Annotated in this window: 46 protein-coding genes (2 of these 46 running past the window's edge); 27 read left to right on the top strand and 19 right to left on the bottom strand. The window is 73.5% G+C overall.

The window, feature by feature from the left end:
- A protein-coding gene (locus tag IH50_RS0100495) for a discoidin domain-containing protein (protein ID WP_420708977.1) crosses the window boundary here: on the top strand, positions 1–2,077 show its 3' portion. It extends 62 nt beyond the left edge of the window; only the last 2,077 of its 2,139 coding nucleotides appear in the window; its start codon lies beyond the left edge, outside the window; its stop codon occupies positions 2,075–2,077.
- Here the strand turns inward: IH50_RS0100495 and IH50_RS0100490 are convergent.
- The 14 genes from IH50_RS0100490 to IH50_RS0100425 all read right to left on the bottom strand — a co-directional run bounded on the left by IH50_RS0100490 (position 2,049) and on the right by IH50_RS0100425 (position 15,061).
- Positions 2,049–2,852, bottom strand: coding sequence for an ABC transporter ATP-binding protein (locus tag IH50_RS0100490; RefSeq protein WP_051767113.1), 804 nt, complete (start codon positions 2,850–2,852; stop codon positions 2,049–2,051). The two genes, IH50_RS0100495 and IH50_RS0100490, sit on opposite strands and share 29 nt — an antisense overlap.
- 20 nt (positions 2,853–2,872) lie before the next feature.
- Positions 2,873–3,652 carry an ABC transporter permease gene (locus IH50_RS0100485; RefSeq protein WP_030856013.1) on the bottom strand — a complete coding sequence of 260 codons (780 nt, stop codon included), beginning with the start codon at positions 3,650–3,652 and terminating at the stop codon, positions 2,873–2,875.
- On the bottom strand, positions 3,649–4,422 hold the full coding sequence (locus tag IH50_RS0100480; RefSeq protein WP_030856011.1) for an ABC transporter permease: 774 nt from the start codon (positions 4,420–4,422) through the stop codon (positions 3,649–3,651). The genes IH50_RS0100485 and IH50_RS0100480 overlap by 4 nt, the downstream gene beginning before the upstream one ends.
- The gene (locus IH50_RS0100475; RefSeq protein ID WP_030856009.1) at positions 4,419–5,390 is read right to left on the bottom strand and encodes an ABC transporter substrate-binding protein; all 972 of its coding nucleotides are present in this window, start codon (positions 5,388–5,390) and stop codon (positions 4,419–4,421) included. The genes IH50_RS0100480 and IH50_RS0100475 overlap by 4 nt, the downstream gene beginning before the upstream one ends.
- Before the next feature lie 145 nt (positions 5,391–5,535).
- On the bottom strand, positions 5,536–6,474 hold the full coding sequence (locus IH50_RS0100470; protein WP_030856007.1) for a PDR/VanB family oxidoreductase: 939 nt from the start codon (positions 6,472–6,474) through the stop codon (positions 5,536–5,538).
- Positions 6,471–6,644, bottom strand: a complete 174-nt coding sequence (locus tag IH50_RS41910) for a hypothetical protein (RefSeq protein WP_199822025.1) — start codon at positions 6,642–6,644, stop codon at positions 6,471–6,473. The genes IH50_RS0100470 and IH50_RS41910 overlap by 4 nt, the downstream gene beginning before the upstream one ends.
- Positions 6,641–7,711: an aromatic ring-hydroxylating dioxygenase subunit alpha gene (locus IH50_RS0100460; RefSeq protein WP_030856001.1), complete on the bottom strand. Its 1,071-nt coding sequence runs from the start codon at positions 7,709–7,711 to the stop codon at positions 6,641–6,643. The genes IH50_RS41910 and IH50_RS0100460 overlap by 4 nt, the downstream gene beginning before the upstream one ends.
- A gap of 186 nt (positions 7,712–7,897) precedes the next feature.
- Entirely contained in the window at positions 7,898–9,004 is a 1,107-nt protein-coding gene (locus IH50_RS0100455; protein ID WP_030855999.1) for an aliphatic sulfonate ABC transporter substrate-binding protein, read from the bottom strand.
- Between the two features lie 183 nt (positions 9,005–9,187).
- Positions 9,188–9,289, bottom strand: a complete 102-nt coding sequence (locus tag IH50_RS43435) for a putative leader peptide (protein ID WP_420708976.1) — start codon at positions 9,287–9,289, stop codon at positions 9,188–9,190.
- Between the two features lie 139 nt (positions 9,290–9,428).
- Complete coding sequence (locus tag IH50_RS0100445; protein ID WP_030855997.1) at positions 9,429–9,887, bottom strand: RrF2 family transcriptional regulator; 459 nt, start codon at positions 9,885–9,887, stop codon at positions 9,429–9,431.
- A 138-nt stretch (positions 9,888–10,025) separates the two neighbouring features.
- On the bottom strand, positions 10,026–11,255 hold the full coding sequence (locus IH50_RS0100440; protein ID WP_030855995.1) for an acyl-CoA dehydrogenase family protein: 1,230 nt from the start codon (positions 11,253–11,255) through the stop codon (positions 10,026–10,028).
- 13 nt (positions 11,256–11,268) lie between these two features.
- The gene (locus IH50_RS0100435; protein ID WP_030855993.1) at positions 11,269–11,820 is read right to left on the bottom strand and encodes a winged helix-turn-helix domain-containing protein; all 552 of its coding nucleotides are present in this window, start codon (positions 11,818–11,820) and stop codon (positions 11,269–11,271) included.
- Positions 11,821–12,089: 269 nt separating this feature from the next.
- The gene (locus IH50_RS0100430; RefSeq protein ID WP_051767112.1) at positions 12,090–14,057 is read right to left on the bottom strand and encodes an FAD/NAD(P)-binding protein; all 1,968 of its coding nucleotides are present in this window, start codon (positions 14,055–14,057) and stop codon (positions 12,090–12,092) included.
- Complete coding sequence (locus IH50_RS0100425) at positions 14,054–15,061, bottom strand: amino acid ABC transporter permease (protein ID WP_030855988.1); 1,008 nt, start codon at positions 15,059–15,061, stop codon at positions 14,054–14,056. Before IH50_RS0100425 ends, IH50_RS0100430 begins: the two co-directional genes overlap by 4 nt.
- Before the next feature lie 593 nt (positions 15,062–15,654).
- On the opposite strand from IH50_RS0100425, the gene IH50_RS41480 reads away from it, so the two are divergent.
- The 9 genes from IH50_RS41480 (at position 15,655) to IH50_RS0100375 (ending at position 24,026) form a co-directional block, all read left to right on the top strand.
- On the top strand, positions 15,655–15,831 hold the full coding sequence (locus IH50_RS41480; protein ID WP_158801122.1) for a hypothetical protein: 177 nt from the start codon (positions 15,655–15,657) through the stop codon (positions 15,829–15,831).
- Positions 15,828–16,352 carry a GNAT family N-acetyltransferase gene (locus IH50_RS0100410; RefSeq protein WP_030855983.1) on the top strand — a complete coding sequence of 175 codons (525 nt, stop codon included), beginning with the start codon at positions 15,828–15,830 and terminating at the stop codon, positions 16,350–16,352. Before IH50_RS41480 ends, IH50_RS0100410 begins: the two co-directional genes overlap by 4 nt.
- Positions 16,349–17,308 carry an ABC transporter substrate-binding protein gene (locus tag IH50_RS0100405; protein WP_030855980.1) on the top strand — a complete coding sequence of 320 codons (960 nt, stop codon included), beginning with the start codon at positions 16,349–16,351 and terminating at the stop codon, positions 17,306–17,308. The genes IH50_RS0100410 and IH50_RS0100405 overlap by 4 nt, the downstream gene beginning before the upstream one ends.
- 21 nt (positions 17,309–17,329) lie before the next feature.
- Positions 17,330–18,352, top strand: a complete 1,023-nt coding sequence (locus IH50_RS0100400; RefSeq protein ID WP_030855978.1) for an amino acid ABC transporter permease — start codon at positions 17,330–17,332, stop codon at positions 18,350–18,352.
- Positions 18,349–19,113 (top strand): amino acid ABC transporter ATP-binding protein, encoded by a 765-nt coding sequence (locus IH50_RS0100395; protein WP_030855976.1) that lies wholly within the window; start codon positions 18,349–18,351, stop codon positions 19,111–19,113. Before IH50_RS0100400 ends, IH50_RS0100395 begins: the two co-directional genes overlap by 4 nt.
- A gap of 38 nt (positions 19,114–19,151) precedes the next feature.
- A complete protein-coding gene (locus IH50_RS0100390; RefSeq protein WP_030855974.1) occupies positions 19,152–20,135 on the top strand; it encodes an ABC transporter substrate-binding protein in 984 nt (327 codons plus the stop codon).
- A gap of 145 nt (positions 20,136–20,280) precedes the next feature.
- Positions 20,281–21,489: an LLM class flavin-dependent oxidoreductase gene (locus tag IH50_RS0100385; protein WP_030855972.1), complete on the top strand. Its 1,209-nt coding sequence runs from the start codon at positions 20,281–20,283 to the stop codon at positions 21,487–21,489.
- A gap of 21 nt (positions 21,490–21,510) precedes the next feature.
- Positions 21,511–22,884 carry an NtaA/DmoA family FMN-dependent monooxygenase gene (locus tag IH50_RS0100380; protein WP_030855970.1) on the top strand — a complete coding sequence of 458 codons (1,374 nt, stop codon included), beginning with the start codon at positions 21,511–21,513 and terminating at the stop codon, positions 22,882–22,884.
- Complete coding sequence (locus IH50_RS0100375) at positions 22,881–24,026, top strand: LLM class flavin-dependent oxidoreductase (RefSeq protein WP_078913788.1); 1,146 nt, start codon at positions 22,881–22,883, stop codon at positions 24,024–24,026. The genes IH50_RS0100380 and IH50_RS0100375 overlap by 4 nt, the downstream gene beginning before the upstream one ends.
- A gap of 168 nt (positions 24,027–24,194) precedes the next feature.
- Here the strand turns inward: IH50_RS0100375 and IH50_RS0100370 are convergent, their stop codons facing one another.
- Positions 24,195–25,103, bottom strand: coding sequence for a LysR family transcriptional regulator (locus tag IH50_RS0100370; protein WP_030855965.1), 909 nt, complete (start codon positions 25,101–25,103; stop codon positions 24,195–24,197).
- A gap of 138 nt (positions 25,104–25,241) precedes the next feature.
- Between IH50_RS0100370 and IH50_RS43430 the strand changes: the two genes are divergently transcribed.
- From IH50_RS43430 to IH50_RS0100325, 10 genes are all read left to right on the top strand, one after another.
- The gene (locus IH50_RS43430) at positions 25,242–25,322 is read left to right on the top strand and encodes a putative leader peptide (RefSeq protein ID WP_369122764.1); all 81 of its coding nucleotides are present in this window, start codon (positions 25,242–25,244) and stop codon (positions 25,320–25,322) included.
- A gap of 188 nt (positions 25,323–25,510) precedes the next feature.
- Positions 25,511–26,638, top strand: coding sequence for a dimethylsulfone monooxygenase SfnG (sfnG, locus tag IH50_RS0100365; protein WP_030855962.1), 1,128 nt, complete (start codon positions 25,511–25,513; stop codon positions 26,636–26,638).
- Between the two features lie 39 nt (positions 26,639–26,677).
- Complete coding sequence (locus tag IH50_RS0100360; RefSeq protein ID WP_030855960.1) at positions 26,678–27,895, top strand: acyl-CoA dehydrogenase family protein; 1,218 nt, start codon at positions 26,678–26,680, stop codon at positions 27,893–27,895.
- Between the two features lie 11 nt (positions 27,896–27,906).
- Entirely contained in the window at positions 27,907–28,464 is a 558-nt protein-coding gene (gene ssuE / locus IH50_RS0100355; protein WP_030855955.1) for an NADPH-dependent FMN reductase, read from the top strand.
- The gene (locus IH50_RS0100350) at positions 28,461–29,648 is read left to right on the top strand and encodes an SfnB family sulfur acquisition oxidoreductase (RefSeq protein WP_030855952.1); all 1,188 of its coding nucleotides are present in this window, start codon (positions 28,461–28,463) and stop codon (positions 29,646–29,648) included. The genes ssuE and IH50_RS0100350 overlap by 4 nt, the downstream gene beginning before the upstream one ends.
- A 30-nt stretch (positions 29,649–29,678) precedes the next feature.
- Positions 29,679–30,851 carry an LLM class flavin-dependent oxidoreductase gene (locus tag IH50_RS0100345; protein WP_030855950.1) on the top strand — a complete coding sequence of 391 codons (1,173 nt, stop codon included), beginning with the start codon at positions 29,679–29,681 and terminating at the stop codon, positions 30,849–30,851.
- Positions 30,852–31,049: 198 nt separating this feature from the next.
- Positions 31,050–33,668, top strand: a complete 2,619-nt coding sequence (gene lanKC, locus IH50_RS0100340) for a class III lanthionine synthetase LanKC (protein ID WP_030855948.1) — start codon at positions 31,050–31,052, stop codon at positions 33,666–33,668.
- Positions 33,669–33,705: 37 nt separating this feature from the next.
- Positions 33,706–33,834, top strand: coding sequence for a SapB/AmfS family lanthipeptide (locus tag IH50_RS0100335; protein WP_030855946.1), 129 nt, complete (start codon positions 33,706–33,708; stop codon positions 33,832–33,834).
- 165 nt (positions 33,835–33,999) lie between these two features.
- Complete coding sequence (locus tag IH50_RS0100330; RefSeq protein ID WP_030855944.1) at positions 34,000–35,778, top strand: ABC transporter transmembrane domain-containing protein; 1,779 nt, start codon at positions 34,000–34,002, stop codon at positions 35,776–35,778.
- Complete coding sequence (locus tag IH50_RS0100325; protein ID WP_234328047.1) at positions 35,775–37,694, top strand: ATP-binding cassette domain-containing protein; 1,920 nt, start codon at positions 35,775–35,777, stop codon at positions 37,692–37,694. Before IH50_RS0100330 ends, IH50_RS0100325 begins: the two co-directional genes overlap by 4 nt.
- A 42-nt stretch (positions 37,695–37,736) precedes the next feature.
- Here IH50_RS0100325 and IH50_RS0100320 read toward each other — a convergent pair whose 3' ends face one another.
- Entirely contained in the window at positions 37,737–38,333 is a 597-nt protein-coding gene (locus tag IH50_RS0100320) for a response regulator transcription factor (RefSeq protein WP_030855937.1), read from the bottom strand.
- Positions 38,334–38,918: 585 nt separating this feature from the next.
- Here IH50_RS0100320 and IH50_RS0100315 point away from each other — a divergent pair.
- The 5 genes from IH50_RS0100315 (at position 38,919) to IH50_RS0100295 (ending at position 52,792) form a co-directional block, all read left to right on the top strand.
- On the top strand, positions 38,919–39,788 hold the full coding sequence (locus tag IH50_RS0100315) for a DUF4132 domain-containing protein (RefSeq protein WP_030855935.1): 870 nt from the start codon (positions 38,919–38,921) through the stop codon (positions 39,786–39,788).
- Between the two features lie 41 nt (positions 39,789–39,829).
- Positions 39,830–44,839 carry a hypothetical protein gene (locus IH50_RS0100310; protein ID WP_030855933.1) on the top strand — a complete coding sequence of 1,670 codons (5,010 nt, stop codon included), beginning with the start codon at positions 39,830–39,832 and terminating at the stop codon, positions 44,837–44,839.
- 66 nt (positions 44,840–44,905) lie between these two features.
- Positions 44,906–48,511 carry a DUF5682 family protein gene (locus IH50_RS0100305; RefSeq protein WP_030855932.1) on the top strand — a complete coding sequence of 1,202 codons (3,606 nt, stop codon included), beginning with the start codon at positions 44,906–44,908 and terminating at the stop codon, positions 48,509–48,511.
- Positions 48,508–50,586: an SWIM zinc finger family protein gene (locus IH50_RS37275; RefSeq protein WP_037871783.1), complete on the top strand. Its 2,079-nt coding sequence runs from the start codon at positions 48,508–48,510 to the stop codon at positions 50,584–50,586. Before IH50_RS0100305 ends, IH50_RS37275 begins: the two co-directional genes overlap by 4 nt.
- A 151-nt stretch (positions 50,587–50,737) precedes the next feature.
- Complete coding sequence (locus IH50_RS0100295; protein WP_030855928.1) at positions 50,738–52,792, top strand: phosphocholine-specific phospholipase C; 2,055 nt, start codon at positions 50,738–50,740, stop codon at positions 52,790–52,792.
- Positions 52,793–52,799: 7 nt separating this feature from the next.
- Here IH50_RS0100295 and IH50_RS0100290 read toward each other — a convergent pair whose 3' ends face one another.
- Both IH50_RS0100290 and IH50_RS0100285 read right to left on the bottom strand, forming a co-directional pair.
- A complete protein-coding gene (locus tag IH50_RS0100290; protein WP_078913787.1) occupies positions 52,800–53,843 on the bottom strand; it encodes a hypothetical protein in 1,044 nt (347 codons plus the stop codon).
- Positions 53,840–54,637 carry a phosphatase PAP2 family protein gene (locus IH50_RS0100285; protein ID WP_030855922.1) on the bottom strand — a complete coding sequence of 266 codons (798 nt, stop codon included), beginning with the start codon at positions 54,635–54,637 and terminating at the stop codon, positions 53,840–53,842. The genes IH50_RS0100290 and IH50_RS0100285 overlap by 4 nt, the downstream gene beginning before the upstream one ends.
- A 159-nt stretch (positions 54,638–54,796) precedes the next feature.
- On the opposite strand from IH50_RS0100285, the gene IH50_RS0100280 reads away from it, so the two are divergent.
- Complete coding sequence (locus IH50_RS0100280; RefSeq protein WP_030855919.1) at positions 54,797–55,411, top strand: TetR/AcrR family transcriptional regulator; 615 nt, start codon at positions 54,797–54,799, stop codon at positions 55,409–55,411.
- 143 nt (positions 55,412–55,554) lie between these two features.
- Here IH50_RS0100280 and IH50_RS0100275 read toward each other — a convergent pair whose 3' ends face one another.
- The gene (locus tag IH50_RS0100275) at positions 55,555–56,550 is read right to left on the bottom strand and encodes a DUF2510 domain-containing protein (RefSeq protein WP_030855916.1); all 996 of its coding nucleotides are present in this window, start codon (positions 56,548–56,550) and stop codon (positions 55,555–55,557) included.
- A gap of 263 nt (positions 56,551–56,813) precedes the next feature.
- Between IH50_RS0100275 and IH50_RS0100270 the strand changes: the two genes are divergently transcribed.
- Positions 56,814–57,671: the 5' portion of an ATP-binding protein gene (locus IH50_RS0100270; protein WP_051767111.1), read on the top strand. 1,863 nt of this gene lie beyond the right edge of the window; 858 of the gene's 2,721 nt are visible here — the first part of the coding sequence; the start codon lies at positions 56,814–56,816; its stop codon lies beyond the right edge, outside the window.

The following is a 57,671-nucleotide window of genomic DNA, read 5'->3' as shown; positions in this document are numbered from 1 at the left end:
CCCCGCCCACGCCGCGGCGGGCGCCACCCTCCCCTTCACCTCCGTCGAGGCCGAGGCGGCCACCGGCACCGGCACCAGGATCGGACCCGACCACACCCAGGGCACCCTCGCCTCCGAGGCCTCCGGCCGCCAGGCGGTGCGCCTCACCGCCGGGCAGCGCGTGGAGTTCACCGTGCCCCGCGCGGCCAACGCCGTGAACGTCGCCTACAGCGTCCCCGACGGCCAGTCCGGCAGCCTCGCCGTCCACGTCAACGGCCAGAGACTCGCCCAGAGCCTCCCCGTCACCTCCAAGTACTCCTATGTCGACACCCCCTGGATCGCCGGCGCCAGGACCCACCACCTCTACGACAACACCCGCATGCTGCTCGGACGCGACCTCCAGGCCGGTGACAAGGTCGCCGTGGAGGCCACCGGCGTCCAGGTCACCGTCGACGTCGCCGACTTCGAGCAGGTCGCCGGCCCCGCCGCCAAACCCTCCGGCGCCGTCTCCGTCACCGACCACGGCGCCGACCCGAGCGGACAGGGCGACTCCACGCAGGCCTTCCGGTCCGCGATCGCCGCCGCCCGGGGCGGCACCGTCTGGATCCCACCGGGGGAGTACCGGCTCACCTCCTCCCTCAACGGCGTCCAGAACGTCACGATCCGGGGCGCCGGAAGCTGGCACTCGATCGTGCGCGGCTCCCGCTTCATCGACCAGACCGGCTCCGCCGGGAACGTCCACCTCAAGGACTTCGCCGTCATCGGCGAGGTCACCGAACGCGTCGACTCCAGCCCCGACAACTTCGTCAACGGCTCCCTCGGCCCGAACTCCACCGTCTCCGGCATGTGGCTCCAGCACCTCAAGGTCGGCCTCTGGCTGACCGGTACCAACGACAACCTCGTCGTCGAGAACAACCGCTTCCTCGACATGACCGCGGACGGCCTCAACCTCAACGGCAACGCGCGCGGAGTGAAGGTCCGCAACAACTTCCTGCGCAACCAGGGCGACGACGCGCTCGCCATGTGGTCGCTGAACGCCCCCGACGTGAACAGCAGCTTCGAGAACAACACCATCTCGCAGCCGAACCTCGCCAACGGCATCGCGATCTACGGCGGCACCGACATCACCGTACGGAACAACCTGATCTCCGACACCAACGCCCTCGGCAGCGGTATCGCCATCTCCAACCAGAAGTTCCTCGACCCCTTCCACCCGCTGTCCGGCACCATCACCGTCGACGGCAACACCCTCGTGCGCACCGGCGCCATGAACCCCAACTGGAACCACCCGATGGGCGCCCTGCGCGTCGACTCCTACGACAGCGCCATCGAGGCACAGGTGCGGATCACCGACACGACCGTCATCGACAGTCCCTACAGCGCCTTCGAGTTCGTCTCGGGCAGCGGACGCGGACACGCCGCGAAGAACATCACCGTCGACGGCGCCACCGTGAACAAGGTGGGCACGGTCGTCGTCCAGGCGGAGACCCAGGGGGCCGCCACCTTCCGCGACGTGACGGCGACCGGCGTCGGCTCGGCCGGCGTCTACAACTGCCCCTACCCGTCCGGCTCCGGCACCTTCACCGTCACCGACGGCGGCGGCAACTCCGGCTGGGGCAGCACCTGGTCCGACTGCACCACCTGGCCCCAGCCCGGCCAGGGCAACCCCGACCCCGACCCGGACCGCAACCTCGCCCAGGGCCGCCCGGCCACCGCCACCGGCTCCCAGGACGTCTACACCCCCGGCAAGGCGGTCGACGGGGACGCCGACAGCTACTGGGAGTCGGCCAACCACGCCTTCCCGCAGTCCCTCACGGTCGACCTCGGCTCCCGGCAGCCGGTACGCCGGCTGGTGCTGAAACTGCCCCCGCAGGCCGCGTGGGGAGCCCGCACCCAGACCCTGTCCGTGCAGGGCAGCGCCGACGGCTCGGCGTACTCGACGGTGGTCGCCTCGAAGGACTACCGCTTCGACCCGGCCACCGGCAACACGGTGACCATCCCGGTCACCGGCGACCTCCGCTACGTCCGGCTGCACGTCACCGGCAACACCGGCTGGCCGGCGGCCCAGTTCAGTGAAGTGGAGGCGTATCTTTCCTGACCGTGCCGGCTCCGCGCTTCGCCGCCTGGATCCGCTCGTACACATGGGTCCGCAGCTCGGCGAAGCGCGGCGCCACGCGGGTGCTCAACTGGTCCCGCTCGGCCGGCAGATCGACCTTCAGCTGCTCCTGTACGACGGTGGGGGAGGCCGACAGCACGATCACCCGCTCGCCCAGGTACACCGCCTCGTCGATGTCATGGGTGACGAACAGGACCGTGATCCCGCGCTCCCGCCACAACCGCCGTACCAGGTCCTCCAGATCGGCGCGGGTCTGCGCGTCGACCGCCGCGAACGGCTCGTCCATCAGCAGCACCTCGGGCTCGTACGCCAGCGCCCGCGCGATCGCCACCCGCTGCTGCATACCGCCCGAGAGCTGCCACGGGTACGCCCCGGCCGCGTCCGCGAGCCCCACCGAGGCGAGGGCGTCCGCGACCAGCTCACGGCGCCGCGCCTTGCCCAGGTCCTTCTGCTTCAGCGGGAGTCCGACGTTCTGCCCGACCCGCATCCACGGGAACAGGCTGCGCCCGTACTCCTGGAACACGAACGCCATCCCGGGCGGCGGACCGTCCACCCTCCGCCCGGCCAGGAACACCTCACCGGCCGTCGGTTCGAGCAGCCCGCCCACGCACTTCAGCAGTGTCGTCTTGCCACAGCCGGACGGGCCGACCAGGCAGACCAGTTCACCGGCCGCCACCGTGAAGGTCAGGTCGCGCACCGCCTCGACGTGCCGCCCCGCACCCTCGTACACCTTCCGCAGACCGCGTACGTCGAGCATCGACCGCCCTTTCGCGAGATTCACCGGGACCGCCGGGCGGCGGCGCGCAGACCGTGGTACCAGCCGAGCACCCGCCGCTCGACCAGCTGGAAGAGGACCGAGAGGACGAAGCCGAGCAGACCGAGCAGCAGGATGCCGGTCCACATGTCCGGGATCGCGAAGGAGCGCTGGAACTGCACGACGGTGAAACCGAGACCGTTGCTGGCGGCGAACATCTCGCTGATCACCATCAGGATGATCCCGATCGACAGCGCCTGCCGCAGCCCCGCGAAGATCTGCGGGCTCGCCGAGGGCAGCACCACGTCCTTCAGACGGGTGACGCCCCTGATGCCGTACGAGCGGGCCGTCTCGGCCATCACCGCGTCGACCGCCCGCACGCCCTCGACGGTGTTGAGCAGCACCGGCCAGACACAGCCGCTCGCGATGACGACGATCTTCATCGTGTCGCCGATGCCCGCGAACAGCATGATCACCGGCACCAGCACCGGCGGCGGCACCGCCCGCAGGAACTCGAGCACCGGCTCGCACACCGCCCGCACCCTCCGGTACGAGCCGATCAGCGTGCCGAGCGCGACACCGACGACGGCCGCCAGGGCGTAGCCCGCCGCCAGCCGCAGCACGCTGGGCAGCACGTCACCGCGCCACCGCTCACCGGTCCACACCTCCGGGAAGGTCTCCAGGATGGTGCGCAGCGGCGGCCAGTACACGTCCTCGCTGCCGGCCGAGGACACCCACCACACCGCCACCAGCACCAGCGGCAGCGCGAACACGAACACCAGCCGCAGCAGCAGCCGCCTCACACCGCCACCTCCCCGCGCACCGACTGGTGCCAGGCCAGCGCCCGCCGCTCCACCGACCGGGCCCCGACGTTGATCAGCAGCCCGAGTACACCGGTGACGACGATCAGCGCGTACATCTCGGGCACCGCCTGCGAGGTCTGCGCCACCGCGATCCGCGCGCCCAGCCCCGGCGCGCCGATGACGAGTTCGGCGGTGACGGCGAGGATCAGCGCGACCGCCGCCGCCAGCCGCACCCCGGTCATCACATACGGCAGCGCGGTCGGCCACAGCACATGCCGGACCCGGGCCCAGGTGCCGAGCCCGTACGACCGTGCCGTCTCCTCGGCGACCGGGTCGACGTCCTGGACGCCGTACAGGACCTGGATCAGCACCTGCCAGAAGGAGGCGTACACGACGAGGAGCAGCACCGACTCCAGTCCGGTGCCGTACAGCAGCACCGCCAGCGGGATCAGCGCGACCGACGGGATGGGGCGCAGGAACTCGACCGTGGACGCCGTCGCCTCGCGCAGATACGGCACCACCGACAGGACCACCCCGGCGACGATCCCCGCGCCGGCCGCGATCGCCAGACCCAGCGCCCAGCCGGTGAGGGTGTCACCCAGCGCGGTCCAGAAGGCGCCGTCCGCGAGCTCCGTGCCGAGGGCGTCGGCGATCCGGGTGACCGGCGGGAAGTAGTCCTCCTCGACCAGGCCGAGCCGCGGCACCGCCTCCGCGAGCAGGAGAAAGGCCGCGAGCCCGGCCGCGCCGAGCGCGGCGTCGGCTCCCCTCACGGCAGCAGCTCGTCCAGGTCCGGATTCTGCTTGAACAGCCCGTCCTCGGCGCCCAGTTCCGCCAGTTCCTCGATGGAGGCGCGGTTCGGCTCGGCCGGCCACTTCGGCAGGGTCACCTTCGCCAGCACGTCGGCCGGGATCTTCGTGTACGTGGTGACGATCTCGCGCACCTCGTCGGGGTGGGAGTCGGCGTAGGCGAGGGACTCGGCGGTGGCCTCCTGGAACTTCTTCACCGTCTCCGGGTTCTCCTGGGCGTACTTGACGGAGGTGAAGTACATGGCGACGGTGAGCTCCGGAGCGATGTCGATCATGGGGGAGGCGATCTCGCGGCCGCCCTGGCTCTTGATCGTGGCCAGTGCCGGCTCCACCACCATCGCCGCGTCGATCCGCCCGCCGTCGAGCGCGGCCGGCATCTGGTCGAAGGCCAGCTCGACCAGCTCCACCTTGTCGGGGTCGCCGCCCGCCTTGCGCACCGAGGCGCGCACCGCGGTCTCGTTGATGTTCTTCAGGGTGTTGATGGCGACCTTCCTGCCCTCCAGCTCCTTCGCCGACCTGATGGGGCTGTCGTCCTTGACGGTGAGCGCCTCGAAGTCCTTGCCCACCACACCGGTCGAGGCGATGCCGTTCGCCACCGCCTTCACCGGCACGTTGTTGGACCGGGCGATCATCAGCGAGGTCATGTTGGAGAACCCGAACGCGAACTGGCCGCTGGCCACGCCGGGCACGATGGCGGCGCCGCCCTGCGCGCTGGAGAACTCGAGCTTCAGCCCGCGCTCGCTGAAGAATCCCTTCTTCTGGCCCAGGTACAGGGGCGCCACGTCGACGATGGGGATCAGCCCCACCGTCACGCTGGTGGTGCCGCCGGACGAGCCGGCTCCGTCCGACCCACCGGAGTCGGAGGAGCCGCAGGCCGTCGCGGCGGTCAGGACGGACAGGGCCGTGAGGCCGATGAGCAGACGACGACGCATGACTGTGACCCCCGCGGTGGGACCGGACCGGATGCTCCGACAGGCTGTGCGCAGAGAGAACGAACGTGCCGATCGGGAACGTATGGCCCGTGCCGAGACAAGGTCAATCCCCGTACGCGGTCCAATAATTGACAATCGCCGCGGATCACAGGTCCAGTACGAGCCGCCGCCCACGGCACCGGGACACACAGATGAGCATGGTCTCCCCGGCCGCCCGCTCCGCCTCGGTGAGCACCGAGTCGCGGTGGTCCGGCTCGCCCTCCAGCACCTCGGTCTCACAGGTGCCGCAGGTGCCCTCGGCACAGGAGTGGAGCACCTCGACCCCGGCCCCGCGCACCGCGTCCAGGACGGAGACGTCCGGCGCGACGGTGAGCGTCCGGCCGCTGCGGGCCAGGACGACCTCGAACGCGCGGTCCACGCCGGTGTCCCGCTCCCGCGGCCGGAACCGCTCCACGCGCAGTGCTCCGGCCGGGCACCGCTCCTCGACCGCGTCGAGCAGCGGACCGGGACCGCAGCAGTAGACGAGGGCGCCCTCCGGAAGGCCGTCCAGCACCGGGGCGAGGTCCAGCAACCCGGCCTCGTCCTCGGGGACGAGCGTGACCCGCTTCCCGTAACGGGCCAGCTCCCCGGTGAACGCCATGGAGGCCCGGGTGCGTCCGCCGTACAGCAGCGTCCAGTCGGCGCCCGCCGCCTCGGCCGCGGCCAGCATCGGCAGCACGGGGGTGATGCCGATGCCGCCCGCGACGAAGCGGTAACGTCCGGCGGGCTCCAGCCGGAAGTGGTTGCGGGGTCCGCGCGCCCGTACCCTGTCGCCCGGCCGCACCCGCTCGTGTACGTACGCGGAGCCGCCCCTGCCGTCCGTCTCGCGCAGGACGGCGATCCGCCAGCGGTCCCGGTCGGCCGGGTCCCCGCACAGCGAGTACTGCCGCTCCAGCTCCGGTCCGAGCACCAGGTCGATGTGCGCGCCCGGCTCCCAGCCGGGCAGCTCCGCGCCCGACGGGTGCCGCAGGGTGAGGACGAGCACGCCGTCGGCCGCCGGCTCCCGCCGCTCCACGACGAGTCCGACGTCGTCGTACGAGGTCATGCACCGGCTCCCCGCGGCTCGTGCCCCCACGGGTGCGCGAGCATCCACTCCCACATCTCGACCGGGTCCTGCGCGGTGTGCTCGCGCCCGCAGTGACAGGTGCCGTGCAGCAGATCGGTGCCCGGCAGCCAGTCGACGCGGTAGACCTCGCCGGTGCTGCGCCCGCTCATCGGACCCTCTCCACGGGCTTGTTCCCCTCCTCCACCAGCCGGGCGAGGATACGGCGGGCGGCCAGACCGCCGGTGTCGATGTTGATGCTCAGCTCCTGGTAGCCGGCGCGTTCGGTGCCGAGAGAGCGCTGGAGCAGGTTGAGCGCGTCGACGTCCTGCATGACGACCGTGTGGTTGTTGCTCCGCAGGAACTCGCTCACCTCGGTGTCGTCGGTGGCCCAGTCCCGCGAGACCGCCCAGAAGTCGTACACCTTGCCGTCGGCGGACGGCGTGATGGCGTACGTGATCTCGGTGTGGAAGCCGCCCGGGTCGCTGCCGTCCGGCTCGGGCAGCACACCCACCGGCGCGATCCTGCTGTGCAGCAGATACAGGCACGGCGCGTGGTACTCGATGTCCTGCCAGCGGGTGATCCGCCCCTCGATCCCGGTCGACCGGGCGTAGAACGGCGGGCACGCGGCGTCGTCCATGTGCCGGCTCACCCGTACGATCCCGGCGCCCTCGTCGACCTCGGTGGTGATCGGTGTCTCCGCGACCTCGGGGGTGCCGATGTAACCGCCGTGCAGATAGGTCTCGTGGGAGAGGTCGAGGAGGTTGTCGACGAGCAGCCCGTGGTCGCAGTCGACGGGCTCCATGCCCCGCACGGTCACCCAGCCGGGGGAGTCCAGGTGCCGGGCCCGCGGAATGCTCCCCGCGTCGGCGAGCGCCGGGTCGCCGATCCACACCCACACCAGCGAGTCCTGCTCGACGACGGGGTAGGAGGCGACGCGCGCGGTGCGCGGCACCCGCTTCTGCCCCGGCACGTACACGCACGTGCCGGTGGTGTCGTAGGTGAACCCGTGGTACCCGCACACGATCCGGTCGCCGTCGAGCCGCGTCGGCGCCTCGGAGAGCGGGTAACGACGGTGCACACACCGGTCGTTGAGCACGACCGGACTTCCGTCGCCTTCGGTGCGGTAGAGCACGAGCGGCTCCCCGAGCACCGTCCGGCCGAGCAGCTCCCGGCCCACCTCGTGACGGTAGGCGGCGACGTACCACTGGTTCCTGGCGAAGGCGGTGATGTGCGGCATGACGGCCCCGTCCCTGTCGGCGGGGCGTCCTCACCCCGCGTTCCGTGGTCGGATTCAGGGTCCTGTCGGCCGCGACCACCGGGCAAGGAGGCTTCCGTCCGGCGGAAGCGCTCCGGTGAAAGGGCCGGCCGTGCCGTCGTCGTGGCCATGACCGTCGTCTCCCGGAGCGCTTCGGCGCGGTGGTCGTCACTCGGCGCCGAGACCGGCGTCGTCGACCTCCTCCTTGCCCTCGGCCCGGAGGACCTTGTTGAGCGGTCCGAGGTCGTAGATGCCCTTCAGGTCGGGCTTCTCCAGCAGGCCGGCCTTGACCGCGTGGTCCGCCTGGGCGTCGAGGGTCGAGGCCAGCGGGTCGTCGAGGAAGGTGATCGACTTCCAGGCCGGGTCGATGACGTCGGCGGGCAGTTCCTTGCCCGACAGTTCCTTCAGCGCCGCGTTGGCGGACGCCTTGGCCTTGTCCGGGTTGGCGTTGATCCACTCGTTGGTGTTCACCGAACCGCGCAGCACGGCCTCGACGACGTCCGGGTGCTCCTTCAGGAACTTCTGCGACACGATGATGTTCGTGATCACGAACTTCTTGTCCGGCCACAGGTCGGCCTCGTCGAGGAGCACCTCGGCACCCTGGGAGACCAGCTTGGACGCGGTCGGCTCGGGTACCCAGGCGCCGTCGATGGAGCCGGACTTGTAGGCGTCCGGTGTGACCTTGTTGTCCGTGCGGACGACGGAGACGTCACCGGCGCCGCTCGCCGCGTCGACCTTCCAGCCCTTCTCCGCGATCCAGTTGAGGAACGCCACGTCCTGGGTGTTGCCGAGCTGGGGCGTGGCGATCTTCTTGCCCTTGAGGTCGTCCGTGGTCTTGATCTTGTCCGGGTCGACCACGAGCTTCACGCCGCCGGAGGCGGAACCGCCGATGATGCGCAGGTTCCTGCCGTTCGACTTGGTGTAGCCGTTGATGGCGGGGGAGGGGCCGATCCAGCCGATGTCGATGGACCCGGCGTTGAGCGCCTCGATCTCGGAGGGTCCTGCGTTGAAGGTCGAGGCCTTGATCTCGGTGCCGCCGAGCTCCTTCTGGAGCAGACCCTCCTGGACGCCCACCAGGGCGGTGGCGTGCGTGAGGTTGGGGAAGTAGCCGATCCTCACCTCGCCGGCGGAGAGCTTCTCGGCGCCCGCCGCGACCTCGGCCCGCTTGTCGTCGTCGGCGGCGTCGGAACCGTAGCCGCAGGCGGTGAGCAGGAGGGGGAACGCCGCCGCGGCGGCGAGGATGCGCAGGGTGGTGAGCGGTCTTGCGGCAGACACGGAGGTGTCCTCTCGGGGAAGAAGCCGATCAGGGAGGTGAGGAAACGCGAGGTGAGAGCGCGTGGACGTGCGCGGGCGCCCCGTCCGAAGGCCGTCGGCGGCGGGAACGCCGTCGCGGGCCCGGGAGCGGAGATGTGCGCGGGCGGGTGGCGCCGTCGGCTGACGGGCGCTCCGCGGGCGGTCTCAGACGGGCCGACAGAGGGCGCTGGACGTGCGGCCGAGGTCGATGTGACGGCGCGAGGTCAGCAGGAGGAATGACAGGTCCGCGCGGCCGAGCGTTCTCATGGCCACCCCCACGGATTCCTAGTTTTCCTACCTGGTTGATAGGGATCGTGGCAGAAGACGGCGTCCGTCCCAAGGGGGTGCTCACATGGCGGACGCGCTCATCTCGCCTGTCGGGATCCCGGGTTGACGGCCCGATGCCTCAGGGATTCCCCCAGGCCTTCGGGGCGTCGGTCAGTGCGGCCACGTCGTCGGGCAGCCGGGCCGACGCGACGTCGGCGAGCGACACGCCCTCGAGGATCTCGCGCACATTGGACCGCAGCGCGATCCACAGGGGGAGCAGCGACTCGGCGGGGCCGGTGTAGGACAGGTCCGGCGGGCGGACCCCCCGCACCGAGACCAGCGGTCCGTCCACGGCGCGGATGACGTCGGCGATGCTGATGGACGCGGCGGGCCTGGCCAGCCGGTAGCCGCCGTTGCCGCCGCGCCGGCTGAGCACGAGACTGCCCCGGCGCATGTCGTTCAGGATGCTTTCGAGGAACTTGTGCGGGATGTCCTGGGCGTCGGCGATGGCCTCGGCCTTCAGTGGCCCGTCGTCCGGTGACGCGGCGAGCTGCAGCGCGGCACGTACCGCGTAGTCCGCCCTGGCTGAGATCCGCATGCGTCCCATTATCCCGTACGGCTCCGGCCGTCCTCCACGGGTGACCACCGTCCGTACCGGTTCCGGCGGCCTCCGCGGTGGGCCGGCCGGCCCCGGCGCGCGGGGTGCGGATGCGGCTCCGAACCTACCGCCGCGGGGTCAGGAGGGCAGGACGAACGGAGGGTGGGCGCCGTTGAGGAAGTAGTCCCCGACCTCGCGGAGCCGTTGGCCGACGGGCTCGTACAGGGTGTGGGTCCGGGCGTCGCGCCAGAAGCGGTCCAGGCCCAGCCGCGCGGAGGCGGAGCGGGGGCCGATGATGTCGAGGGCGCGGGTGGTGGACTCCCGCGCGGCTCTGGAGGCGGCGGCCTCGGCCATGGCCACGAGGGCGGAGGTGCCCGCGTACGCGTCGTAGGTGAGGTCCTCGCCGAGTGCCAGCGCGCCCTGTACGGCCTCCACCGCCTGATCGGCGAGGGCGGACGCGGAGCGGGTGAGGACGGTGAGTTCCCCGTAGACGGTCAGCACCTCCGGGTCGTGGGGAGCGCCGGCCGACCAGGGGAGGTGCCAGGGTGCCCGGCCCGTCCCGCCGTACTCACGGGTCTCGGCGAGCACCCCCTCGGCCAGGCCCAGAAGGAGCTGGACGGAGACGAGGTGCCCGGCCGGCGACGCCAGGGCGGCCCGGGGTGACGGGAAGTCCTCGTCCGCGGGAAGGGGACCGAGCACGTCGTCGTCGGTGACCGGTACGCCGTCGAACGCCACACTGCCGCCGGCCGCGAGCCGCTGCCCGAAGGTGTCGATGTCGGCGTCGACCCGGACGCCGTGCCGGGTGGGATCCACCACGACGGCGAGTGGTTCACCCGTGTCCTCCCGTACGGCGCGCACGGCGAGGCGGTCGGCGACCAGGACCCCGGTGGTGTAGCTCTGCCGGCCGCCGAGCGCCAGGCCGCGGGAGGTCCTGACCAGCGTCAGGGGAGGATCCTGACGGGCGAAGCCGCCGCCCCAGCACCATCCCTCGGCCGCGGACCGCTCCTCCGTCCGTGCCGCCAGGGCGGGCACGGCGAAGAACCGGGCGCTCCACGACAGGAAGTAGTGACAGCCGAGCAGCTGCCCGATCGCGCCGTCGGCCGCGGCGACCTCCCGGACGACCGCGTAGGCCGTGGGCCAGTCCGCGCCGCCTCCTCCGGACCCGGCCGGCGCCAGGAGCGTCAGCAGCCCCGCCTCGCGCAGCCGGGACACCTCGTCGAACGGGGGCTTGCCCGCCTGTTCCCTGGTCACCGTGTCCGTGGCCAGGTCGTCGGCCGCCTCGCGGGCCACCCGCAGCCAGTGCGCGTGGCCGGGCCCGGTCCGGTCGGCCGGCGAGGGGGGAGGGGGCGGCGCTGAGACGGCCTTCACGGACGTGGTCTCCTCAAGGTCGGCCGCGGAGCGCGGCGTCGGGCACGTACTTGTAGCCCACGCGCCGCACGGTGACGATCCGGTGCCGGTGGACCTCGCCGAGCTTGCGGCGCAGGCGGGCGATGTGGACGTCCACGGTGCGGCCGTCGCCGACGTGGGCGTAGCCCCAGACGGCGGACACCAGCCGATCGCGCGCGTGCACGTGGTGGGGATGGCGGACGAGATGCGCCAGCAGCGCGAACTCCAGGTAGGTGAGGTCGAGTTCGCGTCCGTCGACCTCGGCGGAACGACGTGCGGTGTCGATGCGGACGACGTCGTCCCCCGCCTGCCGGACGGGGTTCGGGGCCGCGGCGGTGACCGGCCGGATCTCGGGGCGCGGCCTGTCCTTGACGAAGAGTTCGGCGGGATCGGTGCCCTCGGGGACGAGCAGGAGGTAACCGACGAGCGGCGCGGGCGTGTGTTTCCCGGTGCCGTTTTGTGCGGCGTCGCCCACCAGGCGAAGACGGCGCGCGTCGGGAAGGAACCGGTCGTCCGGAGCGGTCGGGGTCGGAAGTGCCGTGGTCATGGCGATTGTCCCTCGGATGTGTGTCGGGCCGTCAGGCGCCGTGAGCGGCTTGCCTGATCACCTGCGAAACGGGGAGCGGAGCGGCACGGGCGAGCGGGCGGGCCGTGCCTTACGCGCGACAGCAGGCGGCGCTGACGACGTGACCGAAGTCGACATGCCGACGACGAACGAGTCGTTGCTGCTTACGGGACATGCTCATCATGCTGTGCGTCCGAGCCGGACACCGTCAATGCTTTCCTAGTAATTCGATAGGGAAAATAGGGAAGATCTCACACTGTGAGAGGGCGTCCGTCCCCCGGACGTGTCGCCGTCTTGGCCCCGGTGGTGCCCAGGGCGCGCAGGAGCGCGCGGGCGACCGCGTCGTTCTGGCGGAACCCGGGGGAATCGGTGCGGGGGCGGGCGAAGGCCGCGACGGCCCGGCTGTTGGTGAGGGCGACGCGGCGGGGGTGGGGGCCGCCGAGGGCGGGGTCGACGAGGCGGCCGTCGGCGGGGGAGACGGTCAGCAGGCCGGAGCGGTGGGTGTGGGCGGGGTCGGCGACGACCTCCTCGGCGAGCGCGCCCCGACGGTACAGGTCGCGCAGGAGCGGGTCCTCGGTGCGGTCGAGGGAGGCGCCGGGCAGGTACGCCTCGATCAGGGCCGTGGCGTGGAGGGAACGGCCGGGGACGGTGGGGCTGGTGGCGGTGAACGTGCCCGTGGACTCGTCGGTGCCGATCCGGATGTCCGCGCCGACGAAGTGGACGACGCCGGCCCGGGACAGCGCGAGGAGCTGGCGCAGGCGGAAGCCGGGCGGGCCGGAGGCGAGGAAGCTGAAGAAGCCGTGCCACCAGCCGTCGAGGCCGTCGGCCGTGGAGCGGGCGGTGAGCCGGCCGGCGGCGACGAGGCGCGGCAGCTGGCCGTAGACGGAGAGCAGGGCGAGGAACGCCCCGAGGTCGGCGCTGAACTCCGGGTCCTCGCGGCGGGCGACGTCCTGGGCGATGTGGTGGCGCAGATGCTCCTGGAAGGCGTCCGGCGTGGGGAAGGACAGGCCGTCCAGGGGGCGGTCGAGGGCCTCGAAGTCCAGCCGGTCCGCCGGGTCGGGAACGGCCTCGGCGACGAGGGCGGCCATGGCGTCGGAGTACCAGTCGAGGTGTTCGTAGGCGGCGGCGAAGTCGGGCCAGGACAGGGCCGTGCGTTCGGGATGCGCGTGGAACAGCTCGTGGTAGTGGCCGAAGCCGATCTCCTTGGCCATCAGCGGCCACACGTCGCGGCGCAGGTCCAGCGGGCGGGCCCCGGCGAGCAGGGCGTCGACCGCGTCGGGGCCGAAGTAGCGGGGCAGGGCGGGCCGGGGGCCCTGGAGGCGGTAGCGGGTTTTCGAGTGGTACGGCACTCCGCGCCGGGACCCGACGTGCAGGACGGGCTCGCGGCCGGAAGGCAGGTAGGTGAGGGTGCCGTCGGGCTCGGTGCGGTAGGAGCCGCCGCGGCCCTCGGTGAGCAGGGTCACCAGGTCGACGAAGGCCAGCCCGAAGCCGCGCAGGATCACGTGTTCACCGGGCCGCAGCCCGGACAGGTCGGTGTCGGCGGAGAAGTCCGGCGGGAGGTGGAAGCGGCCGTGGCGGCGGGCGAAGGCGGCGTGGCCGCGGTGCTCGGCGGCGGGGGCCGAGCCGAGGTGTCCCTGGGCGAGGACCACCAGGTCGGCGGTGAGCGGTGTGGTGCGGCCGGCCAGGCGCACGTGCTGCGGGCCGTCCGGCGGGCCGGTGACGGCGGTCGCCGTGGCGCGGTGCCACTCGACGGTGACGGAGGGCGGCAGTTCGGTCAGCACCCTGCGGAACACCCAGTCCAGGTAGGCGCTCTGGGCGCGGCGGGTGGGGAAGTCGGTCCCGTCCAGGGCGCGCAGTTCGGCGAGCACGCCGGGATCCGCGGGCTCGGTGTACGGCGCGTGACGCGGCCCCCTGCCGGAGAACTGGGCGGCCCACTCGGCGAGGGAAGGACCCGGCCGTACGGGGCCGTCGATCGTGGAGGACTCGTCGGTGAACATGGTGACGTCCTCGGCCATGGAGTTCATCCGCAGCAGCGGTGACTGCGCGTGCCGCCAGATCCGGCCGGGTCCGGGCGGGTGCGGATCCACCAGGTGGATGTGCAACTTCCTTTCTTCGTCCCAGAGTTCGGGGGCGTTGGCCGCGATGCGCTCCAGCAGGCCGGTGGCGCGCGGACCCGCCCCGACGACGACCAGGACGGCTGCGGAGGGGGTGCTGCTCACCGGTCACCGCCGATCACGGGACGGGCGTCGGGGGCCGCCGACGCGCTCAACCGGGCGCATACGGCGGACAGGTGACCGCGCAGCCGCCGCAGCGGGGTGGGCGGCAGCGCACGGGAGCCGCCCCGCGCGTAGTACCGCTCGACGTAGTACTGACCCACGCCGAGCACGCTGGTGACCGCGACGTACCAGAGCGTCGCGACCATCAGCAGCGGGATGACCTGGTAGGTCTGGTTGTAGACCAGCTGCACCGAGTACAGCAGGTCGTGCACGGCCAGCACGCTGACGATGCTGGTGCCCTTGAGGGTGCCGATCAGCATGTTCCCGGCGGTCGGCACGATGGAGCGCATCGCCTGGGGGATGACGACCCGGCGCAGGGTGCGGCGCCTGCTCAGTCCGAGCGCCTGGGCGGCCTCGGTCTGGCCGGCGTCGACGGAGAGGATGCCGCCGCGCACCACCTCGGCGGCGTAGGCGGTCTCGTGCAGGGTGAGGCCGATGACGGCGGTGAGGGTGGGGCCGAGCAGGTTCACCGTCTCGACGGTGACGAACTCCGGGCCGAACGGGATGCCGAAGCCGAGCGTCGGGTACAGGGCGCCGATGTTGAACCAGAACAGCAGCTGCACCAGCAGCGGCGTGGACCGGAAGACCCACACGTAGCCCCAGCTCAGCGTGCGCAGCACCGGGTTGCCCGACAGCCGCATCACCGCGAGCCCGGTGCCGAGCAGGAAACCGAGCACCATCACCGCTCCGGTCAGCCACAGGGTGAGCGCCAGCCCGTCGAGCACGGCGGGAGTGGTGAAGTACCGCCCCACCACGCCCCATTGGAAAGCCTGGTTGCGGACGACCGAGTTGAGCACCATGGCGAACACCAGCAGCGCGGCCGCGGCGGTCACCCACCGGCCGATGTGCCGGCGCGGCACGATCCGCGGCAGGCCGGGCCCGGGGGCGCCCACTGGTTCCGGGGGGTGCGGGGCAGGGAGGGACGTGACGTCGGAAGGTGTGACCATCGGGAGGCTCTCCGGGGGAGGGAATCGCAGGCGTGGGTGACCACCCGGTGACAGCCGGGGGAGAACGCGACGGCGCGGGCGCTGCGCGGACACGGGGCGGCCGGGGTTCGACGACGTCACATGCGCCGCGTCCCTCAACGCGGCCGGAAGGGCCGCCGCGCGGGGCGGGGCCGGTCCGTCGTCGATCGTATGTGCCCCTGGCACGGATGTGTCAACAACGCCGGGGGAGAGACAGGCCGATGAGGCGCCCGGCATCCGGGCACCGCTTGACGAACAGCGGGATGTCCTGCTCAATGGACCGCATGACCGCCCACCAGCGCTTGGTTTCGCGCCACCACATCGACTTCGGTCGCGTGTGGTCCGCCGCGTGTTGCGTCTGATCCGGCAGCGGGCCCTCTGACCGGCCCTTCCCTCCCTCGGTGACCCCGTCGCGGGCCGAGTCCTCCGCACGCGCGCTGCCGCGGCTCCGTTCCTCCTGACGCCCGACGTCGTCACGCCCGCATCCGCCCACCTGCCTGATGGGCCGTCACCCGTGCTGCTGCGCGGGGCGATTCGCCCTGCCCGCGTGCGGCCGCTTCCGAAAGGCCACTGCCATGCCCGTGGAACTCCCCGGCATCGCCGCCACCCACGACGGATCCGACACCACCCCCTGCTCCGGTGCCGCCGGCTCCGGCCGCCACGTGATCCCGGCCGTCCGCGAGGAGGCCGCCCGGCGCGACGCCGGACGCGCGGCCCACGGCGCGCGGGACCTCGCGGCGGTGGGCGCATGAGTTCCGCGACCCGGACGACGGACCTGACGGTCGTTCACACGGAGGTCTCCGACCCGCGGGTGAGACCCCTGCTGCGCGAACTGGGACACGAGTACACGACGCGCTACGGCAAGGACGCGCACGCCGAGATCTCCCGCTACCCCGACGAGGAGTTCACCGAACCGCACGGCGGTCTGCTCCTGCTGCTGCTGGAGAACGGTGATCCCGTCGCGGGCGGTGCCTTCCGCCGTCACGACGCGACCACCGCCGAACTGAAACGGATCTGGACCCACTCCGCCCACCGCCGCCGCGGCCTCGCCCGCCGCGTGCTCGCCGAGCTGGAACGCGAGGCGGGCGCACGCGGCTACCGGCGGATCCACCTGACCACCGGGCCGCGCCAGCCGGAGGCCCGCGGTCTGTACCTGGCCACCGGGTACACGCCGCTGTTCGACACCGGGGCCGACCCGGAGACCATCGGCCCGCTGCCGTTCGAGAAGCACCTCGCCGTCACCCCGTACCCAGGAAAGGCCACCGACCTGTGAATCTCCCCGGGATCAGAAGCCGTGCGCGCGGCGCGGTCACCGTCCTCGCGCTGCTGCCGCTGCTCGCGCTGACCGCCTGCGGTTCCGGTGACACCGGCGGCACGGCGGCGGTGGGCGCCCAGGCCTCTCCCGCCCCGGCCGACGACCCGGTCGCCGCCGTGCGCGAGGTGCCCTCCGTCGCCGCCCTGCTGCCGGCCGACGTCCGCGAGGCGGGCACGCTGAAGGTCGGCAGCTCGGTCGGGTTCCCGCCGGGGGCCTACTATCCGAACGGCACGGACAAGGCACCCGAGGGCCAGGACATCGACCTCGCCGACGCCGTGGCCAAGGTGCTCGGCATCAGGCTGGAGCGGCAGGACGCCTCCTTCGAGACGATCCTGCCCGCCCTCGGCAGCGGCAAGTACGACTTCGGCACCGGAAACTTCGGGGTCACCGGAGAACGCCTGAGGACCATCGACTTCGTCACCTACATCAACGACGGCCAGGGCTTCGCGGTGAGGAAGGGCGACACCGAGCTGACGACAGAGGTCACCGACCTCGTCCAGCTGTGCGGGCTGACCATCGGCACCGGCGCCGGCACCACCTTCGAGGCGACGCTCACCGCGCGGAAGGACGTGTGCGCGAAGGCCGGCAGGAAGCCGTACGACGTGAAGGTCTACTCGGAGAACGCGGCGACCCTCACCGCGCTCCAGCAGGGCCGCATCGACGTGATCATGTCGACCATCAACGGCCTGCGCCACCAGGCGGCCCAGCCCGCCTCCCGAACCACCTTCCTCGGCGAGTTCCACCGCCTCGACGTCGGCTTCGCCTTCAAGAAGGGCTCCCCCCTGACCAAGGCCTTCCAGGCCGCCGTCAACGAGCTGATCGAGGACGGCACGTACGCCCGGATCCTCGAGAAGTGGGGCACGTCCGCCTCCGCGATCGACACGTCGCGGATCAACCCGCCCGAGCACACCTGAGAGTCGAGCAGGTACACCACGATGGCATCCACCACCGGCATCGCGCCGCCCGGCGCGGCCACCCCGGGCACCGGCCCCGGGGCCCCGCCCGCTCCGGACGATCCGGCCTCCCTCAAGGTCGTCCCCGCCCGCCACCACGCCCGCTGGGCGGCGGCCGTCACCGTGATCGTGCTGGCCGCCCAGTTCGCGCATGGTCTGGCCACCAACCCGGTCTGGGAGTGGGGTGTCTTCAGCGACTACGTGCTGTCCGAGACGATCGTCCGGGCGGTGTGGGTGACCCTCCAGCTCACCGCCTACGCCACCGTGCTCGGCTTCCTCCTCGGCACCGTGCTGGCCTTCATGCGGCTGTCGCGCAGTCCGGTGCTGCAGACCGTCGCCTGGACCCACATCTGGATCTTCCGGTCCATCCCGATGATCGTCCAGCTGGTGTTCTGGTTCAACCTGAGCGCGCTGTACGAGGAGTTGGGCTTCGGTATCCCCTTCGGCCCGGTGTTCTGGTCCGTCGACAGCAACAGCATCATCGGCACCATGGGCGCGGCCGTCATCGGGCTGACGCTGCACCAGGCCGCCTACGCCGCCGAGATCGTGCGCGGTGGTGTCATCGCCGTCGACCACGGGCAGCTGGAGGCGGCCGCCGCGCTGGGCATCCCCCGGCTGCGGCAGATCCGCCGGATCGTGCTGCCGCAGGCGATGCGCGCCATCCTGCCCACCGCCGGCAACGAGATCATCGGCCTGCTCAAGGGCACCTCGGTGGTCTACGTGATGTCCATCGGCGAGCTCTTCTACCAGGCGCAGGTGATCTACGGCCGCAACGGCCGGGTGATCCCCCTGCTGCTGGTCGCCACCGCCTGGTACGTCGTCCTCACCTCCCTGCTGTCGGTCGCCCAGTACTACGTCGAGCGCCACTACGCCCGCGGCGCCGACCGCACCCCGCCGCTCACCCCCGTCCAGCGCGCCCGCCGCTTCCTGCGCGACCTCCGGGCCGCGGCGGCCCGGCCCGCCCGGCCCGTCGTACCCCTCGAGCCCCTGGGAGACCGCCGATGAGTGAGGTGATGGTGGACGTCCACGGCGTCCACAAGAGCTTCGGCCCTCTGGAGGTACTGCGCGGCGTCGACCTCCAAGTCCGGGCCGGTGAGGTCACCGTGATCCTCGGCCCGTCCGGCTCCGGCAAGTCCACCCTGCTGCGGACCATCAACCACCTGGAGAAGGTCGACCGCGGCTGGATCGGCATCGACGGTGAACTCATCGGCTACCGCCGCTCCGGGAACAAGCTGCACGAGCTGAAGGAGAAGGACGTCCTGAAGCAGCGCACCCACATCGGGTTCGTCTTCCAGAACTTCAACCTCTTTCCCCACCTGACCGTGCTGGAGAACCTGATCGAGGCGCCCGTCTCCGCGCTGCGCCGCCCGCGCGGGGAGGCCGAGGACACCGCCCGCCGGCTCCTGGAGCGGGTCGGCCTCGCCGACAAGGCCGGCGCCTACCCCAGGCAGCTCTCCGGCGGCCAGCAGCAGCGCGTGGCCATCGCCCGCGCACTCGCCCTCGAACCGAAGGTGCTGCTCTTCGACGAACCCACCTCGGCACTGGACCCGGAACTCGTCGGTGAGGTCCTCGACGTCATCAAGGACCTGGCCCGCACCGGAACCACCATGATCGTCGTGACCCACGAGATCGGCTTCGCCCGCGAGGTCGCCGACACCGTGGTGTTCATGGACGGCGGCGTCGTCGTGGAACAGGGCCCGCCCGCGGCCGTCCTGGACGACCCGCGGCACGAGCGCACCCGCGCCTTCCTCTCCAAGGTCCTCTGACCGGTCCTCACCCCTTTCCGCAGGCAAGGAGCACGATCATGTCCACCTCGATCCCCCGCCGCACCGCCGCAGCCGCGCTCGGACTCGCCACCGCCCTCGTCCTCGCCGCGTGCAGCAACCCCGACGACGGCGGCACGACCGAGGTCGCGGCCACATCGGGCGGCAAGACGAAGATCAACATCAGCCCCGACCAGAACCGCGTCACCACCGGCAAGGTCGACTCCATCGCCGCCGAGGTCCCGGAGGAGATCCGCAGGAGAGGAACGCTGAAACTCGTCCAGTCCTCCGGGAGCGCGGCACCGCTGAACTTCCACGCCACCGACAACAAGACCCTCATCGGCGTCGAGCCCGACATCGCCCACCTCGTCGCCGACGTGCTCGGCCTCGAACCGGAGTTCCACGCCGTCTCCTGGGAGAACATCTTCGTCGGCCTCGACAGCGCCAAGTACGACGCCGGCTTCAGCAACATCACCGTCACCGAGGAGCGCAAGGAGAAGTACGACTTCGCCACCTACCGCGAGGACAACCTGGGCTTCGAGGCGAAGAAGGGCAGCGGTCTGAAGGTCACCGGACCCGAGGACGTGGCCGGGAGGACCGTCGCCGTCCAGAGCGGCACCAACCAGGAGAAGCTGCTCATCGAGTGGAGCAGGGAGAACGAGAAGGCCGGCCGTGAGCCGGTGGACATCAAGTACTACCAGAACGACAGCGACACCTACCTCGCCCTCCGGTCCGGCCGGATCGACCTCTACCTCGGCCCCAACCCGACCGCCGCCTACCACGCGGCCACCACCGGCACGACCGAGGTCGTCGGCACCTACTCCGGCGCCGGCTCCGCCCTCCAGGGCCTCATCGCGGCCACCACCAAGAAGGACAGCGGCCTGGCCGAGCCGCTCACCGACGCCCTCAACCACGTCATCGGGAACGGCACCTACGCGAAGGTGCTCGAGCGCTGGGGCCTGTCCGACGAGGCCGTGACCAGGTCCGAGACCAACCCGCCCGGCCTGCCCAGGACCGACGGGTAGCCGATCCGGGGCGCGCGGGCGACGGCGTTCTCCCGGCCGGATCCGCGAGCGGCCGCCGTCCCCGCCCCCGTTCCCTCACCTCCGTCATCCTCCCCCTCCGGTGCGAGGGCGGCGTTCCCGTCACGGACCTCCAGGAAGGCACCCCATGTCCCCGACACCCCCTTCTCCTCTGCACCTTGCCGTCGCCCTGGACGGCACCGGCTGGCACCCCGCCTCCTGGCGCGAGCCGGTGGCCCGCCCGCGCGACCTGTTCACCGCCGGATACTGGGCCGATCTGGTCGCCGAGGCCGAACGCGGCCTGCTCGACTTCGTGACCGTCGAGGACGGTCTCGGCCCGCAGTCCTCGCACTTCCTGGACCCGGACGAACGGACCGACCAGGTCCGCGGCCGCCTCGACGCCGTCCTCATCGCCTCCCGCGTCGCACCGCTGACCCGGCACATAGGCCTGGTGCCGACGGTGGTCGCCACCCACACGGAGCCGTTCCACATCTCCAAGGCCATCGCCACCCTCGACTACGTCAGCAAAGGCCGCGCCGGCCTGCGCGTGCAGATCACCGCCCGCCCGAACGAGGCCGCGCACTTCGGCCGCCGCACCGTCCCGCGCATCGAGGCCTACGACCACCCGGACACCCAGGAGCTGGTCACCGGCCTCTTCGACGAAGCCGCCGACCACGTGGAGGTCGTGCGCCGCCTGTGGGACAGCTGGGAGGACGACGCCGAGATCCGGGACGCCGCCACCGGCCGCTTCATCGACCGCGACAAGCTGCACCACATCGACTTCGAAGGCAGGTACTTCAGCGTCAGGGGCCCCTCCATCACCCCGCGTCCACCGCAGGGCCAGCCGCTGGTCACCGCCCTCGCCCACCAGACCGTTCCGTACCGGCTCGTGGCCCGCCAGGCGGACATCGGCTACGTCACCCCGCACGACGCCGAACAGGCCCGCGCGATCGTCGCCGAGATCCGCGCCGAGCAGGAGACGGCCGGGCGAGCGGGCGAACCCCTGCACGTCTTCGGTGACGTGGTGGTCTTCCTGGACGACGACCAGGCTGCCGCGGAGGACCGGCGCGCGCGCCTCGACGCCCTCGCGGGGGAGCCGTACACCAGCGACGCCCGGATCTTCACCGGCACGCCCGCCGAACTCGCCGACCTGCTGCAGGAGTTGCACGGCGCCGGGCTGACCGGCTTCCGGCTGCGCCCCGCCGTCGCCGGCCACGACCTCCCGGCGATCACCCGGGGGCTGGTCCCCGAACTGCAGCGTCGGGGCGCCTTCCGCCGCGCCTACGAGGCCGGCACCCTGCGCGGCCTGCTGGGCCTGGCCCGCCCCGCCAACCGCTACGTCACCGTCACCGCCTGAGCCGGAGGAACGACCGCGACCATGAGCAAGCCGCTGAAGCAGATCCACCTGGCCGCCCACTTCCCCGGCGTCAACAACACCACCGTGTGGAGCGACCCGAACGCCGGCAGCCACATCGAGTTCAGCTCCTTCGTGCACTTCGCGCGGACCGCCGAACGCGCCAAGTTCGACTTCCTGTTCCTCGCCGAAGGGCTGCGGCTGCGCGAACAGGGCGGGCAGATCTACGACCTGGACGTCGTCGGCCGCCCCGACACCTTCACCGTCCTGGCCGCGCTCGCCGCCGTCACCGAGCACCTCGGCCTGACCGGCACCATCAACTCCACCTTCAACGAGCCCTACGAGGTCGCCCGCCAGTTCGCCAGCCTCGACCACCTCTCCGGCGGGCGCTCCGCCTGGAACGTCGTGACGTCCTGGGACGCCTTCACCGGCGAGAACTTCCGCCGCGGCGGCTTCCTGCCGCAGGAGGAGCGCTACTCCCGCGCAAAGGAGTTCCTGGCCACGGCGAACGAACTCTTCGACTCCTGGCACGGCGACGAGATCCTCGCCGACCAGGAGACCGGCACCTTCCTGCGGGACGCCAAGGCCAGCGCCTTCGTCCACACTGGGCGGCACTTCGACATCCACGGGCGGTTCAACGTGCCGCGCTCCCCGCAGGGCCGCCCGGTGATCTTCCAGGCCGGCGACTCCGACGAAGGCCGCGAGTTCGCCGCGTCGAGCGCCGACGCGATCTTCAGCCGGTACGCCACCCTCGAGGAGGGACGGGCCTTCTACACCGACGTCAAGAACCGCCTCGCCACGTACGGCCGCCACCCCGGCCAGCTGCTGATCCTGCCCGCCGCCACCTTCACGCTCGCCGACACCGACGCCGAGGCGGAGGAACTCGCCAAGGAGGTGCGCCGGCAGCAGGTCAGCGGCGCCACCGCCCTCAAGCACCTGGAGTTCGTCTGGAACCGGGACCTGTCCTCCTACGACCCGGACGGGCCGCTCCCCGACATCGACCCCGACGTCGGCGGCGACCACATCGCCAAGGGCCGTGCCCAGGTCCGCATGTACCGCGACCCGCTGGCCACCGCCCGCGAGTGGCGCGAGCTCGCCGCCGCGCACAACTGGTCGATCCGCGACCTGGTCATCGAGACGGGCAGCCGGCAGAACTTCATCGGTTCGGCGGAGACGATCGCCCGTACCATCAACGAGTTCGTCCAGGCCGACGCCAGCGACGGCTTCATCCTCGTCCCGCACGTCACCCCGGCCGGCCTCGACGAGTTCGCCGACAAGGTCGTCCCGCTCCTGCAGGAACAGGGCGTGTTCCGCACGGAGTACGAGGGCCCGACCCTGCGCGACCACCTCGGCCTGCCCCACCCGGACGACGTCCACGACGAACGGGCGGCGTCGTGAAGTTCCTCGCCATCACCCTGATCGTGCACCGGCCGGACCCGGTCACCGGGGTGCACAAGCCGACCCATGACCGCTTCCGCGAGGTCCTCGACAACGCCCTGCTCGCCGAGGAACTCGGCTTCGACGGCTTCGGAGTGGGGGAGCGGCACGAGCGGCCCTTCATCTCCTCCTCGCCGGCCGTCGTCCTCAGCCACATCGCGGCACTGACCCGGCGCATCCGGCTGTTCACCGCCGTGACCACGCTCAGCCTCCTCGACCCGGTGCGCGCCTACGAGGACTACGCCACCCTCGACCACCTCTCCGGCGGACGACTGGAGCTGATCATCGGCAAGGGCAACGGCGCCGCCCAGCGCGAGCTGTTCCACGTCACACCCGAGGACCAGTGGGAGCGCAACGCCGAGAGCTACGAGGTGTTCCGGCGGATCTGGCGACAGGACAAAGTGACCGCGGCGACGCGCTTCCGCCCTCCGCCGACGGACGCCGAGGTGTGGCCGCGGCCCTACCAGCGGCCCGTCCGGGTCTGGCACGGCAGCGCCACCAGCAAGGGGTCGGTGGACCTGGCCGCCCGCTACGGCGACCCGCTGTTCTCGGCGAACGTCACCCACCCCATCGAACCGTACGCCGAGTTGATCAGGTACTACCGCGAGCGCTGGGAGTTCCACGGCCACGACCCGGCGAAGATCGCGGTCGGCGCCGGCACGGCCGGGCTCCTCGTGACCCGCACCTCCCAGGAAGCGATCGAGGTCTACCGGCCGGTCTTCGAGTCGACGCTTGCGTTCCAGAGGCAGTTCGGCCTGCCGGTGGTCTTCGAGACCGTGGAGGACTTCGTCGAGCGCAGCTCCGCCCTGATCGGCAGCCCGCAGCAGATCATCGACAAGGTGCACCGCTACCACGAGCAGTTCGGGCACACGGTGCTCCATCTGCACGCGGACGCGAACGGGTTGACGGATGCCCGGCACCGCTCCTCGCTCCAGCTCTTCCAGTCCGATGTCGCCCCGGTACTGCGCCGCGACATCCCGGACCCGCCCTTCGTCTGGGGACCGGTCCTGCCCGTCACCGAGGAGGAGCCCGTCGCGTACGGCGAAGACCCGCTGGTACGGCAGCGGGCCGCCTCCGGCGGCGGTCGGCGCGATACGGTGTGAAAGGGCTTGTCGGGCGCCGGAGGACAGAGTCGGGTCACGAGCACGGTCGTGGGGCCAGGTGACCACACAGGGGCGTGCGCGCACCAGGTCGATGGGGGTGTCTCACCGGTCGGGACCCATAGCGGCCCGATCGAACCGAGGCAGGCTCGTCCAGGTGCGACGTCTGATTCACGAAGGGACGCGGTACGCACGGGCGTTGCGCACGAACAGCCCGTGCAGATCGCGGACGGCCCGGGGGACCCGGCCGGAAGGGCGGCTCTGCAGGACCAGCAGCACGCCGGTCGCGTCGTGCGCGAGCGGCCGTACCGTGATCGCACCCCGCCGCTCCAGCGGGTCGCCGATGACGCTGAAGTCGGGCAGCACCGTCGCCCCCAGGCCCTCGGCGACCATCAGCTTGCCCATCTCGGCGCCGTCCGTGGAGTACGAGAAGGACGGCGTACGGCCGTCGAGCAGCCGGTGCAGGAAGCGGTGCATGACGTAGCCGGACCGCATCACGACCAGCGGCTCGGCCAGGAGACTGTCCGCGTCCACCGTCTTCAGGGCGGCCAGCGGACTGTCCGGGCGCACGCACACCACCGGCCGGCCGCGCAGCAACTCGGTGGTCTCGAAGCCGGGCGGCAGGTCGTCGCCCTCGAGGTAGTTCACCAGCCCCAGATCGAAAGCGCCCTCCAGCAGCCCGCGATGGATCTCGGACTGCTGCGCGCCGACCAGCTCGACCTGGGTGTGCGGGTGCGCGGCCCGGAACTGCCGCACGGTCGGGATCACCAGGGGGACGGTGGCCGTGTTGACCGTGCCGAGCCGGACCATACGGCTGATGCGATGCTGGTCGCCGGCCGCGCTGCGCAGCCGGTCGACCGCGTCCAGTACGCCCATGATGTGCGGCAGCAGCTCCCGGCCCTCGTCGCTGACCTTCGCCCCGGACCGCTTGCGCTCCAGCAGGTCCACGCCCAGCTCGCGCTCCAGATTGCGCACGGTCTCGCTGAGCGCCGGCTGGGACAGGTGCAGTTCCTCCGCGGCCCGCCGCAGTGAACCCGACCGGGTGACGGCCGCGAGGTATTCGAGCTGCTCTATACGCACGACAACGAGGCTGCCCATCACCGCCGACCGGGTTCAAGGGAACCCCTGTCACAACCTCGTGAATTCCTGCTCCCAGCATGTGGAATCAACTCCGGGCATTCTTGACCGGCCGGACTCCCTGCTGCTTTGATCGAAGGCATGAAGCGACAGGACCTCACGCGGCGACGCCATGTCGACCTTGCGCGTGTCTCCAGCTCCTGCTGTCGCCATCGGGTCTGAGCGCACCCGAGGGAAACCCTCGCACTCGCGCTGATCTCCCTGTGTGAATTCCCCAGCCGGCCGCTTTCCGCGGCGATTTCGGCTTTCCCGGGAACGGCGTCCCCGCACGCTCGAATCCCGATCACCCCACGCCTTTCCCTGCCATCGCACGCGCCTTTTCGCATGCGCATTCCCGTCAGGAGCCCTTCATGCCCGTCCCGCCCGGACCCGACCCCGCCCGCTTCGCCTACTGGGTGCCGAACGTCAGCGGCGGCCTGGTCACCAGCACCATCGAGCAGCGCACCGACTGGGGCTACGACTACAACCGCGAACTGGCCGTCCTCGCCGAGAACAACGGCTTCGACTACGCCCTCAGCCAGGTCCGCTACATGGCCAGTTACGGTGCCGAGTACCAGCACGAGTCGACCAGCTTCAGCCTCGCCCTGCTGCTTGCCACCGAGCGGCTGAAGGTCATCGCCGCGGTCCACCCCGGCCTCTGGCACCCGGGCGTCCTCGCCAAGCTCGGCGCCACCGCCGACCACCTGTCGGGCGGCCGCTTCGCCGTCAACGTCGTCAGCGGCTGGTTCAAGGACGAGTTCACCGCCCTCGGCGAGCCCTGGCTGGAGCACGACGAACGCTACCGGCGCGCGGAGGAGTTCATCACCGCCCTGCGGACGATCTGGACCGAGGACCACGCCGAACTCGCCGGTGACTTCTACCGGGTGCGCGACTTCTCCCTCAAGCCCAAGCCGCTGAACACCGCCGGGCGTCCGCACCCGGAGATCTTCCAGGGCGGCAACTCCACCGCCGCCCGGGCCATGGCGGGCCGCGTCTCCGACTGGTACTTCAGCAACGGCAAGGACTTCGACGGCGTCACCGAGCAGATCGCCGACGTCCGCGCCTCCGCCGCCCGAGCGGGCCGTACGCCACCGAAGTTCGGCCTCAACGGCTTCCTCATCGCCCGCGACACCGAGGCCGAGGCCCGCGACACGCTCCGCGAGATCGTGGCCAAGGCCGACACCCCGGCCGTGCACGGCTTCCGGGACGCCGTCCGGCAGGCCGGGCAGTCCACCGCCGACGGCAAGGGCATGTGGCAGGACTCGGACTTCGAGGACCTCGTCCAGTACAACGACGGCTTCCGTACGGGTCTGATCGGCACCCCCGAGCAGATCGCCGAGCGGATCGTCGCCTACAAGCGGCTCGGCGTCGACCTCTTCCTCCTCGGCTTCCTGCACTACCTGGAGGAGGTCGAGTACTTCGGCAAGCGGGTGCTGCCCCTCGTACGCGAACTGGAGGCCCGGCAGCCCGAGTCCGAGACCGTCGCCGCCCGCGCCTGACCACCCGTGACCGGCACCGACAGTGAAAGAGGTATCCCCATGAGCACCGCCGCACCGACCGACTGGAAGACCGCCCCCGCCCCGACCGGCGCCGCCGGCTGGATCGCCCGCGCCGCCGAGGTCGCCGCCGTCCTCGCCTCCGACGCCGCCGCCCGGGACAAGACCGCCGCCACCCCGTACGCCGAGGTCCGGCTGCTGAAGGAGTCCGGCCTGGTCACCCTCCTCGGCCCCGTCGAGCACGGGGGCGGGGGCCAGGGCTGGCCCACGGCCTACCGTGTTGTACGCGAGGTCGCCAAGGCGGACGGTTCCATCGGCCAGCTGCTCGGCTACCACTACCTGTGGAACTGGGCCGCCCGGCTGGTCGGCACCCGCGAGCAGTGGGAGCACGTAGAGGCCGAGGCCGCCCGCAACCAGTGGTTCTTCGGCGGTGCGGTCAACCCGCGCGACGAGGACGTGGTGGTGAGGGACGAGGGCGACACGCTCACCTTCACCGGCCGCAAGTCCTTCTCCACCGGCAGCAAGGTCTCCGACGTCACCGTGCTGGAAGGCGTCCTGGCCGGCACCGACGACCACGTCTTCGCCATCGTCCCGTCCGACAGCGAGGGCCTGACCTTCCACGACGACTGGGACAACATCGGCCAGCGCCTCACCGAGAGCGGCGGCGTCACCCTCGACGCCGTACGCGTCCCCTGGTCGGCCGCGGCGGGCTACGTCGACAAGCGGTTCCAGCCGCGTGTCTACAACACCCTCAACGTGCCCACCATCCAGCTCGTCTTCGTCAACTTCTACCTCGGCATCGCCGCCGGCGCGCTGGAGACCGCCGCCACCTACACCCGGACCAAGTCACGGCCCTGGCTGCACGGCGGCCACGAGCACGCCGTCGACGAGCCGTACGTCATCGACATCTACGGCGACCTCACCGCCAAGCTGTGGGCCGTCGAGGCCCTGGCCGACGCCGTGGCCGCCGAGGGCCAGAGGCTGCACGACGACCCGGACGCGGTCACCGAACAGGCCCGGGGCGAGTTCGAGGTCCGGGTGGCCGCGGTGAAGGCCCGCGCCACCGACGTGGCCCTGGACGTCACCCATCGCATCTTCGAGGTGACCGGCGCGCGTGCCACCGCCTCCGCGGAGGGCCTCGACCGCTTCTGGCGCAACGTCCGCACCCACTCGCTCCACGACCCGGTCGCCTACAAGCGCCGCGAGGTCGGCCGCCACGTCCTCACCGGCGAACTGCCGCAGCCCACCTGGTACTCCTGAAAGGTCCTCCCATGGCCACCGTTCTCTCCCTCTCCGGCAGTCCGTCCGCCACCTCCCGCACCGCCCGGCTGCTGCGCCACCTGGACGACCGGCTCACCGCGCAGGGGCACGAGGTGATCCCGTTCGACGTCCGGACCCTGCCCGCCGAGGCCCTGCTCGGGGCGGACTTCCGGCACCCGGAGATCATCCGGGTCACCGCCCTGGTCGAGCGGGCCGACGGGCTCGTGGTCGGTACCCCTGTCTACAAGGCCGCCTACTCCGGGCTGCTGAAGTCCCTGCTGGACCTGCTCCCGCAGTACGCGCTGGCCGGCAAGACGGTGCTGCCGCTGGCCACGGGCGGCTCCACCGCCCACGTCCTGGCCATCGACTACGCCCTGCGCCCCGTGCTGAGTTCCATGGGTGCCGCGCACATCGTGCCGGGATGGTTCACCCTCGACAAGGACCTCACCGTGGGCGACGACGGCTCGCTGATCGTCGCGCCGGGCTCGGCCGAGGCGCTGGCCCAGGTCACGGACCAGTTCTCGCTCGCGCTGGGCGGCCGTACGGCACTGCTGGCGGCCACCGGATGAGCGCCCCGGTCGTGATCGGCGGCGACGGCGAGGCCCTCGCCGTCGCCGCCGGCCTGGCCGCGGACTTCCGCAAGGACGCCGCGGAGCGGGACGCGGTACGCCGGCTGCCGCACGCGGAGCTGGAACGGCTCTCCGCCTCCGGGCTGCTGGCCGTGAGTGTCCCGGCCGAGTTCGGCGGCGCGGACGTCCGTGCGGAGACGCTCGCCGAGGTCTTCCGGCTGCTGGCCGCCGCCGACGCCAGCCTCGCCCAGATCCCGCAGAGCCACTTCGTCTACGTCAACGTGCTGCGCCGGCAGGGGACGCACGAGCAGCAGGAGTTCTTCTTCGGTGAGGTGCTGCGCGGCAAGCGATTCGGCAACGCCCAGTCCGAGGCGGGCACCAAGCACGTGCAGGACATCCGTACCAGGCTCGCCCGGCGCCCGGACGGGTCGTACGTCCTCGACGGCGTGAAGCACTACTGCACGGGCGCGCTGTTCGCCCACTGGATCCCCGTCCTCGCCCGCGCCGACGACGACACCCTGCACGTGGCGTACGTACCGCACGACGCGCCCGGCCTCACGGTCGTGGACGACTGGGACGGCATGGGACAGCGCACCACCGCCAGTGGAACCGTCCGCCTGGAGTCGGTGCCCGTCCCCGCCGACCGGGTCGTGCCGCACCACCTCACCTTCCGGGGCCCCCAGCTCCACGGGGCCGTCGCCCAGTTGCTGCACGCCGCCATCGACGCGGGCATCGCCTCCGGCGCGCTCGCGGAGGCCGTGGACTTCGTCCGCACGAAGAGCCGGCCGTGGTTCGAGAGCGGGTTCGAGACGGCCGCGGAGGACCCGCTGCTCGTCCAGCGGTTCGGCGAGCTCGGCCTCAGGGTCAGGGCGGCGCAGGCACTGCTGCGCGAGGCCGCCCGGACGGTCGACGCCGCCCGGGACGACCTGACCGACGACTCCGCCGCCGAGGCGTCGATCGCGGTCGCCGCGGCCAAGGTGACCGCGGCGGAGGCCGCCGTGGAGGTCGGCAGCGCTCTCTTCGAGGTCGCCGGCACCCGCGCCGCCCTCGACTCCCTGGGCCTGCACCGCCACTGGCGTGACGCCCGCACGCACACCCTGCACGATCCGGTCCGCTGGAAGGTCCAGCACATCGGCCGCTACGTCCTGAACGGCACCCGGCCGCCCCGGCACGGACTGCTGTAGACCGGCGCCCCCTCGAACGGAGACCCCCACGTGTCCCTCACCTTCCACTGGTTCCTGCCCACCAACGGCGACAGCCGCCACGTCGTCGGCGGCGGCCACGGCACCCCCGCCACCGAGTCCGGCCGCGACCGGCCGCCGTCTGTCGCCTACCTGAGCCAGATCGCCCGCGCCGCCGAGGACCTCGGTTTCGTCGGCGCGCTCACCCCCACCGGTGCCTGGTGCGAGGACGCGTGGCTCACCACCGCGATGGTCAGCCAGAACACCGAGCGACTGAAGTTCCTGGTCGCCTTCCGGCCCGGCTTCGTCTCACCCACGCTCGCCGCGCAGATGGCGTCCACCTTCCAGCGGCAGACCGGCGGACGGCTGCTGCTCAACGTCGTCACCGGCGGCGAGAGCCACGAACAGCGCGCCTACGGCGACTTCCTCGACAAGGACGACCGGTACCGCCGCACCGGCGAATTCCTCCGGATCGTCCGGGGGTTGTGGGAGGGCAGGACCGTCGATCTGGCCGGCGAGCACCTCCAGGTCGAGGACGCCGCGCTGGCCCGCGTACCCGACCCGGTCCCGGAGGTGTACTTCGGCGGCTCCTCACCGATCGCCGGCGAGATCGCCGCCCGTCATGCGGACGTCTACCTCACCTGGGGCGAGCCGCCCGCCGCAGTCGCCGAGAAGATCGCCTGGATCCGGAGGCTGGCGGCAGAGCAGGGACGCACCGTCCGGTTCGGCATCCGGCTGCATGTCATCACGCGCGACACGTCCGAGCAGGCCTGGGCGGAGGCGAACCGGCTCGTGGACGGCTTCGACCCCGAGGCCGTCAAGGCGGTCCAGGCGGGCCTGGCCCGCAGCGAGTCCGAGGGGCAGCGGCGCATGCTCGCCCTGCACGGTGGCAGCCGGGACGCCCTGGAGATCCACCCGAACCTGTGGGCCGGCATCGGGCTGGTCCGGGGCGGCGCGGGCACAGCGCTGGTCGGCAGCCACGAGGAGGTCGCCGAGCGGATCAGAGAGTACGCGGCCCTGGGCATCGAGGAGTTCGTGCTCTCCGGCTACCCGCACCTGGAGGAGGCGTACTGGTTCGGCGAGGGCGTCCTGCCGAAACTCGCGGCACAGGGCTTGTGGACCCACCCCTTCCGCACGGGGGCGGATGTGGGGCCGACCGCCCAGGTTCCCTTCGCCGGCGCCGGGAGCCCACGACGCCCCACGTGATCGCCGACGGCTCCGGGGCGGTGACCGGGCCCCGGGACGTCACCAGTACGGCGGTGCCGTCACAGGACCCGTCCTGCCCGGCCTCCCCGAAGTTACCCGTGCGTTCCGCACGCCGGAGTGATGACAGCGGTGACTGTGCGAGGCGGTACGCCGCGTGACAGCGTCATGCCCGTCAGCGATCGGCGGGAAGGAGCCGGCGTGAACAAGGGCTATGCCGTGTACTGCGACGCGGACCCGTACTTCTACGACGCTCCGCACCGCACCGTCTCCCCGGCCGGCACCGGGCGCTCCCGGTACGCCGCGGCCTCGTGGCCCGTACCGCCCGGATGGCAGAGCAACGAGAGCGGGGACTGGCTCGCCCTGCGTCCGGCCGGCGCCGAACTGCCCGACCAGGGGTGGAAGATCCACGTCTCCGCCTGTCTCGACAACGCCGAGTCCGTGCTCGAGCGCGTGTGGCGGCACTGCGTCGCCGGCGGCACGGCCTTCAAGTTCGTCCCCAGCCGCTATCTGCTGCACCAGCGCAACGCCAAGTACGCGGACCGGGCGGGCAGCGGCAAGTTCATCACCGTGTACCCGGCGGACGAGACGCGGTTCGAACGGCTCGCGGGCGAGCTGTCGGAGCTGCTGGCGGGCGAACCCGGACCGTACATCCTGAGCGATCTGCGGCTCGGCGAAGGACCCGTGCACGTCCGGTACGGCGGTTTCACCCGGCGCGACTGCCATGACGCGCAAGGGGAGCTGCGGCCGGCCGTGACAGGGCCCGACGGCGTGCTGGTGCCCGACCTGCGCGGCCCCGTCTTCCGGGTGCCGGACTGGGTCGATCCACCGGCCTTCCTGCGCCCGCACCTGAAGGCCCGGGACGCGCTGACCGTGGGCGGCCTGCCCTACACCGTCGAGTCGGCGCTGCACTTCTCCAACGGCGGCGGTGTCTACCTCGCCCGCGACTCCCGCACCGGGGAGCGGGTCGTCCTCAAGGAGGCCCGGCCGCACGCCGGTCTGGCGGCCGACGGCGCGGACGCCGTGACCCGGCTGCACCGCGAACGCCGGGCGCTGGAGCGGCTGTCCGGCCTCGACTGCACACCCGAGGTGCTCGACCACCTGACGGTCGGGGAGCACCACTTCCTGGTGCTGGAGTACATCGACGGCAAGCCGCTCAACACCTTCTTCGCCCGCCGCCACCCGCTCATCGAGGCCGACCCCGGCAAGGAGCGGCTGGCCGAGTACACGGCCTGGGCCCTCGACGTCCACGCGCGGGTGGAACGCGCCGTCGAGGACGTCCACGCCCGGGGCGTGGTCTTCAACGACCTGCACCTGTTCAACATCATGCTCCGCGAGGACGGCGGCGTCGTCCTGCTGGACTTCGAGGCGGCGCACCGGGTCGGTGAAGCCGGCCGGCAGACCGTCGCCAACCCGGGGTTCGTGGCGCCGTCCGACCGGCGGGGTGTCGCGGTGGACCGGTACGCGCTGGCTTGTCTGCGGCTCGCGCTGTTCCTCCCGCTCACCAGCCTGCTGGCGCTGGACCGGGGCAAGGCGGCCCATCTCGCCGAGGTGGTGGCGGAGCGGTTCCCGGTGGACCGGGCCTTCCTGGACGCGGCGGTCGACGAGATCACGGGCGCCGCCACCACCCCCACCGGCGCCCGGCCGGCGCGCCGGACGGACGGGCCGGTGGTGCCGGTCCGGCCGGACGACTGGCCCCGCAGCCGGGACTCGATGGCCGCCGCCATCCGCGCGTCGGCGACACCGTCCCGTACCGACCGCCTCTTCCCCGGCGACATCGCGCAGTTCGCCACTGCCGGCGGCGGACTGGCCTTCGGCCACGGCGCGGCGGGAGTGCTGTACGCCCTGGCCGAGAGCGGGGCGGGCAGGGACGAGGACGGGGAGCAGTGGCTGCTGGAGCGGACCGAGCGGCTGCCGTCGGGCATGCCGCCCGGCTTCCACGACGGGCTCGCCGGCCTCGCCTGGACGCTGGAGTACCTCGGCCACCGCGACCGCGCCCTCGACCTCGCCGGACTCCTCCTCGACCAGCCCTTCGACCACCTGGCCCCGGACCTGCACAGCGGCACCGCCGGACTGGGCCTGGCCCTGGACGCGCTGGCCGCGGCCACCGGGGAGACCGCCCTGCACGCGGCGGCCCGGCGCTGCGCCGAGCTGACCGCCCGGGGCGGGCCGGCCGGGGACGGGAGCACCGGCCGGGGCCGCGCGGGACTGCTGTACGGGGCCGCGGGACGCGCCCTGCTCTTCCTGCGGCTGTACGAACGCGACCGGGACCCCGCCCTGCTCGACCTCGCGCGGGACGCGCTGCGCCGGGACCTCGCCCGCTGCGTCCGCGGCGCGGGCGGCGCCCTGCAGGTGGACGAGGGCTGGCGCACCATGCCCTACCTGGGCGCGGGCAGCGTGGGCATCGGCATGGTGCTCGATGACTACCTGGCGCACCGGGAGGACGAGGAGTTCGCGCGGGCGAGAGGCGAGATCGTGGCCGCGGCGCAGGCCATGTTCTACGCCCAGCCGGGCCTGTACCGGGGGGTGGCCGGGATGGTGCTGTACCTCGGCCGCACGACGGCCGAAGTGCCCGGCACCGGTCCGGAGGCCGTCCGGCGCCAGCTCGACGCGCTGTCCTGGCACGCCATGTCCTACCACGGCCGGCTCGCCTTCCCCGGTGAGCAGATGATGCGTCTGTCCATGGACCTGTCCACCGGTACGGCGGGGTGCCTGCTGGCCGTCGCCTCCGTCCACGGCGCCCCGTCCGCCGGGCTGCCGTTCCTTCCGCCGCCGCACACGCGGGGCGGCCCCATGACTCGGCCCCTCCCGGGGTCGTGATGCAAGAGAATCCGTTGTCCTACGAAGGGAAGATGTCATGAACCTGCTCGACCTGCAGTCGATGGAGACCCCCAAGGAAGAGGCCATGGGCGACGTCGAGACCGGCAGCCGCGCGAGCCTGCTGCTCTGCGGCGACAGCAGCCTGAGCGTCACCACCTGTAACTGACGCGGAGGTCGACCGCCGCGGCGACGCGGTGCGTCACGTCGCTCGGTTCCGGCGCCCCGGGTTCTCCCCCGGGGCGCCGGTGCCCGCTTCGGCGGACACCGGCCACCCGGCACGCCGGGACGGCCGGTGTCCGGTCACGGTGGACGGACGGAAGGAGGCCGGCTGGTGCCGACGACCGGGTTCCGGGCGCGGCGGACGGGCAGGGCGCGGGACGGAGCCGACGGCGCGACGCCGGGGCGCGCGCCCGAGGCGCTGGTCCTGCTGTGCTCGGTGGGAGCGGCCGCGGCGACGGTGGCCCAGCCCTTCGCCCTCGGCCGCACACTGGATCTGCTCCTGCGCGACGGCACCGGCGGAGCCGACGGCGCCGCGGGACGCTGGCTGGCGCTCAGTGCCGCACTGCTCCTCGGCGAACTGCTCCTCGACAGCCTCACCTCCCTGTTCACCGGCCGCTGCAACGCCGTGTGGACGGCGTCCCTCCGCTCCCGCGCCTTCGACGGCCTGCTGCGCGCCGTACCGGACCGCGCGCGGCCCTTCACCCCGGGGGACGTCGGGGCCCGCCTGACCCTCAACGCCGCCGACGCGGGCGGCGCCCCGGCGGCCCGGGCGGCGCTGGCGGCCTCGATGGTCACGCCGGTGGGCGCGCTCGCGGCGCTGGCCGTCGTCGACGTGCGGGTGGCGGCCTGCGTACTGGCCGGGCTGCCCGCCCTGGCGCTGGTGCTGCGGACCTTCGCCCGCGACACCGGTGCCTCGGTGGCCGCCTACCAGAACGCGCAGTCACAGCTCGCCTCCCGGCTGCTGGAGGCCCTGGAGGGCGCGGCGACGATCGCCGCCGCGGGAACCCGAGCCCGTGAACGGGCACGCGTGCTCGAGCCGTTGACGCGACTCGACGCCCTGGGCCGGCGCATGTGGACGCTGCACGGACGGGCCCTGGGCCGAAGCGGTGTCCTGGTGCCCCTGCTCACCCTGGCCGCCACGGCCGTCGGCGGCCTGCGCCTCACGTCGGGCGCCCTGAGCGTGGGCGAACTGCTCGCCGTGTGCCGGTACGCGCAGCTGACGGCCGGCGTCGGCGGCGCCGCGTCCCTGCTGGGCGCGGTGGTGCGGGGCCGCGAGGCGCGGAACCGGACCCTGGCACTGGCGGGCCTGCCCGCGCTGCAACACGGGACGCGACGTCTTCCCCCGGCCGGGCCGGGCGATCTCGAACTGCGCGGCGTGCGGGTGGTGCGCGACGGCAGGCAGGTCCTGCGTGCCGACGGTGTGCGGGTGCCGGGAGGCACCACCGCCGCGGTGGTCGGCCGCAGCGGAGCGGGGAAGTCCGTCCTGGCCGCCGTGGCGGGGCGGCTGATCGACCCCGACGAGGGGCATGTGCTGCTGGACGGCGTCCGCCTCGACCGGCTGACCCGGGAGGCGCTGCGCACCGAGGTCGCCTACGCCTTCGAGCGTCCGGCGCCGGGCGAGGGCACGGTCGCCGAGGCGGTCGCCGCCGGTCCCCGGCGGGTGTCGCCCGAGCAGGTCAGGGAAGCCTGCCGTGCCGCGGGCGCCGACGGTTTCGTCCGCCGGCTGCCGAGCGGTTACGACACCCCGCTGTCCGCGGCGCCGCTCTCGGGCGGCGAGTACCAGCGCCTCGGGCTCGCCCGGGCGTTCGCGCACGCCGGACGGCTGCTGATCATGGACGACGCGACGTCCAGTCTGGACACCGCCACGGAGCACGAGGTGGACCGGGCGCTGCGCCACTCGGTGCGGCCCGGAACCAGGCTGGTCGTCGCGCACCGCCCATCGGTGGCGGCCCGGGCGGATCTGGTGATCTGGCTGGAGGACGGGGGAGTGCGGGCCGTCGCACCCCATCGCGAACTGTGGGACGTGGCCGGCTACCGGGCGGTCTTCGGCGCTGCGGCACCGCGTACGGGCACCACGCCCCGACCCGAGGCCGAGGAGGCACGGCGGTGACGCGCGGCGCGGGCGTGGGCGCGCGGGGTGCGGGTGACGGGTCCGGGGCGCTGCGCCGCGTCGCGCCGCCCGCCCGCCGTTTCCTCGCCCGCCGCACAGGGGTGCTGGCGCGGCTCGCGCTCTGGTCGCTGGCCGAGACCGGGCAGGCGTTCCTCGTGGGCTACGGCGTCGCCCGCGCCGTCGACCAGGGGTTTCTCGCCGGTGACGCACCCCGGGGGCTGCTGTGGCTCGCGATCGCGCTGGTCGCCGTACTGTTCGGTGCCCCGGTGATCCGGGGCGTCTTCGCCCAGCTGGCCGGATTGACGGAGCCGCTGCGCGACGGTCTGGTGCGGCGTGCGGTCGACCGGTCCTTCGCCCGGGTCCTCCCGGGCGGGGCCGGCGGGACGGACCGGGCGGCCGTCTCCCGGCTGACGAATCAGGTCGAGATCGCCCGGGACAGCTTCGCCGGTCTCGTCCTGACGCTGCGTTCCTTCGTCTTCACCGCCGCCGGAGCGCTGCTGGGGCTGCTGTCGCTGCACCCCGCCCTCCTCGTGGTGGTGCTGCCGCCGCTGACGGCCGGCCTGGCGCTGTTCCTGGCGACGCTGCGGCCCATGGCGGCGGCTCAGCGACGCGCCCTGGCGGCCGACGAGGCGCTGGGCGACCACGCGGCCCGGTCACGGGCGGCGCTGCGGGACCTGACGGCCCACGGAACCGCGCCCGGGGCGGCGCGGCGCGGCGCGGAGCTGGTCGACGGGGCCGCCGCGGCGGCCCGTGTCCTGGCCGGCTGGGCGGCGGTGCGCACGGCGGCGCTCGGTGTCGCGGGTCAGCTGCCCGTCCTCGCGCTGTTGCTGGCGGTGCCGTGGCTGCGCGGACGAGGAGTGACGGCGGGCGCACTGCTGGGCGCCTTCACCTATCTCGTCCAGTCGCTGCTGCCCGCCCTGCACACACTGATGACCGCGCTCGGTGCGGCGGGGGCCCGGCTGCTGGTCGTCCTCGACCGGATCATCGGCCCGGAGCCGGAGCCGGAGCCGGAGCCGGAGCCGGAGCCGGCGGGGGCGGGGGCGGGGGCGCCGACGGTCGGGCACCACGCGTGGCCGCGGCCCACGCACCCGGCCGCGTGCCGTCCGGCCACCGGCCCCAAGGACGCCGGCGCCCCGCCACCGGCTCGCGGGGGACGTCCGGCGCGCGGCGGACCGACCGCGGCGGTGGAGCCGGTGGTGGAGCTGCGGTCCGTGACCCTGTCCTACGGCGCCCGCGCGGAACCGGTCCTCGACTCGCTCGACCTGCGCGTCGCCCCGGGTGAGCACCTCGCGGTCGTCGGACCGAGCGGCATCGGCAAGTCGACGCTCACCCGCCTGGTCGCGGGGACACTCACGCCGAGCGGCGGCGAGGTACGGGTGGCCGGCCGGGAGGTGGCCGGGCGCGACCCCGCCGAACTCGCCGCGCTGCGCGTGCTGGTGCCCCAGGAGGCGTACGTCTTCTCCGGGACCGTGGGCGACAACCTCGCGTACCTGCGCCCGGACGCGGACCGCGCCGAACTCGCCGCCGCCGTCGGGGCCCTCGGCCTGCGGCCGCTGGTCGAGCGCCTGGGCGGGCTCGACGCACCGCTGCGGCCCGCCGGACTGTCCCCGGGCGAACGGCAGCTCGTCGCGCTCGCACGCGCCCACCTGTCCCCCGCGCCCCTGCTGCTGCTCGACGAGGCCACCTGCCACCTCGATCCGGCGTCCGAGGCACGCGCGGAGGAGGCCCTCGCGCGACGCCCGGGAACGCTGCTGGTGGTGGCGCACCGCCTGTCGTCGGCCGTCCGCGCCGACCGGGTGCTGGTGCTGGACGGGACGGAGGCGGTGTGCGGCACGCACGAGGAGGCGCTGGAACGCTCGCCGCTCTACCGTGACCTGACGGGCCACTGGAACGGCGGCCCGGCCCGGGAGCCCTGACCGGGGCCGGCCCCGGTCAGGGCGGGATCACCGCACGGCCCGTCACGTCCATCCGGCGCTCTGGACGATGCGTATCGCGTCGACCCGGTTGCGGGCGCCCACCTTCCGGATCGCCGCGGCCATGTAGTTGCGGACGGTGCCCCGGGACAGGTGCAGCCGGGCCGCGATCTCGGCCATCGGCGCCCCCTGGGAGGCGAGGGACAGCACGCTCAGCTCACGGGTGGTCAGCGGCATCTCCGCGCCCTCCAGCAGGGCGACCGTGAGCGTCTGGTCGAGAAAACGTTTCCCCTCGGCGACCGTGTGCACCGCCGTGATCAGCCGGTGCGCCGGGGCGTTCTTGTCGACCAGCCCGAGAGCGCCGCCGTCGAACGCCCGACGGAGGATCCCCGGCCGCTTGGCGGTCGTCAGGACGACGAGCCGGTCCCCGCACCGCGCGCGGAAGGGCGCGTCGTGCGCCTGCCCCGGCCCCCGCAGGCAGTCACCGTCCACGACCCACACGTCCGCCGGCGACATGTCGCGGTCCGGCGGTCCGGCGCCGGGTGACATGGACGAGACCTCCAGCGCGGCATCGGACCTGAGCAGTTGCACCAACGCCGACCGCAGTAACTCCTCGTCGTGCACCACGACAGTACGAACCATCTCCCCCACCTCTTGTCAGCGGCTGCGCCCGCGGCAGCCGGCCACACCCCTCCCGGGCCACGAGCCGTGTGCCCTGATCCACCCCGGAACAACACGACACGTACGCACGTGCGAACCGCACCGGACGCAATCCGCCGTCCCCGGTGCCCCTCGCGGAGGCGGACGGCCGTGCCCGCCCGGCCGAAAACGACGGAACCGCACGCCCTCCGGCGGGAGGTGCCCGCCCCCGCGGAACGCGGCGGCCGGCCGTCACGCCCGCGCCGGCGGTCCCGTTGCCCTGGTGACGACGGCACATCACCGGCCGGGGCGGACCCGCCACGCCGGACGAGAGGGACCGGGCGGCGAGTCCGTCCCGTCCGGGGTTCGGCCGGAAACGGTCACCGTCCAATCTGGCGCGAATCCCACCGCCCGTCCGGACGGGCGACGTCGCCCGGGCCGTCCCGCCGACTCGGTTCGGAGCGGGCGCCGGTGGACTGTCGGTGGGTGCCTCTAGTCTTTCGACCGTCGTCACAGCGGGGCACGCCGACCGGGCCGTTGCCGGACACGCTGTGCCGGATTCCGAGTGGCGGGAGAGGCGAGCGATCCATGGGCTGGCTGGCAGCGGGCGACACGTACGAAGTCGCCCTGGTGGACGGCAGGGTGGTGGCACGGTCCGCATCGGGACCGTCCCCGGCAAAGCAGGCGGGAACCCTGCCGGAGGAGATACGGGACCGCCCCGAGGTGCGAGAACTCCAGCGGTTCGCCGAGTGGCTGGAGCGGCACGCGGCCGAGTGCGCGGCGCAGGTCGGCACCTGGATGGTGTCCTCGCTGCCGGTGCCGGCCGGTCTGCTGGCCCGGCTCTGGCCCGACGAGGCGTGGCGGTCCGCGCTGCGCGACATCGTCGTCGTCGGTGACGGCCCCGACGAGACCGGCTTCCTGCGCGACGCGGACGACTCGGGCGAGCTGCGGGTGGTCACCCTCGACGGAGAGACCGTCCGCCTGACGTCCCGCACGGTGACCATGCCCCACCCCGTCCTCCTCCCGGACCTGGAGGAACTCCGCACGTTCGCCTCCGAGTTGGGCGTGACGCAGGGCGTCGAGCAGATCCACCGCGCCACCTGGCACAAGCCCGCGGGTCTCGACGGGTCCGCCGACTCGGTCCGCGAGTTCGCCGGCGCCGAGTACCGCTCGTGGTTCCACCTCTCCTCCCGCATCACCTCCCTCGGCTACAAGGTCTCCGGCAGCAGCGCCGTCGACCGGATCCTGGACGGCGGACGCGTCGTCACCGCCTCGGTCGGCATGAGCGACCCCTACACCGAGGAGAAGGCCTGGACCGGCGACCTCAGCTGGAACGACGAGGACGGCTACCGCCGCCTGCCGCTGACCGAGGTCGGCCCCGTCGCCTGGTCCGAGGGCATGCGCATGGCCGCCGCCCTGCACGCCGGCCGCACCGTCACCGAGGACGGCGCCGCGTGAACGACACCACGGCAGCACACACCCGGGAAAGGCACACCCTCATGAACGACCCGACGACCCGCGGCGGCGCGCCGGCGGACCCGGAGGAACTGCTGCGCGCCGGCGCGGTACTGCCGCCGGGCACCAGCGGGGCGGGCGACCGGGCCGTGCCCGTGTACACCCAGGCCTACCGCCATCCGGGCCTGGACGGCAGGACCGTCGTACGCCTCACCACCGAGGAGACCGGCGGCCCGCGCACCGGTTTCCTCGGCCTCGAACCCGAGGGCGAGCCGGTGGAGGTCGGTCTCGGCCGGCCCCGGGCCCTGGGCTTCCCCGACTGGGTGCTGGTCCACCACCCCTCGGACGGCCACCTCGCCATGTCCCTGGTCGAGGAGATGAACAAGGTGGCGCGGAAGGCGAGATCGAGCCCGAAGCGGGCCCGCGCCGCCTACGAGTCGATCGGCGAACGGCTCGCCGGCTCCGTACCGCACTTCCTGCCGACCTTCTACGAACAGGCCGGCCGGGTCTTCCTGGCCGCCGGCGAGACGGCGTACGCGTCCCAGATGTTCGTCAACGCGCGCAAGGCCGAGACGGCCCACGCGCTGCCGTTCGACGAGGCGCGCATGGACGCCGTGTTCCTGGAGTTCGCCCTCGCCGACGCCATGCCGACGAAGGTCCTCTCCAGCTACGCCAAGGGACTGGCCTCCCGGGTCCCGGCCACGACGGCGTTCCGGCACCTGCGCGGACTGTTCGTCCGGCTCGCGGCGCACGGACTGGCCCCGTCGAGCCCGGGCGCGGCCGAACTGCGCAAGCTGGCGAAGGCGGTCGCGGGCAGGGACGCGCGGACGGAGGAGATCGCCCACCTGCGCGAGATGCTGACGCTGCCCGGCACCCTCAAGGCACCGCCCGCCTGGTGGAAGGCGCACCGGCAGGCCCTGCTGGAACTGACCCGGCGGGAGCCCGCCGTCCGCGGCACCCTGCTGGGCCTCATGCCCGAGGAGTGGGAGGGCGGGGACCTGTCCCAGTGGCTGGACCTGCTGGAGAAGTCCGGCGCCACCGCCGGACTGTGCGATCCCGCGCTGCCAGCCGAGGTACGGTCCCCCGACGGCACGGCCGGGTGGACGCGCAGGTTCCTCGACCTGTGCCAGGTCGACCGCCGGCGTCTCGCCCCGCCGGAGCTCGCTCCGCTCGTCGACCGCATGGCCGACGCGCTGCGTGCCGAACTGCACGCCACCGGCGGCACGTTGCCGCCCCCGGCCGGCGACGTGAACCTCCTCGACCAGTTCCTGTCACTGCGCATACCGGTGGCGGACCCGTGGGACGGCCAGAGCCTCGGCCTGACCGACTGGGCCGCCCTCGACAACCGGCGCGACCTCCTCGCGCTGGAGGCCGACACCCGCTTCCGCCCCGCGTTCCGGAGCGGCTGCCCCGAGGACGGCCGGAACAACCACAAGGAGACCCTCCTCACCCTGGCGAAGTCCCCCGGCGGGCGGCCCATGCTCGCCGAATGGGTGGGCGAGGTCAGCCGGAGGTACCTCACCGCCGAACTGCCCGCGTTCTCCGGCTACTCCGGCGTGCTGAGCACCCTGGACCGGCTGCCCGGAGAAGTGCTGGCGATCGCCGAGGAGGCGGTACGGGACGCACTGAGCACCGGGACCGCCCCCGCGCTCGCCCGCACACTGCGCAACGGCGTCCTCGACGAACTGGGCTGGCCCGCCTGGGAGGAGGCGCTCCCGCCCTGCGAACCGGGGCAGCGTGTCCCGGAGGTCCGGGTCGTCGACGCCTGGCCGTATCTCGTCGTCATGACCGGCACCCAGGTCCGGGTGATCGGCGCGGAAGGCACGGTGCTCACCCACGAGCTGCGGCTCCCGCCGGACATGGCGGACCGGCTGTGGCGCGTCAGCTGCCAGTACGTGGACGGCGAACTGTTCGTCCGGTGGCACTCGTACTCCACCGGCACCGAGGGCTACTGGAGCCACACCCCGGAGCCGTCACCGGTGCCCGTCGAGGGCCACCTGGACAGCGCCGACGAGGCGGGCGGACGAGACGCGGACCGGCTCCTCGTCTCCCTCCCGCTGCCCGGGGGCGGACGGACCACCGGCCACGGCGTGCTGCGCCGGGGGGACACCCTGGTCCAGGCGAGGCGGCCGGTGATCGGCGACGGGACGTCGTACTGGGTGTGGGCCGACCAGGGGGCAGAGGACAGGCGGCACACCTGGCGCGCGTACGACCCGGCCGGCGGCACCGTGGGCGAGCCCTGTGTGCCGGAGTGGTTCGGCGGGGGAGCGGGCACCGGCTCCGAGGACCACCTGTCGCGGAACTCCTGGCTGCGGCCGGACCCCACCGCCGTACCGGGTCCCCTGTGCGCCCCCGTGGACGGTCTCCTCGGCTGGCGCCTGACGAGGCTGCCGGACGGCCGGGTGCGGGGCGAGGACCTCGCCGGACACTCGGTCGTCGTACCGGACGACGGCGAGGACACGTTCCCCCGGCACGCGCTGCGGTTTCCCGGCACCGAACGGACACTGGCCGTGATCCGGCACTGGAGCGGCGTCCGGCTGCTCGACCCGGACGGCACGGTGCTCGCCGAGGTCCCGGAGAACCGGACGCACGGGCACTTCAGCGCGGGCACCGCGCTGCTGCCGCCCCTGAGCCACTGGCACCTGCTCCGGCCCCGCGACCCGCAGGGATCCGCGGCGCTCCGCCGGATCGACGAGGACACCGCGCGGGCACTGCTGACCGGGGCCGTGGCGGAGCGGCCACGGAACGCCAAGAAGCCGGGCAAGCCGGTCGGGGACGACCAGGACCTGGTGCCCGGACTGGTCCGGAAGCTGCTGCCGGAGGTCGGCCACGAGGCGCTGCGGGCGGGCATCACCGGCATCGTGCGGTACGCCGCCGAGCAGCAGCGCGTCCTGGACGCGGCGCTGGCCCGGCTCGACTCCGCGGTCACCGGGCAGGTGTCGCGGGAGCCACGGCCCAAGGTGGGCGACGAGGTGCTCGGGGCGGCGCTGAACGGCGTCGGCCTCACCATCGGCCGGCGCCGCCGGTTCTACGACTTCCACCACCACCTCTACGATCTGCCGGCCCTGCTGGGCCGCTCCCTGCGGGGCCTGGCCGAAGCGGCTCCCACGGGCCGGACCCACCTCGATGCGGCCAGGCAGCAATCCCTGGAGTGTCTGCACATCCCGGCCCTGCCCGTGCTGCCCGCGATCCTGGCGCTACGGGCCGGCTCGGAGGCCGTCGTGGAGGAGCACCGGAAGGCGCTGGACGCCTACCTCGAGGAGTTCGACGCGCAGGGGCTCACGGACCTGGACCCCGGGCACTGGCGGGGAGTCCGGCTGCGGCTGGACGAGAGCCTGTTCGAGGGACCCGACGCCATCCAGGGGTACCGGGACGCGACCGTGCTCGACCTCGGCGACGGCGCGTTCCTGGTCTTCCCCGAGCACGCGTTCCGCTTCCTCCAGGACCGGGACCCCGGTGGCGATTCCACCGGCCGGCACTACGGTGCGCTCTTCCACGACCCGTCCGGCCGGTTCGAGACGCCCATGCCGTACACCCTGATCGCCGCCGGACCGCTGGTGCCGGAGCCGGCACGGCCGCCCGGCTGGGCCGCGGCGTTCCGCGCCGAACTCGCCGGACGCGGACCGGCGCCCTGGTTCCCGGCGGCCGCCGAGGAGTTCGCACGGCTCACCGGCGTCACCCCGACCATGGCCCGGCTGGTGGTCGCAGGGCTGCCCATGATCGACGACGAGCGCGTGGCGGTGCCCTCGGCGACGCTGAGGACGATCGGCGTTAAATCGGCCGACGCGCGCGTGGCCAAGGACGAGCTGAGGAACCTCGACGCGGACGCCCGGCAGGCCGTGGTCGCGGCGCTGCTGCCCGCCGACCCGTCCCGGCTGTGGACGGACGGCCCCGACGCCGTCCGCGCGGCCGAGGTGTGGAACGAGCGGCTCGGCCGGCGCGCGCCCCTCCCCGAGGACCTGCTCCACGACGCGGTCCGCGGTGTGGTCTCCCCGGGCTGGGCACCGGCCGAGGCCCTGCGCGGCTTCCTCGACGTGACCGCCGAACCCCGGCTGTCCCGGGACCTGACCTGGAGGATCGGCCCCTACCGCCCGGAGAGCACCGAGCGGACGCCCGGCTTCGACGGCACCGTCCTGAAGGGCTCGGTGGCCCTGGCCGCGTGGCTCGCCCACCGTCTCCCGGCCGGCGACCCGATCCGCGCCACCCTGCCCGGCGTCCTCACCGCGCTGCGCGAACGGCTGGCCCACCCGGACTTGCTCATCGCCGTCGACCGGCGGATCGACTGGGAGGCGTTCCGGCGCGCCGCCGGAGAACCCACCGAGACCGGCGACGACTTCGTGCGCCACGGCGCGGTCGTGCTGGGCACCGGGAGGTCCGAACCCGTCCCCGCCATCCGTCCCGCGCTGCTGGACGCGACCGGCAACGACCCCTATCTGACGGCCCTGTTCACCGGCGAGCGGCCCAACGCCCAGGAGACGGCGCTGCGTCTGGTCCACGACCGGCGGTTCGCCGAACTGCTCGCCGACCCCGGCAACCCGGTGGCGGGCGAGCGCGACGCGGACGGGACATGGTGGCCGCAGGACCCCGCCCGGTCCGTACCCGACCTCGTCACGGAGGCCGCCGAACGGTACGGCATCGGCGAGGACGCCGCCGTCCTCCACCTGATGCTGCTCGCCCTGCCCGACCCCACCGACCGCAACACCGCCCGCTGGACCGGCTGGGGCAGGCAGCGCGGCGGAACGGCCAGGCTGCGGGCCGCCCGCGCCGAACTCGCCGCCACCGGCCTCGTCATCGAGGGCAACCGCTCCAAGGCCGGACGCTCCCTGTTCCTGCCCGGCGGCTGGACCCGGCTCACCACCCCGCACCTCCCGCTGGAGCGGTGGAAGCTGCCGATGTACGGCCTGCCGGACGGCGAGGATCCCGTCCTGGGCACCGTGGTGCCCCTCCAGCCCGTCGCCGCCCTCTACCGCGAGGCCTGGCGGCGGGTCCAGGACGGGGACGGGCCCCAGCTGGAGGAACTGGAGGTGCCGCGACCGCGGAAGCGCCGCCGCTGAGTTCCGCCACGCAAGGGGGACGGCCGTCCCGTACGGCCGTCCCCGCCGAACCGCCCACCTGGACCCATGACCGCGAGAGCAGAGGCGGCCGCGCCGGCGGCCCGCACGGAGCCGTACCTGATCGGCGTACGGCACCACAGTCCCGCACTGGCCGTGGCCGTGCCCCGGCTGCTGGACGCCGCGGACGCCGAGGCCGTCTGCGTCGAACTGCCGGCCGACTTCCAGCCCTGGCTGCCGTACCTCTCCGATCCGCGCACCACGGCACCGGTGGCCCTGGCCGGCGCGTACGAGGACGGACGGCTGCGCCTGTACCCCCTCGCCGACTTCTCCCCGGAACTGGCGGCGATCCGCTGGGCGTGGGACCGGGGCGCGGAGGTGATCTGCTGCGACCTGCCCCTCACGGCACCGGAATGGACGACCGGGCCGGAGGCGGCCGGGACGGAGACGTCCGGGGCGGATGTGGACGACCTGTGGGACCGCACCGTGGAGGCGCTCGCGCCCGGCAGCGCTCCCGACGCCGTGCGCCGCGCCGCCCTCGCCTTCGGCCTGGCCGTGCGCCGGGACCGGGAGGCCCGCGGCGGCATCGCGGCCCTCGGCCTCGCCCGGGAGGCACACATGCGCCGGGCCGTCGCGGCGGCCGGAGCCGGCGGACGCCGGGTCGCGGCGGTGACCGGCGCCTTCCACGTGCCCGGACTGACCGACGGGGGCGGGGACACGGCCGTGGGGGAGGCGGTCGGCGCGGGTTCCCCGGTGGTCACCTCCCTCGTGCCGTACGCCTTCGCCCTGCTGGATCCCCGCTCCGGATACCCGGCCGGCATCCGAGACCCGCGCTGGCAGCAGGCGGTGTTCGACGCCGGCGGCGACCCCGGCCGGATACGCGACGCCGCCGCCCGCCTCCTCACCGAACTGTGCCGGGAGATTCGCGCGGCCGGCCACACCGCGGGCACCGGCGAGGCGATCGAGACCCTGCGACTGGCCTGCGACCTCGGCACCCTGCGCGGCCTGGCGGCACCCGGCCGGGGCGAACTGCTGGAGGCGGTGACGTCCGTACTGGGCCAGGGCGGACCACCACCCGGCCGGGTCCTGGAGACGGTGCTGGTCGGCACGGACCGCGGCCGGCTCGCCCCCGGCACACCCCGGTCCGGTCTCGGCCCCTGGGTGGAGGCGGAACTCGCCTCGCTCCGGCTGCCGGGGCCGGGCAGTTCCGGCCACCGGGAGGTCCGGCTCTCGCCGCTGCGCTCCGCCCTCGACGCCCGGCGCGAGATCCTGTTCCAGCGGCTCAAGGAGTGCGGGGTGGGCTATGCGGAACCGGTCGAGGTGTCCGCCGTGGGGGAGGGGAGCGCCCTCACCACACGCTGGCGGGCGGCCTGGACCCCGGCGGTCGCGGCCCGGCTCGACCTGGTGGGCGTCCGAGGGGTCACCGCCGCCCAGGCGGCCGAGGGCACCCTGCGCGCGCACCACCGCCGGGCGACGGAGTCCGGCGGTGCCACCCCGGCACGGGTCGTCGACCTGCTGGGGGCCGCGGCCCGGTGCGCCCTGCCGGAGCTGGTCGGCGACTGCCTCACGCAGGCCGCACGGGTCCTGCCCGCGGCGGCCACGCTTCCCGAACTGCTGCGGTGCATGGACCTGTTGGAGGCGATACGCCGGGAGCACCTGCCCGGCACCACCGGGCGGACACGCCTCCGGGCGGCGGCGCTCCACGACCTCCTGCTGGAAGCCGCCGTCCGCACCCTGCCCGGGCTGGCCGGCAGTGACGAGACGCAGGACGCCGCCGCCCTCGTGACCCTGGCCGTCCGCAGCGGTGAGGAACGGCTCGGACTGCGCCTGGACGGCGAGTTGTCCGCGCTCGCGCGCACCGGTTCCCCGCTCGTCCAGGGAGCGGCCCTGGCCGCCCGGGTACTGCTCGACCTCGACGGACCGGAGCCGCTGGGCAGGAGACTCGCCGACTGGATCGACTCGGCGACGGCACCGGACACCCGGCACCGGTTGGAGCGCCGGCTCACCGGCCTGCTCGTCGCCGCCGGACCGCTGATCGCGGCCCTGCCCACCTCCCTCGACCCGCTGCTGGAGCGCGTCGAGACCCTGGACGACCGGGGCTTCCTCGACCGGCTTCCCGCGCTGCGCGGCGGTTTCCGGGCGCTCACCCCGGACGGACGCGGGCGACTGCTGGCGGCCGTGACCGACCGGCTCGGTGCCCGGCCCGGCCTCCGGTTCACCGCGCCCGCCGAGACGGCCGGCCGGTGGGCCGGGGCGGACCACGAGGGGCTCGCCCTGCTGAACGAACTGGGCCTGGCGGACCTGGTGAACCCTCCGCCCACGGACGGTCCTACCCCGGACGCTCCGGTCCTGGGCGGTCCGGCTCTGGGTGGTCCTGCTTCGGACGGTCTGACCTCGGACGGCCTTGCCCCGGACGGTTCGCCCACGGACGGTCCTGCCCCGGAGGCCCTCGCCCCGGACGGGCGGACGTCCACGGCGAGCGGCCGGCGGCCCGCCCAGGGCACGGAACCCGATGCCTCACGCCTCGGCCCCGCCGACCGCTGGCGGCTGCTGCTCGGCCGCGACACGGAGAAACTCCCCCCGGAGCTGGTGCCGTACGCCCGGGCCCTGGACGAACTGTTCGGAGCGGAGGAGGCGACCGGGGACGAGGACACGGACGGTGGCGCGGAGGAGGCGGTCCCGGGCCGCGGCGGTGACACGGACGAGCTCACCGCCGGCCAGGGCCCGAGTTACCCCAGCGCCCGGCACTGGGCCGAGGACCTCGAAGCACTCTTCGGCCCGGACATCCGGGAGGAAGTCCTGGGACGCGCCGCGGCCAGGGGCCGTACGGACGTGATCGACCACCTCGACCCGGACTCGGTACGCCCTTCCGTGGAACTGCTGTCCGCCGTGCTGTCGCTCGCCGGGGGAATGCCCGAACAGCGGATCGCCCGCCTCCGTCCCCTGGTCAAACGGCTGGTCGAGGAACTCGCGAGGGAACTCACCGCCCGGCTGCGCCCCGCACTGACCGGCCTCACCACCCCGCGCCCCTCCCGGCGCCCCGGCGGCCGGCTCGACCTGCCCCGTACCCTGCGGGCCAACCTCGCCCACAGCCGCCGACTGGAGGACGGCACCGTCCGGATCGTCCCCGAGCGGCCGGTCTTCAGGACCCGCGCCGCCCGGCAGAGCGACTGGCGGCTGATCCTCGTCGTCGACGTCTCCGCGTCCATGGAGTCCTCGGTCGTCTGGTCGGCGCTGACCGCCGCCGTACTCGGCGGCGTGCCCATGCTCTCCGCCCACTTCCTCACCTTCAGCACGCGGGTCGTCGACCTCACCGACCGGATCGACGACCCGCTCTCCCTGCTGCTGGAGGTGAGGGTCGGCGGCGGCACGCACATCGCGGCCGGTCTCGCGCACGCCCGCACCCTGGTGACGGTGCCGCACCGCACCCTGATGGTGGTCGTCAGCGACTTCGAGGAGGGCGGCGCGGTCGACGGTCTGCTGACCGAGGCCGAGTCCCTGGTCTCCTCCGGCGTCCACCTGCTGGGCTGCGCCGCCCTGAACGGCGACGGAGCCCCCCGCTACTCGGTACCGGTCGCGCGGCGACTCGTCGCGGCCGGAATGCCGGTGGCCGCCCTCAGCCCCCTCTCGCTCGCCCGCTGGGTGGGCGAACGCGTCCGCGGAGCGACCCGATGAGCCCCTCCCTCCCGCCCGTCGCACCGGAGGTGTTCGCCTCCGCGGTGGAGCACCTCACCACACGGCTCCGCGGCAGACTGGACGCGGCCGTCGAGGCCCTGGCCGGCACACCGGTCACCACCGAGGACGGCGCCGTCCGCGTCCGCTGCGGCGAGGACGCCCGGGTGACCCTGGCCCCCGGCCCGTCCGGCACCGTCACCGAACCCGGCCAGGCCCACTGCACCTGCCTCCTGGCCCCCCGCTGCCTGCACCTGGCGGCGGTCCTGGGCGCCTGCCCGGTCGCCGACGCGAAGCCCGCGGCCGACGCGACGCCCGCGGCCGACGCGACGCCCTCGTCCGAAGCGGACGGCCCGGTGGATCGGGCCCGGCCCGCAGATGTGGACCGGGCGCCGACTCCGGACCCCGCCGCCGATACGACGCCCGCGTCCGACGCGGACCGTCCGGCGGTTCCGGTCCGGCCTGCAGGGCGGGGCCGGGGCGCAGGTCCGGGACAGGGCCCTGTCGAGGCCGACGGCCCGCACGGGGTGCCGGGCCAAGGCCGGGGCGCCGGCGACGGTCACCGTACCGGCCCGGACCGCCCGGCCGACACCGGCCGTCCCGTTGACGACGGCCGCCGGGCCGACCCCGGCCGTCCCGACGCCGGGAAGGAGCCGCCCGCCGGCCCGGGACGCCGGCCCGCCCCTGCCCTCTCCGCCGACCGGACACGGGCGGCCTCCGGGCTCTGGACGGCGGCGGCGGCCGTGCTGTCCGCCGGAACCGCCGGGGCCGGGGCGATCCTCCAGGCGGAGTTGCTGCGCGCCGCCCACACCGCCCGCCTCGCGGGTCTCCACCGTGCCGAGGCCGCCGCCCTGGACGTCGTACGCCACCTGCGCGACGAGCGTGACCCGCACGGTCCCCGCGCCCTCACCGCACTGGTCGACGCCCTGCGCGAACTCCTCCTCGTCACCCACCGGTTGAGGTCCGCCGACCCCGACCCGGCGCTCATCGGCGCCGTCCGCCCCCACCACCGCCCCGACGGGCCGCTGCGGCTGTACGGCGTCTGCCGCGAGCCGGTGATCGGGCCGGGCGGCCTCGGCGGGGTGGTCACCCACCTCGTCGACGACGAGGGCCACGCGTACACGCTCCCCGACGTCAAGCCCGGCGGCCCTGCCCGCGCCCGCCGGGCCGGCACCGCCCACGTCGCCCTCCGGTCCTTCCTGAGCGACCACTTCCGGGTGTCGCGCGGCGGCCTGACCGTCACCGGAGCGGTCGTCGCCCCGGACGGCCGCCTGCTGCCCGAACCGGGCGTCCGCGCCGCCTTCGCCGCCGGACGGCCCTGGCCCCCGCCGGACCCGGACCCCGACGGGGCCGGGCCCACCGGGCCATTGATCCTCCGCGACGTGGAGATCGCCGCCACCGATGGCGAGGACCTCCTGGTCCGCGTCCTGCCGGGACGGGGGGACGGGCCGGTCCGGCTGGCCCCCGCGCACCGTCATCCCGCCCTCGCCCACACCGCGAACCTGCGGCGCCTGGGCGAGCACCCCGGGCTGCGGATCCGGGTCGTCGGACGCCTCGACCCCGACCGGGTCACCACCCTCCGCCCGCTCGCCGTCGCCCCGGTACCCGGCACTGAAGCGACCCTGCGCCTGCCGGACGAGTGGCAGGGCCGCGCCGACCTCGGCTACGACCGCCTCCGGGACGACCACTTCCCGGCGGACCCGCCCTCCCCGCCCGGACCGGCCCCCGCCGGTCCCGTGGACGACGCACCGCTCTGGCGCGTCCGCCGGCTGGTCGAACTGGCCGTCGCCGGAGGACGCCGGGCCGCCGCCGAATCCGCGCGCGGTGACGACCTGCGCGGCCACGTCGCCGCCCTGCGCTGCGACGGGTTCGTCACCGGCGCGGCCCTGGCCGCCGCGCTCGCCGCGGTGGCCGCCGACCGCACCCGTGACGCGTTCGGCCGCCTCGACGAGGGCGACCCCGACCGGTACACGGCCCAGTGGCTCGCCACGGCCATCTACCTCACCGGCACCGAGGCGGCGCTGCGCCGGGACAACTGGCTCGGCCACGCACCGGGTCCGGCCGGGTCCGCACGGTGACCGGTACGGTCCACGGCGCCTCGCCGCACCTCACGTACCGACGACCTTCACGTCCGCGCCACGGCGCCCTTCCCCCACGTTCGCTGCTCCTGGAACACTCCTTTCGCGCGCACCCCCTCAGCATCCCGCACCGCACGAGAGGCCCTCGTCCATGCCCGAAGTCAACCGGCGTCGCTTCCTCCAACTCGCGGGCGCCACCACGGCGTTCAGCGCGCTGTCCGCGAGCATCGAGCGGGCCGCCGCGATCCCGGCCCACCACCGCTCGGGGTCGATCGAGGACGTCGAGCACATCGTCGTCCTGATGCAGGAGAACCGCTCCTTCGACCACTACTTCGGCAGGCTGCGCGGCGTCCGCGGCTTCGGCGACCCGCATCCGGTGACCCTGGACGACGGCAGGTCGGTGTGGCACCAGACCAAGGCCGACGGCACGGAGGTCCTGCCCTTCCACCCGGAGGCCGACGACCTCGGCATGCAGTTCCTGGAAGGGCTGCCGCACAGCTGGCCCGACGGCCAGGAGGCCTACCACAACGGCAAGTACGACCGCTGGCTGCCCGCCAAGGGCACCACCACCATGGCGTACCTGACCCGCGAGGACATCCCCTTCCACTACGCGCTCGCCGACACCTTCACCGTCTGCGACGCCTACCACTGCTCCTTCATCGGCTCCACCGACCCCAACCGCTACTACCTGTGGTCGGGCCACACCGGCAACGACGGCGAGGGCGGCGGCCCGGTCCTCGGCAACGACGAACTCGGCTACGACTGGACGACGTACCCCGAGCGCCTGGAGGAGGCCGGGATCTCCTGGAAGATCTACCAGGACATCGGCGACGGTCTGGACGCGGCCGGCCACTGGGGCTGGATCCCCGACGCCTACCGCGGCAACTACGGCGACAACTCCCTGCTGTACTTCAACAAGTACCGCAACGCCGAGCCGGGCGACCCCCTGTACGACAAGGCCCGCACCGGCACCGACGTCAAGAACGGCGACGGTTACTTCGACCGGCTGCGCGCCGACGTCAAGGCCGGCCGGCTGCCGCAGATCTCCTGGATCGCCGCCCCCGAGGCCTTCTCCGAGCACTCCAACTGGCCATCCAACTACGGCGCCTGGTACATCTCCCAGGTCCTGGACGCGCTCACCTCCAACCCGGCCGTCTGGGCGAAGACCGCCCTGTTCATCACGTACGACGAGAACGACGGCTTCTTCGACCACGTGGTGCCGCCGCTGCCGCCGAAGTCGGCCGCGCAGGGCCGGTCCACCGTCGACGTCTCCCTGGACGTCTTCGAGGGCAGTGCGACCCACCGCGAGGGCTTCTACGGGCTCGGCCCGCGCGTGCCGATGCTGGTCGTCTCACCGTGGAGCAAGGGCGGGTACGTCTGCTCGGAGACGTTCGACCACACCTCGGTCATCCGGTTCATGGAGCGCCGCTTCGGCGTGCGCGAACCGGGCATCTCGCCGTGGCGGCGCGCGATCTGCGGCGATCTGACCAGTGCCTTCGACTTCTCCCGCAAGGACAGCCGGCCGGCCCGCCTGCCGGACACCGACGCCTACGAGCCGCAGGACCGCGACCGGCACCCCGACTACCGGCCCACGCCCCCGGCCGACGCCGGCATGCCCCGCCAGGAGCGCGGGCTGCGCCCGGCCCGCCCGCTGAAGTACGCCCCGGCGGTGGACGGTTCCGCCGACCCGGCGACCGGGAGGTTCACGCTCACCTTCGCCTCCGGCGCCCGGGCGGGTGCCGCCTTCCTGGTCACGTCCGGCAACCGCGCCGACGGCCCCTGGACCTACACGACCGAGGCCGGCAAGGAGATCTCGGACACCTGGAACTCCGCGTACTCCGAGGGCTCGTACGACCTGACCGTCCACGGCCCGAACGGGTTCCTCCGCGTCTTCCGCGGCCCGAACGGGACCGCCGGCTGCGAGGTCACCGCCCGCCACACCGGCGACGACGTCCGGCTGACGTTCGTCAACGAGGGCTCCGGCACGGCCCGGCTGCGGCTGGCCGACGGATACGGGGGCCGCCCCGCGACCGTCACCGTCCGCCCCGGCGCCACCGTGCACCGCACCGTCGACCTGCGCGGGAGCCACCGCTGGTACGACCTGACGGTCACCTCCGCGGCCGAGCCGGCGTTCCTGCGCCGCTTCGCGGGGCACGTCGAGAACGGCCGGCCGGGCGTCAGCGACCCGGCGATCGCCACGGACTGACCGCTGCTCAGGGCTGGGCGGGGGTGTCACGCAGCCCGGCGTTCGCGGGGTGCCTCCCCCACTCTCGACTGCGCTCGAGCGGGGGGACCCCCATCGCCCTGGGGGTACCTCCCAGGCCCTTTCGGGCTCTGGGGGAGGCACGACTGCCCGCGGTGACGACCTCCTCTGCGGAGCCCCGTTGCCATACTGCGGGAGGGCTCACGTGAGTCGGGGCCACGGGTGCTCCCGTCGGGCGGGGCGCCGCCCGGCTCAGCAGCAGGACACCCCAGGAGGCGAGCCCCGCGCCGGTCAGGGCGAGCAGAATGCCCGCCGGGCCGTCGCGGAGGCGTTCGCCCAGGAGGGAGAGGCCGATCACCGCGGCCGCCACCGGGTTCGCCAGGGTGACCACCGCGAGCGGGGCGCCCAGGCCGCCCCGGTAGGCGGTCTGCGACAGCAGCAGCCCTCCGGCCGCGAAGGCGGCCACCAGCAGCGCCACCACGGCCACCTGGACGCCGGGCAGCGGGCCGGACCGGTCCGTCACCGCGACCGTCACGGTCTGGGTGAGCGCCGAGGCCACCCCGGAGGCGATGCCCGACGCGGACGCGTGCCGCAGACCGGGCCGGGACCCCGGCCAGGCCAGCAGGCCGATCAGGGCAGCCGTACCGCCCGCGACGGCCAGCGCCTCGGGGACGCCCAGCACGTCGTCGGGAGCCGGCCCGGACGCCGTCACCAGCACCGCCGCCAGACCGGCGAGGGTGAGCGCCGTACCCCGCCACTCGACCGCGCTCACCGGCCGCCCCGCGAGCCGCGCCCCCAGGGGCACCGCCGCGACCAGGGTGAGGGCGCCCAGCGGCTGGACCACGGTGAGCGGGCCGTACCTGAGCGCCGCCACATGGAGCAGCGCGGCCGAGGCGTTCAGCGCGACCGCCCGCCACCAGGCGCCGTCGGCCAGCAGCCGCAGCGTGCCGGTGCCGGAGGACCGGGAGGCCAGCCGTTCCTGGGCCACCGCGGCGGCGGCGTAGGCGACGGCGGAGACGAGGGACAGCAGGACGGCCACGACGACGGCGCTCACCGTCCCGCCCCCGCGAGCGCCCGGCCCCGCGCCGGCACAGGACGGGCCGGTGTCCGTCCCGCCCCCGTCGCCGTGTGCCGCGGCAGGCGCAGCACCGCGAGCGCGAGGCCCAGCAGCGCCGCCGCCGCGAGCGCGTCCAGCCAGAAGTGGTTCGCCGTCCCCACGATCACCAGCAGCGTCACCAGCGGGTGCAGCAGCCACAGCCACCGCCACCGCGCGCGCGTGGCGACGACCAGGCCGACCGCCACCATCAGCGCCCATCCGAAGTGCAGCGAGGGCATCGCCGCGAACTGGTTCGAGAGCCGGTCGGCCTCCGGCGGGCCGTACACCGACGGCCCGTACACCCGGGCGGTGTCCACCAGGCCCGTGGCGGCGAGCATCCTCGGCGGGGCGAGCGGGAACGTCAGGTGCAGCACCAGCGCGGCGGCGGTGACCGCCGCCAGGATCCGGCGGGCCCAGACGTAGTGGGCCGGGCGGCGCAGGTAGAGCCAGACCAGGAAGGTCGCGGTGGCCGGGAAGTGGACGACCGCGTAGTAGGTGTTCGCGAGGTGCGCGAGCCCGTCGCCGTGCAGCAGCAAGGACTGCACCGCGCCCTCGCCGGGCAGGTGGAGCGCGCGCTCCAGGTCCCACACCCCGCGGCCGTTGCGGTACGCCTCGCCGGTGTGGCCGGCCGTCAGTCGCCGGCCGAGCTTGTAGACGAGGAAGAGCCCCGCCACCAGCAGGAGTTCACGGACGAGCGGCGGACGCGCCGGCGTGTCGGACCCCGCGGGTCCAGGCTCCTTGCGGCCATTCATCCCCCGGCCCTTTCTGTCGTGGTGCAGACGGTGCGCGCGGGTACCGACTCTCATCGATACGGGTTCGTACCGATACGCCAGTGTACCGATACGGTCGCGTACCGGTACACTGGCGTATTGATGACGGAGGCCTCACTCGAAGGAGCAAGGAGCCGAGCGATGACGTCGCAGGACGCGGACCGACCCGGGCCGGCCGGAACCTCGCGCCGCTCCAAGATCACCCCGGAGCGCGAGCGGGAGTTCTTCGACGCCGTGCTGGACCAGATCCGTGAGTGCGGCTACGACGCCGTGAGCATGGAGGGCGTCGCCGCCAGCACGCGGTGCAGCAAGTCCACGCTGTACCGGCAGTGGCGGACCAAACCGCAGTTCGTCGCCGCCGCCCTGCGCTCCAGCCGGCAGACGCGGTTCGCCGGCATCGACACCGGCACCCTCGCCGGGGACCTGCGCGAGGCGGCGCGGTGCGCGGGGGAGTGGTCGCCGAAGGACACCACGCTGCTCCAGGCGCTCGGGCACGCGGTTCTCCAGGACCGGGAACTGGCGCAGGCGCTGCGCGAGGCACTGGTCGACCCGGAGATCAGCGCGCTGGAGGAGATCCTGCGGCGCGGCGTCGAGCGCGGGGAGGTCGACGCCGGGAACCCGGCGCTGGAGTACGTCCCGGCGCAGCTCTTCGGTGTGCTGCGGGTCCGGCCCACACTGGAGGGCCGCAACGCGGACGCGGACTATCTGCTCCGGTTCGTCGAGGCCGCCGTCCTGCCGGCCCTCGGCCTGCACTGAGACGCAGGCCGCCGTCGACGGGATGACCGTACGGCGGCCTGACCGCGCCGCACCGTGGGGACGGGGGCGGCGCCCACCCCGGCCGGGTGGGACACCCTCATGAGCGGAGGGGTGCCCCACCCGGCCGTCAGGGACGGCAGGTGTCAGACGTCCTGCCCGCTGCCGCCGCCCGACGACACCTCGATGCCCTCGGTGATCTCGTCGAGGACGGACTGCTTCTGGTCGGTGTCCACCCCGAAGCGGACCACGACGATCTGCTGCGGCCGCACGGGGGACGGGAAGGCCAGCGACTGGACGAACCCGTCGGAGCCCTCGCTCGTGACCGCCTTCCAGCGCACCAGATAGCCCTTCTGCCCGGCCACGGTCACGGCCTTGGACGCGAGGACGTCGTGCGAGGTGATCTTCCCGTAGGCCTCACCGCCGTAGCTCTCCTCGGCGTTGGCGGAGATGTCCGCCTTGGCGACCTCCTCGGCGGTGGCGCCCTTGGTGCCGAACGCCAGGGCCGGCGCCGAGTACACCCCGCCCTTGGTGCAGGTCTTGGAGGTGTCGCCGGGACAGTCGTACGAGCTCTCCGACGTCACCGAGGCGCCCACCTCCGACTCCTCGCCGTACCAGCCGTCCGGGATGGGCAGACTGATCCCGCTCAGCGCGTCGGTCACCGACCCGCTCTCGATCCGCGGCGCCTCGGACCCGTCCGGCGACGGCTCCTCCCCGCCCGGACCACCGGAGTCCCCGTCCGACCCGCCGGATCCCCCGTCCCGCCCGTCCGGGTCACTGAACGGCCCGCCGTCCCGTCCGTCCGGCCCCTGCGAGGCCGTGGTGCCGCCGCCCCCGCCGTCGTCCGTCAGCACGTACACCCCCACACCGATGCTCGCCAGGACGGCGACGGCCGCCGCCACGGCTATCCCGTTCCGCACCCGCCGGCTCCGCCCGGGCGGAGCCGGAGCGGGATACACCGGGTAGGCCGGATACGCCGGCCCGCCCGCGCCGCCCGGCGCCGGGGGACCCCAGGCGGCGGCCGGCCCCACCGGACGGACCTGCTCCGTCCAGGCCCTGCCGTCCCACCAGCGCTCGGTGGCCGGCCCCTCATTCGTCTGCCCGGGGTCGGGGTACCACCCGGGAGGAGTCACCTGCGTCATGCCCCTACCGTATGAGGCCTCGGTGAAAGCCGGATGAGAGGGCCCCGTCACACCTCCGCCGCGCGCGCCCCGGAGATTGTCATCTCCCCACCCCTTGACAGGAGTTGACCATCAGGACGCCTGATGAGGGGCGGAACGCGTCGCCCCGGCGGGGCCGTGTCACCCGTCACGGCAACACGTGGCCCGAGCGGGCACCGCCGCGGCGGCGGGGGGACTACGCTCAAGCTCTGTACGTCATTCGGGCGACTCGGGGAGGTAGCGGGATGACGGAGGTACGGCCCCCGGCCGCCACCTCGGCCGGCCTGTGGGAGCGCGACGAGGAAGTCGCCGCCATCACACGGGCCGTCGACACCCTGTGCGCGGACCGCTCCTCACCGGGCGGCCTGCTGGTGCTCCGGGGCGAGGCCGGACTCGGCAAGACCGCGCTGCTCGCCGAGACCCGCCGCATCGCCGAACGGCGCGGCTGCACCGTGTGGTCGGCCCGCGGCGGCGAGACCCTGCGCACCGTCCCCTTCAACGTCGTGCGCCAGCTCCTCCAGCCCGCACTGGTGTCGATGCTGCCGGAGGAGGCCCGCGAGTACCTCGGCGACTGGTACGACATCGCCGGCCCCGCCCTCGGCATAGCCGACCCCGGCGAGGGGCACGCCGACCCGCAGGGCGTGTGCGAGGGACTGGTCGCCGCCGTGCGCCGGCTGGCCCGCCGGGACTGGCCGCTGGTCCTGCTGATCGACGACGCGCACTGGGCCGACCAGGAGACCCTGCGCTGGCTCGCCGCCTTCGCCGAACGCCTGGCGGACCTGTCCGTCCTCGTCGTGGTCGCCCGCCGGTCCGGCGAGATCTCCGGAGCCGGCGCCCGGTACCTGGACGCCGTCGCCGACGCGGCCGGCCACCCCGTCACCACCCTCAGCCTCCTCACCCCGGAGGCCGCGGCCGGACTCACCCGCGCCACCCTGGGCGAGAACGCCGACGCGGCGTTCTGCCGCGAGGTGTGGGCCGTCACCGGCGGCAACCCCTACGAGACCGTCGAGCTCCTCGCCAAGGTGCGGGACAACGAGCTGGAACCGGTCGAGGCGCACGCCGGCGAACTGCGCGAGCTCAACCGCTCCGCGCGCGGCGGCGGC

This window comes from Streptomyces sp. NRRL S-37 (assembly GCF_000721605.1).
In the GTDB taxonomy this organism is placed as follows: Bacteria; Actinomycetota; Actinomycetes; order Streptomycetales; family Streptomycetaceae; genus Streptomyces.
The sequence above is the reverse complement of the archived record's forward strand: the minus strand, read 5'-3'. Positions and strand labels throughout refer to the sequence as shown.

Coding starts and splice junctions, on each gene's coding strand:
- IH50_RS0100490 (WP_051767113.1), bottom strand. CDS start 2,852: ATGCTCGACGTACGCGGTCTGCGGAAGGTGTACGAGGGTGCGGGGCGG.
- IH50_RS0100475 (WP_030856009.1), bottom strand. CDS start 5,390: ATGCGTCGTCGTCTGCTCATCGGCCTCACGGCCCTGTCCGTCCTGACC.
- IH50_RS0100470 (WP_030856007.1), bottom strand. CDS start 6,474: ATGACCTCGTACGACGACGTCGGACTCGTCGTGGAGCGGCGGGAGCCG.
- IH50_RS41910 (WP_199822025.1), bottom strand. CDS start 6,644: ATGAGCGGGCGCAGCACCGGCGAGGTCTACCGCGTCGACTGGCTGCCG.
- IH50_RS0100460 (WP_030856001.1), bottom strand. CDS start 7,711: ATGCCGCACATCACCGCCTTCGCCAGGAACCAGTGGTACGTCGCCGCC.
- IH50_RS43435 (WP_420708976.1), bottom strand. CDS start 9,289: ATGAGAACGCTCGGCCGCGCGGACCTGTCATTCCTCCTGCTGACCTCG.
- IH50_RS0100445 (WP_030855997.1), bottom strand. CDS start 9,887: ATGCGGATCTCAGCCAGGGCGGACTACGCGGTACGTGCCGCGCTGCAG.
- IH50_RS0100435 (WP_030855993.1), bottom strand. CDS start 11,820: ATGACCACGGCACTTCCGACCCCGACCGCTCCGGACGACCGGTTCCTT.
- IH50_RS0100425 (WP_030855988.1), bottom strand. CDS start 15,061: ATGGTCACACCTTCCGACGTCACGTCCCTCCCTGCCCCGCACCCCCCG.
- IH50_RS41480 (WP_158801122.1), top strand. CDS start 15,655: ATGCCCGTGGAACTCCCCGGCATCGCCGCCACCCACGACGGATCCGAC.
- IH50_RS0100410 (WP_030855983.1), top strand. CDS start 15,828: ATGAGTTCCGCGACCCGGACGACGGACCTGACGGTCGTTCACACGGAG.
- IH50_RS0100400 (WP_030855978.1), top strand. CDS start 17,330: ATGGCATCCACCACCGGCATCGCGCCGCCCGGCGCGGCCACCCCGGGC.
- IH50_RS0100395 (WP_030855976.1), top strand. CDS start 18,349: ATGAGTGAGGTGATGGTGGACGTCCACGGCGTCCACAAGAGCTTCGGC.
- IH50_RS0100390 (WP_030855974.1), top strand. CDS start 19,152: ATGTCCACCTCGATCCCCCGCCGCACCGCCGCAGCCGCGCTCGGACTC.
- IH50_RS0100385 (WP_030855972.1), top strand. CDS start 20,281: ATGTCCCCGACACCCCCTTCTCCTCTGCACCTTGCCGTCGCCCTGGAC.
- IH50_RS0100380 (WP_030855970.1), top strand. CDS start 21,511: ATGAGCAAGCCGCTGAAGCAGATCCACCTGGCCGCCCACTTCCCCGGC.
- IH50_RS43430 (WP_369122764.1), top strand. CDS start 25,242: ATGAAGCGACAGGACCTCACGCGGCGACGCCATGTCGACCTTGCGCGT.
- sfnG (WP_030855962.1), top strand. CDS start 25,511: ATGCCCGTCCCGCCCGGACCCGACCCCGCCCGCTTCGCCTACTGGGTG.
- IH50_RS0100360 (WP_030855960.1), top strand. CDS start 26,678: ATGAGCACCGCCGCACCGACCGACTGGAAGACCGCCCCCGCCCCGACC.
- ssuE (WP_030855955.1), top strand. CDS start 27,907: ATGGCCACCGTTCTCTCCCTCTCCGGCAGTCCGTCCGCCACCTCCCGC.
- IH50_RS0100350 (WP_030855952.1), top strand. CDS start 28,461: ATGAGCGCCCCGGTCGTGATCGGCGGCGACGGCGAGGCCCTCGCCGTC.
- IH50_RS0100335 (WP_030855946.1), top strand. CDS start 33,706: ATGAACCTGCTCGACCTGCAGTCGATGGAGACCCCCAAGGAAGAGGCC.
- IH50_RS0100320 (WP_030855937.1), bottom strand. CDS start 38,333: ATGGTTCGTACTGTCGTGGTGCACGACGAGGAGTTACTGCGGTCGGCG.
- IH50_RS0100315 (WP_030855935.1), top strand. CDS start 38,919: ATGGGCTGGCTGGCAGCGGGCGACACGTACGAAGTCGCCCTGGTGGAC.
- IH50_RS0100310 (WP_030855933.1), top strand. CDS start 39,830: ATGAACGACCCGACGACCCGCGGCGGCGCGCCGGCGGACCCGGAGGAA.
- IH50_RS0100305 (WP_030855932.1), top strand. CDS start 44,906: ATGACCGCGAGAGCAGAGGCGGCCGCGCCGGCGGCCCGCACGGAGCCG.
- IH50_RS37275 (WP_037871783.1), top strand. CDS start 48,508: ATGAGCCCCTCCCTCCCGCCCGTCGCACCGGAGGTGTTCGCCTCCGCG.
- IH50_RS0100295 (WP_030855928.1), top strand. CDS start 50,738: ATGCCCGAAGTCAACCGGCGTCGCTTCCTCCAACTCGCGGGCGCCACC.
- IH50_RS0100285 (WP_030855922.1), bottom strand. CDS start 54,637: ATGAATGGCCGCAAGGAGCCTGGACCCGCGGGGTCCGACACGCCGGCG.
- IH50_RS0100280 (WP_030855919.1), top strand. CDS start 54,797: ATGACGTCGCAGGACGCGGACCGACCCGGGCCGGCCGGAACCTCGCGC.
- IH50_RS0100275 (WP_030855916.1), bottom strand. CDS start 56,550: ATGACGCAGGTGACTCCTCCCGGGTGGTACCCCGACCCCGGGCAGACG.